The 57671-nt window shown below is 45.3% G+C and carries 55 protein-coding genes (2 of these 55 cut by a window edge); 30 read left to right on the top strand and 25 right to left on the bottom strand.

Annotated features, from left to right (window positions below):
* The 4 genes from PAE54_RS00540 to gshB all read right to left on the bottom strand — a co-directional run.
* Positions 1-63: the beginning of a D-alanine--D-alanine ligase gene (locus tag PAE54_RS00540; RefSeq protein ID WP_273777704.1), read on the bottom strand. Its footprint begins 867 nt before the window's first position; 63 of the gene's 930 nt are visible here — the first part of the coding sequence; its start codon is at positions 61-63; its stop codon lies off the left edge, out of view.
* A gap of 56 nt (positions 64-119) precedes the next feature.
* A complete protein-coding gene (gene murC / locus PAE54_RS00535) occupies positions 120-1568 on the bottom strand; it encodes a UDP-N-acetylmuramate--L-alanine ligase (protein ID WP_326518024.1) in 1449 nt (482 codons plus the stop codon).
* Positions 1569-1582: 14 nt separating this feature from the next.
* A complete protein-coding gene (murG, locus tag PAE54_RS00530; protein WP_326518023.1) occupies positions 1583-2680 on the bottom strand; it encodes an undecaprenyldiphospho-muramoylpentapeptide beta-N-acetylglucosaminyltransferase in 1098 nt (365 codons plus the stop codon).
* A gap of 343 nt (positions 2681-3023) precedes the next feature.
* Positions 3024-3974 carry a glutathione synthase gene (gene gshB, locus PAE54_RS00525; protein WP_326518022.1) on the bottom strand — a complete coding sequence of 317 codons (951 nt, stop codon included), beginning with the start codon at positions 3972-3974 and terminating at the stop codon, positions 3024-3026.
* 120 nt (positions 3975-4094) lie between these two features.
* Between gshB and PAE54_RS00520 the strand changes: the two genes are divergently transcribed.
* Complete coding sequence (locus PAE54_RS00520; RefSeq protein WP_326518079.1) at positions 4095-4286, top strand: DUF3565 domain-containing protein; 192 nt, start codon at positions 4095-4097, stop codon at positions 4284-4286.
* 223 nt (positions 4287-4509) lie between these two features.
* Complete coding sequence (locus PAE54_RS00515; RefSeq protein ID WP_326518021.1) at positions 4510-4854, top strand: DUF7079 family protein; 345 nt, start codon at positions 4510-4512, stop codon at positions 4852-4854.
* A gap of 232 nt (positions 4855-5086) precedes the next feature.
* On the opposite strand, the gene pyrE is transcribed toward PAE54_RS00515, so the two are convergent.
* A complete protein-coding gene (gene pyrE, locus PAE54_RS00510) occupies positions 5087-5737 on the bottom strand; it encodes an orotate phosphoribosyltransferase (protein ID WP_326518020.1) in 651 nt (216 codons plus the stop codon).
* Between the two features lie 38 nt (positions 5738-5775).
* On the opposite strand from pyrE, the gene PAE54_RS00505 reads away from it, so the two are divergent.
* Positions 5776-6594, top strand: a complete 819-nt coding sequence (locus PAE54_RS00505; RefSeq protein ID WP_326518019.1) for an exodeoxyribonuclease III — start codon at positions 5776-5778, stop codon at positions 6592-6594.
* Between the two features lie 451 nt (positions 6595-7045).
* On the top strand, positions 7046-7393 hold the full coding sequence (locus tag PAE54_RS00500) for an arsenate reductase (RefSeq protein ID WP_326518018.1): 348 nt from the start codon (positions 7046-7048) through the stop codon (positions 7391-7393).
* Between the two features lie 56 nt (positions 7394-7449).
* Here PAE54_RS00500 and PAE54_RS00495 read toward each other — a convergent pair whose 3' ends face one another.
* Positions 7450-7887 (bottom strand): DUF2147 domain-containing protein, encoded by a 438-nt coding sequence (locus PAE54_RS00495; RefSeq protein WP_326518017.1) that lies wholly within the window; start codon positions 7885-7887, stop codon positions 7450-7452.
* Positions 7888-8019: 132 nt separating this feature from the next.
* Between PAE54_RS00495 and PAE54_RS00490 the strand changes: the two genes are divergently transcribed.
* Positions 8020-8931, top strand: coding sequence for an alpha/beta hydrolase (locus PAE54_RS00490; RefSeq protein ID WP_326518016.1), 912 nt, complete (start codon positions 8020-8022; stop codon positions 8929-8931).
* Between the two features lie 48 nt (positions 8932-8979).
* On the opposite strand, the gene PAE54_RS00485 is transcribed toward PAE54_RS00490, so the two are convergent.
* The 5 genes from PAE54_RS00485 to PAE54_RS00465 all read right to left on the bottom strand — a co-directional run bounded on the left by PAE54_RS00485 (position 8980) and on the right by PAE54_RS00465 (position 13330).
* Positions 8980-9543, bottom strand: coding sequence for an FMN-dependent NADH-azoreductase (locus PAE54_RS00485; protein WP_326518015.1), 564 nt, complete (start codon positions 9541-9543; stop codon positions 8980-8982).
* A gap of 138 nt (positions 9544-9681) precedes the next feature.
* Positions 9682-11505: a protein-disulfide reductase DsbD gene (gene dsbD, locus PAE54_RS00480; RefSeq protein WP_326518014.1), complete on the bottom strand. Its 1824-nt coding sequence runs from the start codon at positions 11503-11505 to the stop codon at positions 9682-9684.
* Positions 11506-11523: 18 nt separating this feature from the next.
* Positions 11524-12291, bottom strand: a complete 768-nt coding sequence (locus PAE54_RS00475; RefSeq protein ID WP_326518013.1) for a transporter — start codon at positions 12289-12291, stop codon at positions 11524-11526.
* Positions 12292-12307: 16 nt separating this feature from the next.
* The gene (locus PAE54_RS00470; RefSeq protein ID WP_326518012.1) at positions 12308-12847 is read right to left on the bottom strand and encodes an ankyrin repeat domain-containing protein; all 540 of its coding nucleotides are present in this window, start codon (positions 12845-12847) and stop codon (positions 12308-12310) included.
* A 123-nt stretch (positions 12848-12970) separates the two neighbouring features.
* Positions 12971-13330, bottom strand: coding sequence for an HPF/RaiA family ribosome-associated protein (locus PAE54_RS00465; protein ID WP_273777720.1), 360 nt, complete (start codon positions 13328-13330; stop codon positions 12971-12973).
* Positions 13331-13764: 434 nt separating this feature from the next.
* Between PAE54_RS00465 and PAE54_RS00460 the strand changes: the two genes are divergently transcribed.
* Positions 13765-14487 (top strand): outer membrane protein OmpK, encoded by a 723-nt coding sequence (locus PAE54_RS00460; protein ID WP_326518011.1) that lies wholly within the window; start codon positions 13765-13767, stop codon positions 14485-14487.
* Between the two features lie 72 nt (positions 14488-14559).
* Here PAE54_RS00460 and PAE54_RS00455 read toward each other — a convergent pair whose 3' ends face one another.
* On the bottom strand, positions 14560-15066 hold the full coding sequence (locus tag PAE54_RS00455) for a DUF1877 family protein (protein WP_326518010.1): 507 nt from the start codon (positions 15064-15066) through the stop codon (positions 14560-14562).
* A gap of 333 nt (positions 15067-15399) precedes the next feature.
* On the opposite strand from PAE54_RS00455, the gene PAE54_RS00450 reads away from it, so the two are divergent.
* A complete protein-coding gene (locus PAE54_RS00450) occupies positions 15400-15999 on the top strand; it encodes an OmpW/AlkL family protein (protein WP_326518009.1) in 600 nt (199 codons plus the stop codon).
* A gap of 56 nt (positions 16000-16055) precedes the next feature.
* Here the strand turns inward: PAE54_RS00450 and parE are convergent, their stop codons facing one another.
* Positions 16056-17936 (bottom strand): DNA topoisomerase IV subunit B, encoded by a 1881-nt coding sequence (parE, locus tag PAE54_RS00445; protein WP_326518008.1) that lies wholly within the window; start codon positions 17934-17936, stop codon positions 16056-16058.
* 3 nt (positions 17937-17939) lie between these two features.
* Positions 17940-18536, bottom strand: a complete 597-nt coding sequence (locus PAE54_RS00440; protein WP_326518007.1) for a YqiA/YcfP family alpha/beta fold hydrolase — start codon at positions 18534-18536, stop codon at positions 17940-17942.
* Between the two features lie 228 nt (positions 18537-18764).
* Between PAE54_RS00440 and PAE54_RS00435 the strand changes: the two genes are divergently transcribed.
* Positions 18765-20111, top strand: a complete 1347-nt coding sequence (locus tag PAE54_RS00435; protein ID WP_326518006.1) for an alpha/beta fold hydrolase — start codon at positions 18765-18767, stop codon at positions 20109-20111.
* Between the two features lie 68 nt (positions 20112-20179).
* Here PAE54_RS00435 and PAE54_RS00430 read toward each other — a convergent pair whose 3' ends face one another.
* Together PAE54_RS00430 and gshA are read right to left on the bottom strand one after the other, a co-directional pair.
* Positions 20180-20698, bottom strand: a complete 519-nt coding sequence (locus PAE54_RS00430; RefSeq protein WP_326518005.1) for a disulfide bond formation protein B — start codon at positions 20696-20698, stop codon at positions 20180-20182.
* Between the two features lie 17 nt (positions 20699-20715).
* The gene (gene gshA / locus PAE54_RS00425) at positions 20716-22293 is read right to left on the bottom strand and encodes a glutamate--cysteine ligase (protein WP_326518004.1); all 1578 of its coding nucleotides are present in this window, start codon (positions 22291-22293) and stop codon (positions 20716-20718) included.
* A 384-nt stretch (positions 22294-22677) separates the two neighbouring features.
* On the opposite strand from gshA, the gene PAE54_RS00420 reads away from it, so the two are divergent.
* The 5 genes from PAE54_RS00420 to PAE54_RS00400 all read left to right on the top strand — a co-directional run bounded on the left by PAE54_RS00420 (position 22678) and on the right by PAE54_RS00400 (position 27541).
* Positions 22678-22806 (top strand): YajG family lipoprotein, encoded by a 129-nt coding sequence (locus PAE54_RS00420; protein ID WP_326518003.1) that lies wholly within the window; start codon positions 22678-22680, stop codon positions 22804-22806.
* A gap of 182 nt (positions 22807-22988) precedes the next feature.
* Entirely contained in the window at positions 22989-23537 is a 549-nt protein-coding gene (locus PAE54_RS00415; RefSeq protein WP_326518002.1) for a CC0125/CC1285 family lipoprotein, read from the top strand.
* 32 nt (positions 23538-23569) lie between these two features.
* Positions 23570-24874: a DUF445 domain-containing protein gene (locus tag PAE54_RS00410; RefSeq protein ID WP_326518001.1), complete on the top strand. Its 1305-nt coding sequence runs from the start codon at positions 23570-23572 to the stop codon at positions 24872-24874.
* Between the two features lie 40 nt (positions 24875-24914).
* The gene (locus tag PAE54_RS00405; RefSeq protein WP_326518000.1) at positions 24915-26069 is read left to right on the top strand and encodes a methionine aminotransferase; all 1155 of its coding nucleotides are present in this window, start codon (positions 24915-24917) and stop codon (positions 26067-26069) included.
* A gap of 107 nt (positions 26070-26176) precedes the next feature.
* Positions 26177-27541, top strand: coding sequence for an MATE family efflux transporter (locus tag PAE54_RS00400; RefSeq protein ID WP_326517999.1), 1365 nt, complete (start codon positions 26177-26179; stop codon positions 27539-27541).
* 30 nt (positions 27542-27571) lie between these two features.
* Here PAE54_RS00400 and PAE54_RS00395 read toward each other — a convergent pair whose 3' ends face one another.
* Entirely contained in the window at positions 27572-28408 is an 837-nt protein-coding gene (locus tag PAE54_RS00395) for an SDR family NAD(P)-dependent oxidoreductase (RefSeq protein ID WP_326517998.1), read from the bottom strand.
* Positions 28409-28811: 403 nt separating this feature from the next.
* On the opposite strand from PAE54_RS00395, the gene phoB reads away from it, so the two are divergent.
* Together phoB and phoR are read left to right on the top strand one after the other, a co-directional pair.
* Positions 28812-29522 (top strand): phosphate regulon transcriptional regulator PhoB, encoded by a 711-nt coding sequence (phoB, locus tag PAE54_RS00390; protein ID WP_273777734.1) that lies wholly within the window; start codon positions 28812-28814, stop codon positions 29520-29522.
* Between the two features lie 9 nt (positions 29523-29531).
* Positions 29532-30896: a phosphate regulon sensor histidine kinase PhoR gene (phoR, locus tag PAE54_RS00385; RefSeq protein ID WP_326517997.1), complete on the top strand. Its 1365-nt coding sequence runs from the start codon at positions 29532-29534 to the stop codon at positions 30894-30896.
* A 52-nt stretch (positions 30897-30948) separates the two neighbouring features.
* On the opposite strand, the gene asd is transcribed toward phoR, so the two are convergent.
* From asd to pncB, 3 genes are all read right to left on the bottom strand, one after another.
* Positions 30949-31797, bottom strand: coding sequence for an archaetidylserine decarboxylase (asd, locus tag PAE54_RS00380; RefSeq protein ID WP_326517996.1), 849 nt, complete (start codon positions 31795-31797; stop codon positions 30949-30951).
* A complete protein-coding gene (locus tag PAE54_RS00375) occupies positions 31794-32648 on the bottom strand; it encodes a sulfurtransferase (RefSeq protein WP_326517995.1) in 855 nt (284 codons plus the stop codon). The genes asd and PAE54_RS00375 overlap by 4 nt, the downstream gene beginning before the upstream one ends.
* A gap of 116 nt (positions 32649-32764) precedes the next feature.
* A complete protein-coding gene (gene pncB / locus PAE54_RS00370; protein ID WP_326517994.1) occupies positions 32765-33970 on the bottom strand; it encodes a nicotinate phosphoribosyltransferase in 1206 nt (401 codons plus the stop codon).
* 206 nt (positions 33971-34176) lie between these two features.
* Between pncB and dtd the strand changes: the two genes are divergently transcribed.
* Positions 34177-34617: a D-aminoacyl-tRNA deacylase gene (gene dtd, locus PAE54_RS00365; RefSeq protein ID WP_326517993.1), complete on the top strand. Its 441-nt coding sequence runs from the start codon at positions 34177-34179 to the stop codon at positions 34615-34617.
* Between the two features lie 70 nt (positions 34618-34687).
* On the opposite strand, the gene PAE54_RS00360 is transcribed toward dtd, so the two are convergent.
* From PAE54_RS00360 to serB, 3 genes are all read right to left on the bottom strand, one after another.
* On the bottom strand, positions 34688-35167 hold the full coding sequence (locus tag PAE54_RS00360; protein ID WP_273777746.1) for an SCP-2 sterol transfer family protein: 480 nt from the start codon (positions 35165-35167) through the stop codon (positions 34688-34690).
* 150 nt (positions 35168-35317) lie between these two features.
* The gene (gene aciT / locus PAE54_RS00355) at positions 35318-35653 is read right to left on the bottom strand and encodes an AciT family ciprofloxacin tolerance protein (RefSeq protein WP_273777748.1); all 336 of its coding nucleotides are present in this window, start codon (positions 35651-35653) and stop codon (positions 35318-35320) included.
* Positions 35654-36065: 412 nt separating this feature from the next.
* On the bottom strand, positions 36066-37286 hold the full coding sequence (serB, locus tag PAE54_RS00350) for a phosphoserine phosphatase SerB (protein ID WP_273777750.1): 1221 nt from the start codon (positions 37284-37286) through the stop codon (positions 36066-36068).
* A gap of 77 nt (positions 37287-37363) precedes the next feature.
* On the opposite strand from serB, the gene PAE54_RS00345 reads away from it, so the two are divergent.
* From PAE54_RS00345 to PAE54_RS00280, 14 genes are all read left to right on the top strand, one after another.
* Entirely contained in the window at positions 37364-38647 is a 1284-nt protein-coding gene (locus PAE54_RS00345) for a hypothetical protein (RefSeq protein WP_326517992.1), read from the top strand.
* A 311-nt stretch (positions 38648-38958) separates the two neighbouring features.
* Positions 38959-40074 carry a bifunctional 3,4-dihydroxy-2-butanone-4-phosphate synthase/GTP cyclohydrolase II gene (gene ribBA, locus PAE54_RS00340; RefSeq protein WP_326517991.1) on the top strand — a complete coding sequence of 372 codons (1116 nt, stop codon included), beginning with the start codon at positions 38959-38961 and terminating at the stop codon, positions 40072-40074.
* Between the two features lie 27 nt (positions 40075-40101).
* Complete coding sequence (gene ribH / locus PAE54_RS00335) at positions 40102-40572, top strand: 6,7-dimethyl-8-ribityllumazine synthase (RefSeq protein ID WP_273777753.1); 471 nt, start codon at positions 40102-40104, stop codon at positions 40570-40572.
* A 3-nt stretch (positions 40573-40575) separates the two neighbouring features.
* Positions 40576-41028, top strand: a complete 453-nt coding sequence (nusB, locus tag PAE54_RS00330) for a transcription antitermination factor NusB (RefSeq protein WP_326517990.1) — start codon at positions 40576-40578, stop codon at positions 41026-41028.
* Positions 41029-41037: 9 nt separating this feature from the next.
* On the top strand, positions 41038-41955 hold the full coding sequence (thiL, locus tag PAE54_RS00325; RefSeq protein WP_326517989.1) for a thiamine-phosphate kinase: 918 nt from the start codon (positions 41038-41040) through the stop codon (positions 41953-41955).
* Positions 41906-42460: a phosphatidylglycerophosphatase A family protein gene (locus PAE54_RS00320; protein ID WP_326517988.1), complete on the top strand. Its 555-nt coding sequence runs from the start codon at positions 41906-41908 to the stop codon at positions 42458-42460. Before thiL ends, PAE54_RS00320 begins: the two co-directional genes overlap by 50 nt.
* 21 nt (positions 42461-42481) lie before the next feature.
* Positions 42482-43846 carry a bifunctional UDP-N-acetylglucosamine diphosphorylase/glucosamine-1-phosphate N-acetyltransferase GlmU gene (glmU, locus tag PAE54_RS00315; RefSeq protein ID WP_326517987.1) on the top strand — a complete coding sequence of 455 codons (1365 nt, stop codon included), beginning with the start codon at positions 42482-42484 and terminating at the stop codon, positions 43844-43846.
* A 12-nt stretch (positions 43847-43858) separates the two neighbouring features.
* On the top strand, positions 43859-45697 hold the full coding sequence (gene glmS, locus PAE54_RS00310; RefSeq protein WP_326517986.1) for a glutamine--fructose-6-phosphate transaminase (isomerizing): 1839 nt from the start codon (positions 43859-43861) through the stop codon (positions 45695-45697).
* Between the two features lie 154 nt (positions 45698-45851).
* The gene (locus PAE54_RS00305; RefSeq protein WP_016165659.1) at positions 45852-46655 is read left to right on the top strand and encodes a heteromeric transposase endonuclease subunit TnsA; all 804 of its coding nucleotides are present in this window, start codon (positions 45852-45854) and stop codon (positions 46653-46655) included.
* The gene (locus tag PAE54_RS00300) at positions 46639-48789 is read left to right on the top strand and encodes a TnsB C-terminal domain-containing protein (protein ID WP_156188696.1); all 2151 of its coding nucleotides are present in this window, start codon (positions 46639-46641) and stop codon (positions 48787-48789) included. The genes PAE54_RS00305 and PAE54_RS00300 overlap by 17 nt, the downstream gene beginning before the upstream one ends.
* Before the next feature lie 34 nt (positions 48790-48823).
* Positions 48824-50506 (top strand): AAA family ATPase, encoded by a 1683-nt coding sequence (locus PAE54_RS00295; protein WP_326517985.1) that lies wholly within the window; start codon positions 48824-48826, stop codon positions 50504-50506.
* A 2-nt stretch (positions 50507-50508) separates the two neighbouring features.
* Entirely contained in the window at positions 50509-52041 is a 1533-nt protein-coding gene (locus PAE54_RS00290) for a TnsD family Tn7-like transposition protein (RefSeq protein ID WP_156188695.1), read from the top strand.
* Between the two features lie 114 nt (positions 52042-52155).
* A complete protein-coding gene (locus PAE54_RS00285; protein WP_326517984.1) occupies positions 52156-53754 on the top strand; it encodes a Tn7-like element transposition protein TnsE in 1599 nt (532 codons plus the stop codon).
* 333 nt (positions 53755-54087) lie between these two features.
* Positions 54088-55458 (top strand): phosphohexomutase domain-containing protein, encoded by a 1371-nt coding sequence (locus PAE54_RS00280; protein ID WP_326517983.1) that lies wholly within the window; start codon positions 54088-54090, stop codon positions 55456-55458.
* Between the two features lie 62 nt (positions 55459-55520).
* Here the strand turns inward: PAE54_RS00280 and galE are convergent, their stop codons facing one another.
* Together galE and pgi are read right to left on the bottom strand one after the other, a co-directional pair.
* Positions 55521-56540, bottom strand: coding sequence for a UDP-glucose 4-epimerase GalE (gene galE, locus PAE54_RS00275; RefSeq protein ID WP_326517982.1), 1020 nt, complete (start codon positions 56538-56540; stop codon positions 55521-55523).
* Positions 56533-57671, bottom strand: the 3' portion of a protein-coding gene (gene pgi, locus PAE54_RS00270; protein WP_326517981.1) for a glucose-6-phosphate isomerase. 535 nt of this gene lie beyond the right edge of the window; only the last 1139 of its 1674 coding nucleotides appear in the window; its start codon lies beyond the right edge, outside the window; its stop codon occupies positions 56533-56535. Before pgi ends, galE begins: the two co-directional genes overlap by 8 nt.

Raw genomic sequence — 57671 nt, 5'->3', positions numbered from 1 at the left:
ACGCTCTGCTGATTTACCACCCAATAACACGGCAACTTTGCCGAACTTTGAAGCATTTGACACGTTGAGATCCTTAAAACTTTATAACTGGTCAATCACATTCACGCCATACGACGTCATTATTTAAGATATAAATGCTGTTGTGCCAATTCGACTGAAATGGCTCCCACGTTACCTGCACCTTGGGTTAATAACAAGTCATTTGGTTGTAACACTTTTTGAATGACATTGCGCAGGTTTTCATCGACTGGATCAATTAGAATCGGTTCGACCTGACCACGTAGACGCAAGCTACGTGCCAAAGTTCGACTGTCAGCACCGACAATCGGCTTTTCACCCGCGGGATACACTTCTAAAAGCAAGAGTTGATCCACTTGTGATAACACCTCGACAAAATCATCGAAACAGTCACGGGTACGGCTAAAACGGTGCGGCTGGAATAACATCACCAGACGACGGTCTGGATGGCTAGCACGCGCAGCCTTGATGGTTGCCTCAACTTCTTTTGGATGGTGACCATAGTCATCCACCAATTTCACTGTCCCTTCGCCTAGCGCAAATTCACCTTGCACCTGGAAGCGACGTCCTACCCCGCTAAAACCTTCTAGAGCACGGCTAATTGCAGCATCAGATACACCTTCATCAGTCGCGACACCAATTGCAGCCAAGGCATTCAGGACATTATGCAAACCTGGTTGATTAATGGTCAGGCGTAATGGTTCCCGGCCTTTACGCAACACGGTGAAGTGCGAGCGCATACCTTCCTGTTCAACATCGACCGCACGAATATCATTGTCTTCACCAAAACCATAAGTGATCACCGGACGGCCGACACGTGGCAAGATTTCACGAATATTGGCATCATCACCACACACCACGGCCAAACCATAGAATGGCAATTTGTGTAGGAACTGGATGAAGGTATCTTTTAATGTATCGAAACTGCCACCATAGGTATCCATATGGTCGGCATCGATATTGGTCACAATTGCAGCCATCGGTTCTAGGAACAGAAAAGACGCATCTGACTCATCGGCTTCGGCCACGATATAACGGCTAGCACCGAGCGCAGCATTTACCCCGGTACGGTTCAGCAAGCCGCCGATCACATAGGTCGGATCGAGGCCTTCTTCTGCTAACATACAGGTCAACAGACTGGTGGTCGTCGTCTTACCATGCGTGCCGGCTACTGCAATGCCATGGCGATAACGCATCAATTCACCGAGCATTTCCGCACGGCGAACCACAGGAATTCGGTTTTCAATCGCTGTTTTGATTTCCGGGTTTTCCGGATCAATTGCGGTCGACACCACCAGCACATTGGCACCCTGAATGTTTTCTGTACTGTGGCCAATAAATACTTTAATGCCGTTTTCTTCGAGTTGTGCCGTGGTTTTCGAGGCTTTGATATCTGAACCAGAAACTTTATAGCCCTGATTTTTCAATACTTCTGCGATGCCACACATCCCTGCTCCACCAATACCCACAAAGTGAATATGCTTGATACGGCGCATTTCAGGAATTTTAATTAATTTTTTTGCTTGATCAGCAGGGCTTGATGGAGACATAGGAAAACTCTAACTTACAATTCTTGAATGAGACCAACCACATGCTGGGTTGCGTCCGGTTGAGCTTTTTGACGTGCCTTGACGGCCATTTCAGACAAAGTCTGACGATTCATCAATGGTTTGAGCAGATCAGCCAGACTCTCGGAAGTCATGCTGGCTTGCTGACAGATTTTAGCTGCGCCGGTATTGGCCAAAAACTTGGCATTTGCTGTCTGGTGATCATCCACCGCACTCGGCAAAGGCACGAAAATCGCGGCTACACCGGCTGTTGCGACTTCCGTCACCGTTAATGCACCCGCACGACAAATAATCAGATCCGCCTCTGAATAAGCTTGCGCCATATCGTCAATAAACGGACTGACTTCTACCTGTAACTGTGCTGGAGCGTCTGTATAACGTGCCTGCGTGGCTTCAAACTGTTGCTGGCCACACTGATGAAAGACCTTTAGTGGCATATTTAACTGTTTTAATGCAGCTGGCACACGTTCATTCAAAGCTTGTGCTCCGAGTGATCCACCAACAATCAGAATATGCAGGGGCTGTTCTGCCTGCTCACGTTGCTGATAGCGCCAAGCTGGGCTCAGAATCTCGGTAATTTCCTGACGGACCGGGTTTCCGGTTGTCACAATTTTTGCACTCTCTGGAAATGTTCCCGGGAACGCCTGACAAACCGTTTTGGCGATTCGTGACAATTGCATGTTGGTAAAACCAGCGACTGCATTTTGCTCATGAATCAGCACAGGAATACCCAATACGCGAGCCGCGAGACCACCTGGACCGGCTACATAGCCACCAAATCCAGCAACCGCTTCAATTTTGAGTTGCTTCATGTAGCGCATTGCGCTCAAGGTGGCTTTTAAAATCTTGAAAGGTGCAACGAGTTTGCGTAATACGCCATTGCCACGCACACCCTGAATATCAATCTGATAAATCGGAATATCATGTTGTTTTAACAGACGGTTTTCCATACCGTTCGGTGTTGCTAACCAAGACACCTGGCAACCCTGTTGTTGTAATTGTTTTGCGACAGCCAATGCCGGAAACACATGCCCACCTGTCCCTGCGGCCATCATCATGACACGTTTCGGTGGCTGCTGTTTGGACTCAATCACGTGAATTCTTCGACTCTAAATGAAGTGGATCTTAAGATTATTTTAAAACGCCAATTGTAATCACAAAGCCCCTCCGCGGAAAAGCCGATTTGTGGCTTTTCATCGAGGAGATCATTGTTTTTTTGCTACAGAATGCCAATCTTAAACTAGATTTGGAATGAAACCGTTAAAAAAGCCCAACCCCACATTTACTCAATTTTAAGCAACTGATTATTTTAATGATTTCCAATCTAGTTTAATCATCACCAGAAAAGAAGATTTTTTGTTTTTCATCCCTTTGACGATGAACAGGCAAACCGTGATTTACCTGTTTTTACAAAAGCGCGTTTTCAGAAAGGTCAAATCATCTTGCAGATTGAATTCCAGCTTCCAGCACATCGAACAGATCATCTGCAATGTGTGTACCAAACTGGGCATCAATTTCCCGGATACAGGTTGGACTGGTGACGTTGATTTCAGTGACATAATTGCCAATCACATCCAGTCCGACAAAGATCAGACCCTTTTCCCGCAAGAATGGCCCCACTTTCTCGGCAATCATCTTATCATTTTCAGACAATGGACGGGCCTGTCCCAGACCACCCGCAGCCAGATTGCCGCGCACTTCGCCATTTTGAGGAATACGTGCCAGACAGTAAGGTACCGGCTCACCATTCACCATCAGGATGCGTTTATCGCCTTCCACAATTTCAGGAATATAGCGCTGTGCCATAATTGGACGTGTGCCCATTTCCGTTAGCATTTCTAGGGTTGAACCAATATTCACCCCATCCTGGAACAAACGGAAAATCCCCATGCCGCCCATACCATCGAGTGGTTTCACAATCACATCGCCATGTTCGGTAATAAATTCACGGATCAGGCTTTGCTGTGAAGTGACTAAAGTCGGTACTTGCAATTCAGGAAACTGGGTAGCGAACAGTTTTTCATTACAGTCACGCAAGGATTGCGGCTTGTTGATGATCCACGCACCTTCGCGTTCTGCCTGCTCCAGAATATAGGTGGTATACACAAAGTTCATGTCAAATGGCGGATCTTTACGCATCAATACCACATCATACGCCGCGATGGATTCTTTCTGTTTTTCACCTAACTCGTAATAATGGTTGTAGTCTTCAAAAACTTTGAGCGGAGCAATCAGGCCAAAAGCTTTGCCATGCTCAATATATAAATCCTGTTGTAAAGCATAGCCCAACTCATGGCCACGACGGCTAGCGGCCCACAGCATGGCCATGGTGGAATCTTTCTTTAAATTAACCGTTTCGATGGGATCCATCACCACAAGAACGCGCATATTGAAAGCTCTTTTAAAATCTGAATAATACGGATGAGTATAACGGAGATTATTCAGCGCTTTTTCTGAATTTCAGTCAAGCTTGAGCTAAAATTTTACAAAAGTCCGCAGGATCAGATGATGCAACAAGCGATTATCGGTTTTCATTTGGATGAAGAGCAGCATTGGGTAGCTGACCTTGCCTGCGGGCATGGTCAGCATGTGCGGCACAATCCACCCTGGCAAAACCGTCCTTGGGTGATGACTGAAAAGGGTCGTAAAGAAAAAATTGGGGTGAAGTTGGATTGTAAGAAGTGTGAAATACAGACCTAATACTTTTTGACAACTTGGAGAATAAACTCAGCCTTATGTAGCTTTGTAAATTATAGATTCTATTTTATTGCATTCTGGATCAAGCCAATTATGGAATAGACTCAACTTCGGCAAGAATGTTGCTTCGTCCAAAACTTAGAATAATAATTGATGGAATACTTAAAATAACGCTTATGGCACTTTTTGAAAAAGTGCTCGCTAAATTCATAAGATAGAAACATATATGCAAGAAATAGAAGAACTATGGTTTTCGCTCTCTTTTTTATTTATAGACAATACAATTGATTATCAGCAGATCGCCACTGAAATCGCCATGCATGATATCGAGCTTATTGAATTTCATCTCTTTTACAATGTTGCCCCTGAGTGTTCTGCAAATCTGGAGCAGACCATCCCACCCATTTGGGTGAGTTTTGATAAAGATGAACTTATACAACATATTAAAAAAAATGGGATTTTGGATAAAACACAAATTACTTTAGCCAGAAAAATTTCTGCAACAATATATAAATTCAAGTATAGAGATGAGTGGGCTACATTAACCCAATGCCTGATGGGCTATAAATAAATTCCCAATTTTAAATAATAAATGCTATGTGATGATTTATATTGAAAATCAAATCGTTAATTATTAAAAACCTGTTTTTTCACTCTTTATTTTTTATCAATTTATAATTTTTCTCGATCCCATCTTTAATCAATATTTCTTTACATTAGGCATCCACGTTAAACCATTCTAGTTATTCATATCAGCCCAAAATAAAAAAGGAAGCCTACGCTTCCTTTTTAGGATCTATATATTAAATTCCGTACTTTTCACGATACGCCTGCATTTTTGCCAAAGCTTCCGTTTCACCTTTGGCTTCTAGGTAATCCATCAAATCTTTCATGGTAATTAACGCATAGACTGGAATGTCTAGCTCATTTTGCACTTCCTGAATCGCAGACAATTCACCCTGACCACGTTCCTGACGGTCTAAAGCCACCAAAACACCTGCGATGGTTGCACCGGCATTTTGCAGAATAGTCACCACTTCGCGGATTGCTGTCCCTGCGGTGATCACATCATCAATGATCCAGACTTTTTTACCCGCCACGGAAGCCCCGACCAAGACCCCACCTTCACCATGATCTTTGGCTTCTTTACGGTTAAAACCCCAAGGCACACTTACGCCATGAATTTGTGACAATGCTACAGCAGTCGCAGCCACAAAAGGGATGCCTTTATAGGCTGGGCCAAAAATCACTTCGACATCATTACACTGCATTAATTGATCGGCATAACCTTGTGCCAATAGCGATAAAGCTTCACCATCATTGAGCAAGCCGGCATTAAAAAAATAAGGGCTCACACGGCCTGATTTTAAAGTAAACTCACCAAATTTAAGCACACCACGTGATAAGGCGAGTTCGATAAAAGCTTGCGGGTTAAATTGCACTGGCGTTGTCATGAGGTGCTCCGAATTGCAAATTGAGGTTATGACTGCGCATGATAGCAAAGGATCACTATCCAAGTGATGTAAAAATTCTTCGAGTGGTTTCAATTAACGTGAATGGTCTACGTTCGTCTGTGACCAAAGGCCTGCTGGAATGGCTAGAGCAATCGGATGCGGATGTGGTGTGCATGCAGGAAAGCCGCATTACCCATGCGCAGTGGACGGATAAATTTAAACCTGAAGGCTGGCATACGCATTTGTTCCCCGCAGAACGTGCCGGTTATGCCGGAACCGCGATTTATAGTCGCCTGCCTTTTGTCTCCGTACAGGATGGCTTGGGCTTTGAACTGGCTGATAGCCAAGGGCGTTTTATTCGTGCTGAATTCGATCTGGGCCTGGGCTATCCGGTCTACATCTGTTCGCTCTATCTACCTTCAGGGTCAAGTGGCGAAGAAGCACAGGCACGCAAAGACCATTTCCTGGATCAATACAAACTGATTCTAAAACAGTGGCGTGAAGAGAATAAGTCGCTCATCGTTTGCGGTGATTACAATATTGTGCATAAGAAAATCGACATTAAGAACTGGTCAGGCAACCAGAAGGCCTCCGGCTGTTTACCGCATGAACGTGCCTGGCTAGATCATATCTATAATGAACTCGGTTATGTCGATACCTTCCGTGAAGTCCGCAAAGAAGCTGATCTATACTCCTGGTGGTCAAATCGCGGACAGGCACGGGCCAAGAATGTCGGTTGGCGGATTGACTATCATGCTTGCTCACCAGACTGGAAAGAGCGCGTAATCAATGCTTGGGTATATAAAGATCAATGGTTTAGCGATCACGCACCAGTGATTATCGACTATAAACTGTAAATTTTAGTTTACAATTGTTCACTGAATAGAAGTTTATAACCTACGTTTTTTGTCGTGTTTGTGTATTTTTATTCAGTGACTTTGTTGGCAAGATAGCAATCACGGCACAGGGACATTGTCAGGATGACAGCGAAGGGATAGGAAGCCGTAGGATGAAAGGAATAAATTAAATGATTTAATTTATTTTGCAAGGATGTGACAAGGAACGTTGTAACGAGACCCGCATGATCAGGATGATTGAATGCGGGTTTCTCTATTCTGGGCGATTATTTTTATTTTAATCAATACCCAACACATGGTTACAGCTTTATATTGCCAAGTCAGTATGACACTCTCATGACATCCTGTTTTCAAAAACATTTCTCCGCGATTTCCGATTTTAACCCGATAGTATTCCGCCCATTTTTTCGCTAGGCTTAGCAGCCAGTCATGTTAAAGTAATGGAATCCTCATGCTGAAAATTTATGGCATCAAAAATTGTAATTCAATGAAAAAAGCCTTCGATGCACTTAATGCATTAGGATTGGCCTATGAATTTCATGATTACAAAAAACAAGGTATAGAAGCCGACACACTCAAACTATGGTTAGAGCAGATCGGTGCAGATCAAGTCTTGAATAAAAAAGGCACGACCTGGCGCAAACTGACTGAAGCAGAACAGCAACAGGCGTTATCGAGTGAAAAGGCTCTGATTGAAGCACTGATGACTCACACCAGCTTAATCAAACGCCCGATTTTACAAACCGCACAAGGTTTTGTTGTCGGTTTTGATGAAACAGCCTACCGCAACCTGGCTTAATCTCTAAAACAAAAAGCCTGATCTATGATCAGGCTTTTTGATAATCACATTATCACTTAATTTACACGAATCCAGGTCTGATTCCGTCCCAAAACAGATATCCCGATATAGCCACGCAGATTGAGTTTTTTGCCACCCTCTGCAATTTCCGCCTTGAGCTTATAGGTTTTACCGGATTGTGGGTCCAGAATACTGCCCCCCTCATATTGCTGACCTTCACTACGTTTGAGGTTATGCACAATCGTCAGGCCTTTTAACGATTTATTATGATAAGGCCCTTCGCACTTCTTACAGGCGTTTTCCTCACCTGGTGTTAAGATATTCTGGATATTGGCATTTAAGGTGCCATTTTTTAGTTCGGTAAACTTCACAATGGCTTTAGGCTGCTTGGTTTTGTCATCAATGGTCTTCCATACTGTACCATTGAGCGGATCGGCAGCGTGAGTCAATACAGCAGCGCTGAATAATCCTAATGCTAAGGCGAGTTTTTTCATTTCCTATATTCCCTGGTCATCGACTCGACTGGGTCAGTATTGAAAAATCACAACAAGAATGCAATTTTTCAGTGTGACTGTTTAGTGTAAGGTTGTAAGTATCCCGCATGATCAATACAAAATGGAATAACAATGCCTATCAATCCCATGTGGAAACAGTATCTTAGTGAAACCCTGCTGAAAGGCATCATCCGTGCACCGAGTCGGCTGAATTTGCCTCCCGAAACATTGCGTCAAACGCTGGATCGTTTATCTCATCTGTTGCCCAAAACGGAAGGCGCGACAGTCCGCTCATTTAGCCTTGCTGGTTTAGCTGCAGAAGAAATTAAACCTGGTCATCCGGCCACACAACTGATCTTACATCTGCACGGTGGGGCATTTTTCCTGGGTTCGTTACGTACCCATCACGCCTGGATGATCGATATGGCACTGCGCACACAAATGCAGATCGTGCATCTTGATTATCCGCTGGCTCCCGAGTCACCCTATCCAGATGGACTGGATGCCCTTTATTTAGCCTATCTGACGCTGCTGGATCAAGGCATTCAAGCCAAGGACATTATCCTGTCTGGAGATTCTTCTGGTGCCAATCTGGCTGTATCCTTGTGTTTACGCCTGCGAGATCAGCAGCAGCCTTTGCCAGCTGCCTTGATGTTGCAGTCTCCTTTCTTGGATTTGACCTTGAGCAGCCCTTCGCTACGTTACAATGCCGAGCATGATGCCCTGCTCTCTCAGGAATTACTTGAGGCAGGTATTGATTACTATCTGGTTCGGGATGTGGATCCAGCTGAGCCTTATGTCTCTCCACTATTTGCTGATCTACGCGATTTACCTCCAACGCTGATTCAAGTCGGATCGAAAGAAATCCTGCTAGATGATGCACAGCGTTTCCGTGATCAAGCTGAGGCTGCAGGTGTCGATGTGACTTTCAAGTTATATACAGGCATGTGGCATGACTTTCAGTTGTTTAATTCCTGGTTCAGTGAGGGCAAGCAGGCGTTAGCCGATCTCACTGAATTTGCGCATCGGATTGACCAAAACTAAACAGGCATAAAAAAGGTCAGCCGAAGCTGACCTTTGTAGTAAGGCAAATTAGAGTGCCTGAATTTTGCTTAATGCATCCGCAATTGCTTGTTCTTTCTGGTCTGCCATTGCAACACCTTCTGAACGAATCACTTCAATTTCTGTGACGCCAGTAAAGCCAAAGACAGTTTTCAAATAGGCTTCTTGGAAGTCGGCAGGGCTGTTGTCGCCATAAACACCACCGCGACTACTTGCGATATAGACTTTTTTACCACCCGCCAAACCTTCCGGACCATTTTCAGTATAACGGAAAGTTTTACCCGCTACACAAATACGGTCAATCCAAGCTTTCAGGGTCGATGGAATGCTGAAGTTATACATTGCTGCACCTACCACCACGATATCTGCCTCCAGATATTGCTGTACCAGCTGCTCACTCAGCTGGCTTTGTTCTGGATTTTGCCCCATGAGGATTGGGCCAGACAGGTGTGGAATCTGGTGCTGATCAACATCCAGATATTCAACTTCAAGATTGGCATGTTTGCTTTTCAGTTGTGCCACGATGGCCTGTGTCAACTGACGTGAAACAGATGCATCACCGAGAATACTAGAATCAATGTGGAGTAATTTCATGTGCAATCTCTAAATCATCTTTTATTGGATGAACGCTAGCTTAGAAGATCACACCGCTAAAATCAGTGCGTTGCTTGCTACACTATGTTGCAAAAACAGAACAGCTAACCTCAAGAGGAAACTTATAGATCCTAAAGATTAGGGGTGGAGCTGCTTGAGTTGGCTCAGCAATTCTACTTCGCTAAATGCACCAGTTAAACGTAACTGTCGCTGTTCCTGCTGTTGAGCATTCAGAAAAATATAAGTCGGTGGCCCAAGAATTTGCCATTTTTTTAGCAAAGCCTGATGGGAGGCATCATACTGGCTCAAATCCAGTTTAATCAGGTAATAAGGTGCTAATGCCTGCTGGACGGTGGACGATTTTAAAATCCGATGTTCGATGGGTTGGCACGCCACACACCAGTCGGCATACACATCAATGACGATCGCACGACCTGCAGGTGCCTGTACCAATAAATGCTCAAATTCAGCCGCTGTTCTAGCCATCTGCCACTGATTTTTCTGCAAGTTTTCAGACTGATGATAGTTTTGAATTTGCTGATACTGGCTATAGCCAAGATAAGGCAGCAACACGATGAGTAACAAGAGATACAGTACACGCATGCCACCCGTGTAACGCCATACACTACGGATCAGGTAAGCAACCAGCCCTATACCAAGCAACAGGCTCAATACCTGTAACAGCAGCGCTGGCAATAAGGGACGGATAAAATACAGGGCCAAGCCCAGCATAATAAAGGCAAAAATGACCCGGATCTGTAACATCCACTGCCCGGCTTTGGGGAGCACTTTTGCTCCCAGCACACTGGCCAGCAACAAGGGAAGACCCATGCCAAAACCCAGCATAAACAACAGCAAAGCACCCTGCCAGTGATGCTGGGTCTGTAAAATAAACAGTAAAGCTCCAGCCAGTGGTGCCGTCATACAGGGTCCGACCAATAAGGCAGAGATAATGCCCATGATGCCCGCACCCAGCAACGTTCCACCCTGTTGTAAAGACTGCATCTGATCCAGACGCTGTAACCATGCTTGTGGCAGACGAATTTCAAACAGGCCAAACAAATTGGCCGCAAACAGGACAAATAGCGCACTAAATGCCAGCAAAGTAGCGGGTTGCTGTAACCAGCGCTGAAAATTCAGGCCCGCTGATGATGCCACTAGACCGAGTAGTGCATAGACCATGGCCATACTCAGCACAAAAACCAGTGCAATCATCCAGGCCTTCAAACCTTTATGATCCCGCACGATCAGTGAAGTTAAAATCGGCAGCATGGGTAAGGAACATGGTGTAAATGCCAGTAAAACACCCAAGCCAAGAAACAGCAGCAGGCTGTAAAATAAAGAATGCTCAGCAAGCTGCTGAAACCATACCTGATCCTGAGCACCCTCCAAAGTCAGTGGGGGATTCGGTTGGCTAGGAGCTGAAGAAGGTTGTGACGATGTGGCTGTGTCCACCGGCAAGGTTTGCCCCGAGGCCGGAGCCAGATCCAGTAAACGTTTTGAGGATGCCGTTTCCTGCAACTGAATCAGTCCATCAAGATCTGTCTGAAACTCTATCGTTTGTGGCGGGTAACAAATCCGGTCCTTGGCACAACCCTGCCAAGTCAGCTGATAGCTTTGTGCCGGTTTTGCTGCAAAGCGGATGTCGAGCTGCTGAAAATACACCTGACTCTGGCCATAATTGTCATCATATTGTGTGACAGCGGGGGGCAACCGCAGTGGAACCGTTTGACCGGCCTGCTTCAGCTCGATTTTATGTTGATACAGGTAGTAACCGGGTTCAATCTGCCAGTGGAGTTCCGCCTCATGTTGGCTTAGAGACTCTACGGAAAAGCGAAAGGCCTGCTCCGGTGGAAGTAGCGGATTTTCTGCATGACTCAACACTGAGATCAGCCAACAGCTGATACTCAGTAAAATCGCAAAACTCAGTTGCACCCGATTACCGGGTTCCAGACATTGCATGCCCTAAGCCACTCAGGATTAAAACAGGAAAGAAACGCCTAGACCACCATGGTAATCCGGTCGCTCACCACTGAGTGAAACACCAACACTGGCATCCAGCTGTGCACGGTCGTTCAAGGCATACATCACGCCCGACGCCAAGGATGTCTCATTGGGTTGGCTTTCTGCCTTACGATAAACAAATTCAGAAAAACCGGACCAATTCCCGGCAATCTTGTATTGAATGCTCGGAATCGCAGTGACAGCCCATTCTCGGTCCTGCATTTCATAACGCATGGTCATCGCGGTCGTGATCAAATCACTATAACGATAAGCAAGTGCTGAGCTTAAGCTATAAATATCATCCTCAGCAGAGAAACCAGGATTACCGGTAGCGAGTTGAACCTGAGCCAGCACAGCCATCGTAAGCTGCTCATCTTTCAGGTTAATGGCTTTCTTCACCCCGATACTGACATCGCCCAGACCATCTGTTTCCCGGGTTTGTCCAGCAGATTTGGTTTTCGTCCAGCTTGGCCCCTGCCAGCCTAGCTGTAGCTCGGTATCCTCATTCAGACCACTGCGTAACAGCATATTGCCATTCAGACTCAGTGTTCTGACTTTCAAACCATCCACATACTGTTCATCATAGGTCGCTGAAGGCAAACCTTGTTCCCACGCCACATGGCCAACCGGCGTAATACCGGTGCCAAAACCGCTCCCCGGACGGTCAAATGAAAATTCGGCAGCCCATGTCCCCATACTGAGGCTTGCCATCATCAATAACGTGGTTGTTTGCATGATTTTCATGTCATTTCTCAATTTTTTACGCTAGTTCTTTCGACATCTTGGCGCCACGACTGCGCAACAACTGCAAAGTTTCTTTTTCTTCAGGTAGTGCCTCTGACCAGTCAATTTCATCAAATTCACAGTCAAAAAACAAATCGCTAATTGAAGATAAAATGGTCAATCCATCTTCATCTTTACTGTTTGGATCTACCTGTTCATCCAGCAAACGCTTTACAGCCGGCACACAGGCCGCACTTGCCGCATCCCAAAGTGGACCATAGAGCTCTTCCGCATCCCATAAATGCAGGTTAGCCTTGGCCTGAATCAAGGCATCCAGAATCTCTAGATGAACCTGTAAAGCCTCTTGTTTCTGCTGCTCAGTCATCGGCTCGGCCTGATAGGCTTCACTGACCAATTCCCACCACTGAAATAATCCATCACACGCCACGGAAATGGGTGGGCCCTTTTCTGGCTCAATAAAATTCGGATCCAGACCATCCGCCAGTAACTTTTGGACCTGTGGCAAATTCAGTTCTTCTATCGCTTGTACTAAAAGCTGTTGTTGTGCAGTTAACATGCGATCTCTCATTTGTCGGTTTGTCTTATTATGCCGAATAATGTCCGATTTGTTTTAAGGAAATGTTGTCAAGGTGAGATTCAGGCATAAAAAAAGCCCCGTAGGGCTTTTTTTTACAGAAGCTTAGGCTTCTTCTTCATCGTTGTCGATCAGCTCAGGAGCTGCACCGCGCGGATCATCAATTTTTTCAAATAAGTGTTCAAGGCTGCGGCCTAATTTATCCATGGCACCATGGAAAGCGATGTCGACATTTTTCGCCTTGTGATTAACAGCTACAGGTTTTAAACCTTTAGGACGCGCTTCAATCATGCAACGGATATCATCATCTCCGCCTTTGTCCCCATTTTCATCACTAAAATGTACAGAAAAGTGAGTAATACGTTCCGCATGACGTTGAAATTCTTGGCCAAGTTCTGCACGCACATAACTAATTAAACGTTCATTATTCTGAATATTTTTGTCGGTACGGATTTCAATGTTCATAATATCATCCTCTTTCTGGATCTTTTTGTGCAAAACTTTTGTTATTTACGCTTGTCAGATGACAAGTGGTTGTTCCCTTGAGGGATCAGTTAAATTGAATTGGGGCTTTGCTCTCCTCACTCAATTCAGGACGGTGCATGTAATCGTTTTACTGTCCCTATGTCTTCAATATCAGGCCATCCGCAAAAATATGCAAGGGGGTTTTTAAAAAAAATATTTGAACCCTAGCAGAGTACTAAGACTGAAAAATGACAGGTTAAAAAACTGATCAAAAGATATTCATTTATTTACAATTATTCACATTTTTAGCACTAAATTTACAGCTCCACAATCTGCAAAACAGCACATTTTTTTGATCTTTTGGTCAAATTTCACTTTATTTCCAGCCGATAATCTGTATGCTTGTTACGCTTTTTTGGCCGGAGAGATTCTTAATGAAATTTACACAATCGGTAATCGCAGGTGCTCTTCTCAGCAGTGCAAGCTGGGCTCAAGCACAACCAGTTTGGCAGGATTTTAGTGTTACAGGTCTATATGGTGAAAACTACGAGCTGATTGCACGTGAGGATCAGCAAAGCACGGTAACCCTGGAATATGCAGCAAAACTTAACTATGGTGATGTATTTGCTTTTCTGGATCGCACCGATAATGATGTCAGTGGCAAAGAAAGCTATTTTGAGGTTTCACCACGATTAAGTTTGAGTTCAGTTTCCGGTCAGAAACTGGCAATTGGCCCGATTAAAGATGTGTTAATTTCAACCACTTGGGAAAGTGGTGAGGGATTCGATAATTATTTGTATGGTATCGGTCTGGACTTGGCGGTGCCTTATTTTCAATATGCCAGTCTGAATTTCTACCGGGCCAAAAATGACAGCACCAAAGATGATTACCAGCTCACCTTCACTTATGGGGTGCCGTTTAAACTGGCCAATGAAGAATTTTTGGTGGATGGTTTTCTCGACTGGTCCACGGCTGAAAAAAATAGCCATGCCAGCGAACTGAACTGGACCACGCAATACAAGTGGAATCTCGGCCAACACATCGCGCCTGGCACACGACTTTACCTTGGGGTAGAGCACTCGTTGTGGAACAATAAATATGGTATTGCCAATGCCAAAGAAAATAACGTGAGTGCTTTGCTGAAATATCACTTTTAATCTGTGAAACTCCCTCTTTTTCAAAAGTAAGATCAAGGTCTTGCTTTTTTTACCCCATATTCTGGTGAGGTTCTAACAACAGATCGCCGGCAAAGTGTTCTGGTTGTGCAGGCTAACAACTGCATAATGCTGCTCAAACGATACCCGATAAAAATTCTGTAGCTGGGTAAAACTCAGTACTAACCCTGCCTGTTCCTGTTCGGGTGCCTGCCCCCAAGCTTCTGAGAGCAGTTTGGCTTGTTGCAGATATTGCGGATGATAACAACGCTGAAACTGTTCAATGCTGATCTCATCCAAGGCCTGAGAAATCTCGGCCACCTGCTGTACCAGATTATAATGTGCACTGAGGTCGGGCTGTTGTACGTTGCGAAAAGGAAACTGCGCCACCAAGGCATAATGCAGGCAGCTTGTTGCGATCAGCTGAGCTTGGGTGAGTAAAATCTCCAGGATCGGGGCACGATGCTGCAGGTCGAGTTTAGCCTGAATGCCACTCGCCTGTGCAATGTCCTGCTCATTCTGTGCTTGACTAGATAACAGCAATAAATCCTCAGCACGAATGGCCAATAATTGAGTATTCATGCGGCAATCTCTTCTGCTCCTTGACCCGTTTAGCTTACAGCGAGTTCGTACAAAAAAACGGCTATAATTCTGTAATTACTGCCTGAAGATTGTAATAACACGTGTCTACGATCACCCTGCTCATCGCTGTCCTGTTTTCAGCAAAACATGAAATTATCTCCTGAGAAGCGTTCAGCATTTACTGAAATTTCATTACAGGCACAATTTTAAATAAAATTAAACCATTGATTTAATTTAAAATAATAAATTGGCATGTTTTTTGATTAACTTCATCTGCACTTACAAGGAAACGTCTGTTGGGATAACAGATGTCGTATGCATATGGAGTTTTACATGAAAAAATTTGCACTACTCGGCCTAGGGCTTTGCTGTATCGGTTCAACCCATGCAGGTTTTGAGCTGGACCGCTTTCAGACGCGTTTTGGTCTTACCCAGATTGAACCGAAAAATAATCCAGGCAATCTTGATGATGGCACACGTACCAGCGTATCCAATGCCTATGCCCTGACAACTGATTTTGTCTATTTCCTAACCCCAAATCTGGCGGTTGATTTATTGGTCGGTAGCGCACCAAAACATAATATTTATGGAGATGGGCAGAAGATCGGCAATACCAAGTACATTCCGCCAACGCTCAGCCTGCAATATAACTTTAACCCACAAGGCCAGTGGAACCCATATGTGGGTTTAGGAGTAAATTATACCTATTACTTTGATGAAACCTTGCTCAATGGTCAAAAGCTCGATGTGTCGAATTCCACCGGCGTCGCCGCGACTATCGGGATGGACTATAAACTGAATGAACATTTCAGCTTGGGAACCGATATCCGTTATGTCGATGTAAACTCTGATGTAAAAATTAACGGAGTCAAAGTCGGTAATGTGGATGTCAATCCGATGCTCTACAGCTTAACGTTGGGTTATAAATTCTAAATATCCCGCTCTCTCGAAGAAAAACCCGCAATTGCGGGTTTTTTAACGAATGGAATTTAAATCACAATATCCGCCAGATTGCCTTTCTGTTCCAACCATTGCTTACGGTCAGCAGAACGTTTCTTGGCCAGCAATTTATCCAGTAGCCCTGCAGTAAAATGACTGTCATCCAGATCCAGCTGTACCAGACGGCGGGTGTTCGGATCCATGGTGGTTTCACGCAACTGGCTGGCATTCATTTCACCCAAACCTTTAAAGCGGGTAATTTGTGGATTCTTGGTTTTGACTTTTGCCAAAATCTGTTCCAGCTCCGCTTCATCCAGTGCATAGTGCACATCCTTACCAGCATCAATCCGGAACAAGGGAGGCATCGCCACATACAGATGCCCCTCTTCCACCAATGCCGGAAAATGCTTGACGAACAAGGCACACAGCAAGGTGGCAATGTGCAAACCATCTGAGTCGGCATCAGCCAGAATACAGATCTTGCCATAACGCAGTTCCGACAGGTCATCACTGCCCGGATCGACGCCAATCGCAATGGCAATATCATGCACTTCCTGAGAGGCCAACACCTCATCGGATGAGACTTCCCAAGTGTTTAAAATCTTGCCGCGAATCGGCATGATGGCCTGGAAATTCTTATCCCGTGCTTGTTTGGCACTACCACCAGCCGAGTCCCCTTCCACAATAAACAGCTCGGATTCTTCACGGGTCTGCCCGACACAGTCGGCCAATTTCCCCGGCAAAGCCGGACCAGAGACAATCTTTTTCCGCTCGACTTTTTTTGCAGCTTTCAAACGGCGTCCGGCTTTGGAAATCGCCATTTCCGCCAGTTGCATGGCAATGTCAGAATTCTGGTTCAGCCACAGGGCAAAAGCATCCTTGGCGATATTCAGCACCACAGAGGACGCTTCACGGCTGGACAGACGTTCCTTGGTCTGCCCGGAAAATTGCGGCTCTTGAAATTTCAGCGACAGGATGTAATTCACCCCATCCCAAACATCTTCAGCCGAAAGTTTCAGGTTACGCGGCAACAGACTGCGCAGTTCACAGAATTCACGTAGCGCATCGGTGACGCCAGAACGCAGGCCATTGACGTGGGTGCCGCCTTGCGCGGTTGGAATCAGGTTGACATAGCTTTCCTGTACCTGCTCACCGCCTTCGGCATTCCAGCAGATGGCGAATTCAGCACTGGCTCGCTCGGCATTGCCTGTAGCCACAAAGGCCGGGTGCGGCACAATTTCACGATCCTGCAGTTCATCCATCAGGTAATCGACCAGGCCATTTTCAAACTGCCATTCGATTTTTTCGTTATTAATCTGGTCAATATAAATGACTTGCAAACCCGCGGCTAACACCGCTTTGGCTTTCAGGTTGTGTTTCAGTGCCTTTAAGGCAAATTTCGGACTATCAAAATACTTACCTTCCGGCCAGAAATGAACGGTAGTACCTGTGGCCCGTTTCGGGGCTTTACCTTCCAGCACTTCCAGCGGTGCCACAGGCTCACCCTGCGCAAAAGCCATCTTGTAGAGATTGCCCTGACGCTGGACTTCCACTTCAACCCGGCTCGACAGGGCATTGACCACGGAAATCCCGACCCCATGCAAACCACCAGAGAACTGGTAATTGTCGGTACTGAACTTACCACCGGCATGCAGTTTGGTCAGAATGATTTCGATTCCGCTCTGGCCATATTCCGGATGGATATCCACCGGCATACCACGGCCATTGTCTTCAACCGATAGCGATCCATCCGCATACACCGTGACCACAATCTTATTGGCATGTCCGGCCAGTGCCTCATCAACTGCATTATCAATCACTTCCTGCGCCAGATGGTTCGGGCGTGTGGTATCGGTATACATGCCGGGACGACGGCGTACCGGATCTAGACCAGATAAAACTTCAAGCGATTGAGCCGTATATTGAGACACGTTCTATGGGTTCCTTGATGTTAGGGAATACGATAAAAATTCGAGCAGTAACGGAATTTTTTCTGCAAAATCATCCATGCCATGATTGCCTTGCGCATCTGTGATGATCAGTGCTGCAGGCCGAGCCGCACTATAATAGCGCTGTGCATCACGATAATCCAAAACTTCATCGCCTTGTTGCAAGAGCAGTAAAATTTTATCGGCATGTTGGGGCTGTTTACAGGCCAACTGTTCGAGCTGTTGCAGTTGTGCCTGATCTAGTGACCAGTCTGCAGTGACCGGGTAAGGCAACTGTTCGGCAAAAAGATCATGGAACAGCTGCCATGGTCGCATAGCAGGATTGATCAGCACAGCCGGAACAGCATACCGTGCGACCAATTGTGTCGCATAAAAGCCCCCTAAGCTGCTGCCTACCAGCGCAACATGGTCCAGTGATTCAATCAAGTTGGCCACGCGTGCCAATGCCTGTACAGGGGGCAGGTTCAGATCCGGCAAATGGACACGAATCTCTGGACAATTGCGCTCACAGTAATGTTTAAGTTGCTGACCCTTAATCGATAAAGCACTACTTTTGAAACCATGCAGGTAAATCAGGTTCATCAGGCTTCCCTTGTTGCACTCAGAACATTGTGGATCAGTGCATGATCCCGCGAGCGATAAAAACCGCCAAGTTACATTCTGCAGTGAAATTGTTAGACAAAAATCATCGAAACTTCACCATTCGCACGTATTGTAAAATCATGACATGATGACACTAACTATACGCGAACGCTGATGTTTATAGCGCGAAGCCAGATAAAAAGAAAGAGTACATTTTAGGATGAATCCATGCCCAGTTTAACGCCTCTACATGAAAGCTACTGCCGATGGGATCGTACCCCACCCAGCCAGGCCGATGTACTGGAAGGACTGGCTCAACTGGTCAGCAGCAACCTGTTGGGACTGGATGAACTGCTGGCCTGTCTACAACAGGATCTGCTACAGCAAAGTTCGAAACTCAGTGATCAGATCACTGTACAGCTACAGCAAACCCCGCATGTCGACAAGCTGTATCAGCTGTTCTATCACATGGCACAAAAATCCGGACACCATCTGTTTGCTCCCGGATTGCGCCGGATTATCGATAAATTTCCCAAGTTACAAGCCAAACCGCTCAACCCGAGTCTGCATTTTCTGGTCGGTGTGTTAAACGGGATTCTGGGTGATTATCTGCTCGCACATCACAACCCGCTTGCCCTACCTATGTTGCTCTATGATCACTATGGCGCTCTGCAGCGCGGCGAGCTGGCCGGTCGTGTAGTGATTTTTGTGCATGGCCTCGGCATGAACCATTTGCACTGGTCGACACGCAAATACGCCGGGATCGGTGAGCGGCTGCTGGCGCAACGTGACCATAACACCATGCTGTATCTGAATTACAATTCAGGGCGGCGCATTTCTGCCAACGGCCGCAGCCTGGCGGTACTGTTGCAACAGCTGATCCAGCAACACCCGCAAATTGATAGTATTGACCTGATTGGCCACAGCATGGGCGGTTTGGTGGCGCGCAGTGCCCTATTCTATGGCAAACAGAACCTGCATGACTGGATGCACCGGGTCAATAATCTGGTCTGTATTGGCACCCCCAACCACGGCGCATCGTTAGAACGTTTTAGCCATACCCTGCAGGAGAAACTGCACCATTGGCCCGTGATCAAAATTTTGGGACATGCAATCAATATTCGCAGTAATGGTATTCTGGATTTACGCTATGGCAGCGTCCGTGATGATGACTGGGAGCATTTACCGGCACGGATTGGCCTGATGGACGATAATCGCAAACCAGCCCCCTTACCGAGCTACATCAACAGTTATATGATTGCTGGCACCGTAGAGTCGGAAAATAACCAGAACAAGACATTGAATATCCTGGGCGATTATTTGGTCAGTGTCAAAAGCGCGCTAGGTGAACATCCTCATCCACGCTTTCAGCTGAAGCTGCCGGAATCCCATAAGGCGGTGTTTTATGGACTCAACCATTTTGAGATTCAGTACCATCCAGTTGTTGCCGAACAGATTGCCCGCTGGTTCTATGCCGACAATCAAGAAGAAAGTGCAGAACAATCCATGCACGAATATTTGGTTCAGGTCGAACAACGGAATTGGGAGAACTTGCGAGGGATTGTAGAAACCTAAAGCAAGACGTGATGAGCTAATCAGCAAGAGAGAATATCAGCCCGGCAGAATCCGGGCTGATGAAATTTTTATTTTTTACGCAGCACTCTGCTATACGGATAGTTACGCACCAGTTGCCAGAGACACAGCAGTGCCAGCACGCTAAAAAACAGCAATGACCAAACAGGCAGAGATTGACCGAGGAAAGTCCAGTCGATGGCAGCACACTCGCCTGAACCGGACAATACCTGCTGCAACACGCTTTTTAATGGCAACGCATCTAGTAAATAGTTGAGACCAGGGCCGCAGCTTGGTACCTGATCGGGTGGCAGAGACTGCAACCAGACATGACGGCCTGCCACACCCACCGACCATAAAATGGCCAGAGTCGCGAGAAAGGCATACAGACGTTTGATCGCATTTGATGCCGGATTATGGATCAGGGCAATCAAGGCAATCAGCCCCATGCCGATCAGCCCTACACGCTGAAATACACATAGGGGGCAAGGCTCCAAACCTTTCACGTGTTCGAGATAGAGCGCAAAAGCCATACCGATCACACTGGCCAACACCAGCAGGCCGTTCACCAAGCGATAACTCCACTGCATGGATCTTCCTCTTGTTTTTATCTATAAGCGGCAAGATAGTCGTGAAAACTCAGACTGCTTTCTTGCTCAAGTTGTTGTTGCTGTTGCAGGGATTGTTCCGCCAGTGCATCAAAATAGCCTTGGGTTTCTGCATCTAAGACATGTTGTTCATAGGCCAAGGCATGTTGCTGCGCCATATAACTGCCAAAGGCCCAGGTTCCGCCATGTTCGAGCGTATCGGAAATCATTTGGGCTGAAAGCGTCAGATCCACTTCATCAATCCGTTGTTGCATCACATCGAGCGCCTTGCTGTACAGGTCGGTTTCGTAAGCGGCGTCTAGTAAAGCAGCCAAAGGTTGCATTGCTGTGACATAACCCTCTGCCCAGCTTTCAATTGGGTAAGACTCGCCCTGCTGCTGAATGCTGGCATTCGGTGCACGGCCGCGATTGACCACTTCCGCCTGATTTTTTTCAATCTGGTCTTGTTCTGCGACACCCAGTTCCGGACTTTCAGCAAACAGGCAGTACAGTGCCAAGGTTTCCAGGAATCCAGCCGCATCTTCATCAATGCCGATTGGACTATATGGGTTGACATCAACCGCACGCAGTTCCACATAACCGACACCACGATTGGCCAACGCTTGTGATGGGGTTTCACCAGCTTGCGGCACCTGTTTTGGGCGTACCAGACTGTAATATTCGTTTTCGATCTGGAGCACATGATCGTTGATCTGGATCGGTTCGCCTTGAGCATCATCCAGTCCTAAACGGCTAAAGGCCGGATAAGGCGTTTTCACAGCCTTCTGCAGACCTTCCAGATAGCCTTGCAGGCTGTTGTAATGGATGCCGAGCTGTTTCTGTGCAGAATTCTGATAACCAAACCGTCCCATACGTAATGCGGTTGCATATGGCAGGAATAGCGTTCCTCGTAAAAGTGGCAATAGGTGATGTTCACGACCACTCAAAAAGCACTGGCACACCGACGGACTCGCCCCCAGAAGCAGCATGACCAATGGCGTGAGACGGATAAAATTTCGGATCAGGCCAAAATAGCGGTAACTGCGATAATCCTGCAAACTCAGAGCTTTTAGCTGCTCATCCGTCTCATGCTGTTGCAGCGCTTCAAACAGGGAATCCGGAAAAGATAGATTATAGTGCACCCCAGAAATGGTTTGCATACGGCGGCCATAACGTACACCCAAACCGCGTCGGTACAGGGTCTTAAAACGACCAATATTTGAACTGCCGTATTGGGCAAGCTGGATACTTTCTTCTTTTTCATCCAGCATACATGGCATGGACAGCGGCCAGAGTTTTTCATCCTGCTCGAGATGACGGTGAACCACCGCATGAATATCCTGTAGGTAGTTCAAAGCCTGAGGAATGCTGTTTTGTGGTGGCGTAATAAACTCCATCAGTGCTTCGGAATAATCCGTGGTGATATGCGGATGGGTTAATGCCGAGCCCAGACTGTGCGGATGCGGTGCTTGTGAAATAAACCCGTCACGTTGCATGCGCAGGCTTTCACGTTCAATGCCGCGTAGCATACCCTGCAACTGCGAAGAATCCACCCAAGTCGGTAAAATGTCTTGAGAGATCGGGAGGGAGTAACTCATTACACGGGCTCGCTTATTAAAAAGAACAACAAAACAAAATCATCAGCTTAATCACATTCGGGTGATTGTTGGCTGCTACATTACGCCCAAACATGGTCGAAAGGCAAAGTAGATTTAATGTTGGCAATTTTTTATCACAATCTTGCAGTATAAGACACGGGTTATTTGTGATTATATTAAAGATCAGCCCTGTTTTTTTAAGGAAATGGTGAATTATCAGACATGGTCCGATGCTGAACCATTGATGGGCGAGTCGCATGTATTGCGATAACAGGCTGTCTTTACAGTCGTCAAAACGCGCAAAAATCAATTTAATAAAGCGTCGTTTTTGTTTTGATCCTATTCCTTGTCCCGGGCAGGCTCTGCCGCGGAAGGAGTTTTCTCATGAACACCTCATCTTGGTGTGCCAGTTTACTGGTTGTGATGCTGTTGGCCGGTTGTGCCAGCGTCCCACAACAACCACAGAACTCACCGCAGTTGAATCATACTTTTATGAGCTATCCGCTGATTTAAGCTGAAACTCAGATTTGATCAATCCTGATAGTGAAAAAAGTACTCAACTGATCCATCGTATTCCCGTCTGGCTGTCCATTTACCCGCAGCCAGACGCCATACGACCGAATCAGTCTTTATGACGGCAGTGAATTTCTGGCACATCCACTCTTACTTTTCTCTTTGCCCCAGGAGTTTTTTATATGCATCGACGTTATTTAAGTTTAGGTCTGCTCATATGCCTTGGCCTTGCAGGCTGTGCCAGCACGCCGAAAAAACCGCTCAGTCTGGATCAGCTCGGTAGTTTCGCCAGTTATCCCCTGAATGATCATAGTTACCGTATCAGCTATCGGGCCGATCAACGCATCAGTTTTGGTACGGCAGAGGAAATTACCCTGCTAAAAGCTGCACAGACCACCGTACAACAGGGTTTCCGCTATTTCAAAGTGTTGGAAGACCCGAGCAACCGCACGCAAAAACCACCGCGTCAGGCCGTGATTTACTCCAGCCCGAATTATTATCCGTATTATTACCGCCGTCATCCGCTTTTCTGGCCAGACCCATTTTATGATGTCCCGCAAGTGGTTAACATCGATCCGGTAGAAGTGTCTTATACTATTGAATGCTATAAAGATACGAAAAAAGCCCCGCAGGATGCGTTTGATGCTTTCTTGATTTTGCAGTCGCTGGGACAAAAATATGGTGTCAATAGTAGCGGTCAGATGGCTGCACCTGTAGCAGCCCAACCCTGAACGAAAAGGATCAGATGAAATAGGATGTGTGCATGCCCGATGCCGAATTAAACTCAGCCAGCTTAAAGCGTAGCAAGCGCCTGGCCAGTATGGCCCTGATCAGTGTAGTACTGCTTTGGTTGCTGCTGATGGTCAGTGCCAAACTATGGCCGGATCATGCCTGGTGGATCCAGATTCTGATGCTCTCCGCTGAAGCCGGCGTGGTCGGTGGGCTGGCTGACTGGTATGCGATTACCGTACTGTTTCGCAATCCGTTCGGTCATTTGCCGATTCCAGGTTTTTTACGTGACCACACCGAAATTATTCCGCGCAACAAGGCGCGCATTGCCGAATCCATGGGACGTTTTGTGCAGGAAAACTTCCTGTCACCGCAAGTTGTAGAAAAAAGTCTGGCCAAAACTGACCTGAGCCTGGCTGTGGGACAATGGCTGGCTCATCCACAGAATAATGCGCAAGTGGTGCTGATCATTCAGCAGACTGCACCGAAAGTCTTCGACTTTGTCGGGCAGCAACAGATTGCACATTTTATTCAGAACAACAGTGTGCAATGGCTACGCAATACCCAAATGAACCACATGGCCAGCGAACTGTTACGTGCAGTGATCGACAATGATTTCCATCAGGATGTGCTGCAGCGTGGACTGGATCTGGTACATGAATGGATGGTACAACACCCGCATGAAACACGTGAACTGACACGTAAGCTGCTGAAGGAACTGGGGGTCTGGAAGCTGGTCAAGGGTGCCAGCTGGATTGGGATTGATCTGCAACAGCGTAGTATCGACTCCTTGATTGCCAAAATAGAAACCATGCTGGCCGATCCAGAACATCCGTGGCGACAGCAGATTGAGGATCAGGCTCATGCTTGGATGCTACAACTGGCCGATCCAGACAGCGACGTCAGCCTACGTTTAAATGCAGGTAAAAATGCTCTGCTCGACAGCCCACAAATGCTAAATTTCATCAGTGGTGCGGTGGTGATCTTGTGTGATGCGATCAAGCAGGATTTGCTGCAGCAGAATTCCGGCATTGCAGCCAATTTACAGGCGGCCATCCAGCAACTGGGGGAAAACCTGATTCACAATCGGGACGTGCGTGAACTGCTGAACCAGCGTTTTTCTGGCTTGGCAATTACGTTTAGTGGTCAATACAGCGACAAGATCATCCGTTATATTAGTGAACGCATCCATGAATGGGATTCACGTGAAATGATCGCCAAGATTGAAAATGAAGTGGGGGGTGATTTGCACATGATCCGAGTCAATGGGGTGGTCGTCGGTGCCATGATTGGTCTGCTTCTTGGTGTGATCCGTGCGGCACTTGACGCTCTACTATAGTTTTCGCTTTTATTTTTATTGTTTGCTTTAGGTTCTGGCCATGCTGCAGTTTAGTTCCAAATTACCCGCTCAGGGCGTCACCATTTTCAGTATCATGACAGAGCTGGCACAACGCCTAAATGCCCTGAATCTGTCACAAGGTTTTCCGGATTTTCCGGCACCCGCACCGCTGTTAGAAGCCCTGTGTCAGGCCACCTTAAACGGTCATAACCAGTATCCGGCCGGAGATGGCCTGCTCGCGCTGCGTGAACAGGTTGCGCTACAGTTCCATCGACGTGACCAGATTCACCTAGACCCTGTCACTGAAATCACGATTACACCGGGTGCAACCATCGGGATTTATTGCCTGATTCAGGCCCTGATCCGAGCAGAGGATGAGGTGATTATTTTCGACCCGAGCTATGACAGCTATGCACCAAGTGTGCAAATGGTCGGTGCTAAGGCTGTGCATCTTAATCTGCTGGCACCTGAATTTCAGGTGGACTGGTCACAGGTCAAGGATGCCATCAATGACAACACCCGCATGATCATTGTCAACACGCCGCATAATCCGAGTGGGGCTATTTGGTCCCGTCAGGACTGGCTGAACCTGATTGAACTGATCCAGGATCGAAACATTGTGGTGCTATCCGATGAAGTGTATGAGCATCTGGTGTTTGATGACCAGCAGCATTATTCCGCCCTGTCCTTCCCGGAATTACGTGAACGCAGTTTTGTGGTGGGCTCATTTGGAAAGACTTTTCATGTGACCGGCTGGAAAACCGGTTATTGTGCTGCTGCGCCGCAATTGATGCAGCTGTTCCGTCAGGTCTATCAGTTTGCCAATTTCTGCGGCACCACTCCATGCCAAGTGGCGCTGGCGCAGTACATGCAGCAGTATCCGCAGCATATTGCCGAACTCGCAGACTTTTATCAGGCCAAACGTGATCAGTTTATTGCGGGAATTGCACAGTCACGTTTCCACTGGCTACCCTCAGCGGGCACCTATTTTCAAAATCTGGATTACAGTGCCATCCGCCCGGATTTGAATGATCTCGAGATGTGTCAGGTACTGGCCGAGCAGCATGGCATTGTTGCGATTCCCTTCTCCGCTTTTTACAAAAATGCACCCACCGATTTACGCCTAATCCGTTTCTGTTTTGCCAAACAAGATCAGACCTTGCAGCGTGCCGGAGAAATCCTGTCTCGCTGCTAGCGGAACTTGCGACAGAGGAAGATCAGCTGCAGGATTCCCCCTGTTTTTTCTGAAATGGCATGTTATGTTGAACAACAGACCGATCAGGGAAAGGAGTCCGAGCTGCCATGTCGCAACATCAGCTGATCCACCAGAAACCGCTATGGAAAAGCTTTTTGCTGTTTCTGCTGCCATTGATCGCCACCAATATTCTACAGAACCTCTCAGGTACGATTAACACCATCTTTGTCGGGCAAATGCTCGGGGTAGATGCAATTGCAGCGGTAGCGGTATTTTTCCCCATCTTATTCTTTTTACTGGCCTTTGTGATCGGACTGTCTGCCGGTACAACCGTACTGATCGGACAGGCCTGGGGTGCACAGAATCTGGAAAAAGTCCGGATAGTGGTCGGCTCCACCCTGTTTATGACCCTGATTGGTGGCTGTCTGATCGCCCTGTTTGGTGTGCTGTTTGCCGAGCATCTGCTCCGACTGCTCGGGACCAATGACAACGTCATGCACCTGTCATTGCCCTATGTCCGATGGATGCTGGCGGGTAGCCCGCTACTGTTTATTTATATTATTTATACCTCGATCTTACGGGGTGTGGGGGACAGCCTGACCCCACTCATCGCACTGGGCATGAGCAGCCTGATCGGTCTGGCAATTACACCCGTCCTTATCGACGGACATTTCGGTTTACCGGTGCTGGGCATCCTTGCACCTGCCATCGCCACGATTCTAGGCTATCTGTCGGTGTTGACCTTCCTGGCGATTTATCTGAACCGGAAACAGCATCCTCTTGCACCGAATCGGGCACTGCTGGCGCAGGTTCGCTACCATGCCCAAATGACTAAAGCTATTTTAAAGCTCGGTCTTCCCACCAGTCTTCAAATGGTTACCACCTCAGTGGCCGGATTGGTCATTGTCGGGCTGGTCAACCGTTTTGGTTCTGATGCAACCGCTGCTTATGGCGCCGTCAATCAAGTGTTGAACTATATCCAGTTTCCCGCTATCTCGATTTCGATTGCAGCCTCAATTTTTGCCGCACAGGCGATTGGCGCCAATCGTATTGATCTGCTGGGTCAGGTCACGCGTACGGCAATCCAAATGAACCTGCTGATTACTGGTAGCCTGATCACACTGGCCTATCTGTTTTCACGTTATCTGATGGAGCTGTTTATTACCGATCCCGCAGTGGTCAAATTGGGTCAGCAGCTGTTGTTTATTGTGCTATGGAGTATCTTGTTTTTTGGTGCCAGTGCCATTTTTGCGTCCATCATGCGTGCGAGCGGGAGTGTTCTGATCCCGATGCTGCTCAATATCAGCGCAATTGTGCTGATTGAGATTCCCTGTGCCTACGTGTTTAGCCAGTACTGGGGACTGCCCGGAATCTGGATTGGCTATGCCTGCGGTTTCGTTAGCCTGTGCCTGCTACAGTGGAGCTATTATCAGTGGGTCTGGAAGAAAAAAGCGATTCAGCATCTGGTTTAAGGCTATGTCACGTCATACTGCTGGATGGGTTTAGCGCTTCGAACGCTCACGCCAACGAATGGCCCAGACCATCAGCTGCTGATAACCTGCAGGAAACAGACGCTGGATCAGATCCAGCAGTTTGGCATCACGGCCAATCAGCACACGGCGTTTGTTTTTCAGCACCGCCTGTAAAATTTCATCGGCTGCCTGTTGCGCAGGCATTCGTAAAAATTCGTTAAAATCACTCGTTGCATCTTCAGGATTCTGCACGGCCAGACTGGCATTAACCCGGGCGGCGTTGGCAATGTTGGTTCGAATCCCGCCAGGATGCACACATAAGGCGCTCACACCACAATTTTCCAGTTGCAGTTCCTGAGCCAGAGATTCGGTAAAGCCACGCACCGCAAATTTAGTCGCATTATAAGCAGACTGGGTCGGCTGGGCGGTCAGGCCAAATAGGCTGGACAGGTTAATAATATGTCCGTCCCCACTCTGTTTTAGGTACGGTAGAAAGGCCTTACTGCCATACACCACACCCCAGAAATTAATCCCGACAATCCATTCCAGTTCTTCATAACTGGCTCCTTCTACTGTAGAAGCCAAAGCAACGCCTGCATTATTGAAAATCATATGCACCTGGCCATGCTGCTGTACCACCTGTTCAGCCCAGGCATACATCGCTACTCGATCTGCCACATCGAGCATCTGGGTGGTCACGTGCACGTTGAGGCCTTTGATCAAATCCAGGGTGGCTGTCAGCCCCTGCTGATTAATATCACTCAATGCCAAATGGCAACCCTGCTCAGCCAGCCGTAGTGCCAGTTGCTGACCAATGCCCGAACCGGCACCGGTAATCGCAGCGACTTTATTCTGAAATGTATTCACTTGGTATCCTTTGGATCTGACCCTGACAGCAGCCGCGCCACTATAATTTTGCCTGCAACGACTGTCAATCAAGCCAATCCACCTCACTTCCAGCAGGATTCAAGAATAGCTGACTGAAGCAACTCCATTAGATTAATCCTCCTAATTGGATCGAATCCACGGTTTACGAGGAAATAAACCCTTGTTTAATTTTAGTTAAACTTAAACCAATGAATTTATAAATATTTATTTACATATTCAGTTTTCTTTTAGGATCAAGCGACACGACATCTTTTTGTCACAAAAACTCCGGAAAATTTCTGTATGATCACCATCTGCAATGATATTGTCATAATTAATCTTTGTAATAAGCCTGTCATAAATAAAAAACGGTCCACCGTTATCATCTATAGGATATTGCGCTGTGAAAGATGACTATATTTTAATCGTCGATGATGAGCTTCCCATCCGCGAAATGATCCATACCTCTCTGGATATGGCAGGCTTTCAATGCTTGCAGGCTGAAGATGCGAAACAAGCCCATCAAATGATTGTCGATCAACGTCCGGCGCTCATCCTGCTTGACTGGATGCTGCCGGGGGGTGTCAGCGGTGTCGACTTATGCCGCCGTCTTAAACGTGATGAGAACCTGGCTGAAATTCCAGTCATCATGCTGACTGCACGTGGTGAAGAAGACCACAAAGTGCAAGGACTCGATGCGGGTGCCGATGACTACATGACCAAGCCGTTCTCGACCCGTGAACTGGTTTCCCGTATTAAAGCGGTATTACGCCGTGCCAATGCCCTAAGTGGCGAAAAAACCATTGATGCTAATGGTCTGATCCTCGATCCGGTCAGCCAGCGTGTCAGCTTTGGCAACCATATTCTGGATATGGGCCCAACAGAATATCGCTTACTGGCGTTCTTTATGACGCATCCGGAACGTGCTTACACCCGCGCCCAATTACTTGACCAGGTCTGGGGTGGCAACGTATATATTGAAGACCGTACCATCGATGTGCATATCCGTCGCTTACGCAAAGTGCTGGAGCCTTATGGTGTGGACCGTTTTGTGCAAACCGTACGCGGCACCGGCTATCGTTTCTCGACCCGTGCAGATTTAGCAGCAGGTTAAAATCGCTTTATGTATGAACCTTATCCTGTCCCCGAACTGGCGCGTGATCATCAAAACTCACGCTATAGCAGTTTGTGGACCTTTGCCAAACAAGACTTACGTTTACTGGCCTTTTTCCTGGTGATTGCAAGCTTGATTGGCTTCGGGATTGGTTATCTCTGGATCTGCATTCTGCTCAGTTTTGGCCTGTTTTTTGTCCTGCAAATGCGGTCTCTTTATCTGGTCAATGACTGGATTTCACATCGCCCTTATGATGCACCGCCCAATCTGAGTGGCATCTGGGGCGCCTTACTGTTTAATGTCTACCGTGCACAACGCCAGGAGCGTATTGTCCAGGCCGAAATGGTCGGCTTGATTGACCGTGCCCAGTCTTCGCTGGTTGCACTGGCCGAAGCAGTGGCGCTGATTGATGACCAGCATCAGCTGGAATGGTGGAACCCGGCTGCGGAAAAACTCCTAGGCATTCAGCCGCTGGATCGTGGCCGTAACATCCTGACCATTTTGCGTCAGCCTAACTTTATCGAATATTTTAATAATATCGACCAGTCACCTGATGGCCTGAAAATGCAGTCTTCGATGCTTGAAGACCGCTATGTACAGATCAAACTGACACGTTTTGGTGGCGAAAGCCGACTACTGGTCGCTTATGATGTCACGCGGATGCATAATCTGGAGCAGATGCGTAAAGACTTCGTCGACAATATCTCGCATGAATTACGCACCCCGCTGACCGTACTCAGCGGTTATATCGAAACCTTTACCGATCAGGAAGATATCAGTCCGCGCTGGAAACGTGCGTTTGACCAAATGCAGGCTCAAACCAAACGGATGAATGCACTAGTCAATGACCTGTTGTTGCTATCACGCCTAGAAAATAACAAAAGCCAGACCAATCGCAACCAGATTATTGATATGCGCGAGCTGATGAATCAGGTATTTGATGATGCACAAGCCTACAATGTCGATTTTGGTCATACCCTGAACCTGGATATTGACAGCCATTGTGACTTGATTGGCTCTGATATCGAACTGGCCAGTGCCTTTAGCAACCTGATTACCAATGCCATCAAATACACACCGAAAGGGGGCACGATCACCATCAGCTGGCGCGATGAAAATGATCAGGGCTGCTTTAGCGTACAGGATAACGGCATCGGGATTGACCCCAAACACATTCCACGTTTGACTGAACGTTTCTATCGCGTGGATAGTGGTCGCAGCCGTGAAACAGGGGGTACCGGTTTGGGCCTGGCGATTGTTAAACACGTGCTCATGCAACACGGTGCTCATTTGGAAATCGAATCGAAAGAAAATCAGGGCTCAACTTTTAAAGCCATCTTCCCGAAAAAGCGCCTGTACTGTTCGGCAGATTGATTATAGTTATAAAAAATGCGCCTAAGGGCGCATTTTTTATGGATAATTTGTGCTATAGAGTATGCCCCAAAGCCTCACCCATATTCACCACCGAGTTGGCACGGAATTTTTCATCCCAACGCATTTTGTCTTTTTCAAACAAAACAATCGCTGTTGATCCCAGATAGAAACGACCGAGTTCCGCGCCTTTTTCCAGTTGAACCTGATGATGATTCAATTCTAAACGCCCCGTCGGTTTAACTTTGCCGGTCACTACCGTTTCAATACCCGCCACAATCATGGCACCTACCAGCACAACCGCCATACGGCCCAGCTCTGTATCGAACAGACACACCATACGCTCATTGCGGGCAAACAGCCCCGGAATGGTTTCTGCTGTGGTCTGGTTCACCGAAAATAATTCACCTGGAATATATAAAGTTTCGGTTAATGTTCCAGTCAATGGCATATGCACACGGTGATAATCGCGAGGTGAAAGATACACGGTTGCAAACTGGCCATTCTTGAAAGGTTGCGCCAATTGCGGATCACCAATCAGTTTTTCAACTGAAAAACTTTGCCCTTTGGCCTGAAAAATATCACCTTCATCAATGCTGCCAATTTGCGAAATCGCACCATCGGCCGGAGAAACGATACTGCCTGGATCCGGATCAACCACACGGATGCCGTCTTTCAAGGCACGAGTAAAGAATTCATTGAACGATTTATATTTCAGGCTATTGGTCTGCTCTGCAATCGACAAATCGATGCCGTATTTGGCCTTAAATGCCTGAATCACAGCAGTTTTTACCACCGGGTGTTCACTCTCGGCCAGTTTACCCACCACACGGCTAAGCTGATGTTGCGGTACGATACGCTGCGCCTGAATAAATAGGTGCTTTTTCAGTGAGTTAAGGCTCAAAACGGTGATTCTCCGGTAATAATAGGACTATCGAGGCGATTGCCCCATTCACTCCACGCACCATCATAAGCTCGAATCTGCCAACCGAGTAAACGGCCCAAGATGTAGGCCAAACCCGAGCGATGATGCGACTGACAGTACACCACGACCGGCTGATCCAGTTGAAACCCCAAGTCTTCCAAGCGTTGTTGTGTGCGTTCCAAAGCGTGTAATTTTAGATGATTTTGCCGGTTAAGGGCAGTACTCCATTCAAAATGTCGTGCTCCCGGAATATGTCCGCCACGTCGTGCAGCCAAACGAATACCGGTGTATTCATCCTCGGTACGACAATCCCACAACTGCACGTTACCCTGCTGAACCTGTTGCAATAATTCCGGATAACCAATCCGGTACTGCTCCTGCTGCGCCAGATTCACTGCCACCAGGTGCCCAACAGGCAGCGATTGTTCTTCATCAGCCGTGGTCGGCAAACCTGCTGCTAGCCAGGCATGAATCCCACCGTTCAATAAACTGGTTTGATAAAAACCCAGACAATGCAGATTCCAGATCAGACGGCCTGCCCACGCGCCACCTTCATCGTCATACACCACCACATGATGCTGAGGAGAAATATTCAGATGTGTAATCAAGGCTTCTAGCCCAGCCTGGTCTGGTAGCAGACCTGTTGCATTTTCCTCCTGCCGCAACAATTGTGCCGGTTTCAGATGGACCGCGTGAGGAATATGCAGCTGTTCATACACCGACTGCCGGCTTAAATCAACAATACGCAGCAGAGGGTGATCGAGATACGGCAACAGGTCTTCGGCTTCAATCAGCAGTGGAAAATCAGGGAGGGTTACAGATGTGGTCATGACGGTTTATTCGAGTTGTTTCATCCGGTTCAGGCATTGATCTTAGCATAGCCCTTGCCACTGCAATGCTGATTTTTGCACGCGCTTTGCAAAAAATCAGCATAGTCTTTCAATGATTAATCCGCTTCCTGAATCTGGAAAACCTGACGCAAGTAAGCCAGGAAGGTATTGTTATCACTCATGGTTTTCCCTGGGCTATCGGAAATTTTAGCCACCGACTGGCCGTTACATTCCACCAGCTTCAGGACAATATTTAACGGGGTTTGCCCCATATCATTCGTGAGGTTGGTGCCGATGCCGAAACTGACCTGAAAACGGTCTTTAAAGTATTGATATAACTCCCAGGCACGAGGCAGATCCAATCCATCACTGAAAGTCAGCATTTTGGTTTTACTGTCAATTTTCAGTTGATGGTAATGAGCATAAGCCTTATCGCCCCAGACATACGGATCGCCACTGTCATGGCGCAGGCCATCAAACAGTTTGGCAAAATACAGGTCAAAATCACGCAGGAATGCATCCATCCCGACTACATCGGTTAAGGCAATGCCCAAATCCCCCCGGTATTCTTGTACCCAGGTCTCCAGTGCGGCTTTCTGGAAATTGCGCAAACGGACATCCAGTGCCTGAAATGCCTGCAAAAATTCATGGGCCATGGTACCGATCGGCGTAATACCCAATTCTTTGGCCAATAAGACATTGCTGGTTCCGCGAAACACATTTGGACTGGCAGCGTGCATGGCTTGCACCACATGTTTTTGCCATTCAAAACTATAACGGCGACGTGTGCCAAAATCCGATACCAAAAACGGGGGATCTTCCGCGCGTTGCTGCTGTTCATAACCTTGCATCAGTTTGAGTTTATGCTGTAAACGGCGCTCCCCCTCCTCAAGCACCTCAGAGCTACGGATCCGACGGAAATATAGCTCATTGACAATCGCCAGCACATAAATCTCAAACATCATCGCTTGCAGCATCGGTCCCTCGACACGAATGTCCAGACGCCCCTGCTCATCAATGCTCGCCTGAATAAAGCGACGTTTGAGTTGAAATAGCTCCAGGTAATCGACAAAATCACTCTTGATAAAGCGCAACTGACGCAGATATTCCAGCTCATCCGGCTTAAATGTGATCTGGCAAAGCAGATCCAACTGCTCATTTAACTCATCCAGAATATCCGCCAGTGGATAAACCGTGTCCTGTAAATTACGACAACGAAAATGATAAACACTGTGGGTTTGTGGAAATTTATGTAACACCACCTGTAACATCGTGAATTTATACAGGTCAGTATCGAGTAACGATCTAATAATGGCAGCCATATGCAGCACCGGATTTGCTCAACTTTCTGCATTAAAGCACATTTTTTCAGCTGTCATTGGCCACTTGAGCGGATTCATGCTGTTTTTGACGAGCATCTCCCTGAGATTCTGCTACTCGCTACAGTGGCCATAAAACTCAGCCATACTCAATTCCGCCGCTGGAATCTGCTAGACTCAGCCCAGTTTGATAGCATGAATAAAGTGATATGCGAGCCTTATTACAACGCGTCCTCGAAGCCAAAGTGGTGGTGGACGATGAAATCACTGGAGAAATCGGCCCGGGTCTGCTGGTCTTTTTAGGTTTGGGGAAAGAGGATACCCTCGAGAAGGGCCAAAAACTACTGGATAAAATCCTGAAGTACCGCTGCTTTGACGATGAACAGGGCAAAATGGGCTGGAATGTGGCTCAGGCGGGGGGTGGCCTGCTGCTGGTTTCCCAGTTCACCTTGATGGCACAAACCCAAAAAGGCTTGCGTCCAGATTTTGGTCCGGCCATGCCGCCAACACAAGCTCAAGCCCTCTATGATGCGCTCGTGGCCTATGCACAATCACAGTTTTCCAATGTGCAGACCGGCATTTTTGCAGCGGACATGAAAGTACATCTGATCAATGATGGACCCGTCACGTTCAATCTGGAAGTGGAATAATCCGTACTAATCACGACCAGCTTATCGCTATAAAAAAGCCTCCAACGCTGGAGGCTTTTTATTGTGTCATTTAATGTCCAGTTTTAGCCTTAATCAGACGGCGGACTTTGGTTACTTTTTCTTTTACTGGCGCAGGTAATTTCGGTGGAATCAGTTTAGCGACCTTGTTAAACCAAACCAGCAAACTGAAGTCACCCTCCATTTTAATACTGCCGTTCTGCATACCGGTCATGAAGGCACTTGGATCACCTTTTAATAAGGTCTTCACACCCTGCTCACTGTCAGCGAACTGCAGCGTAAAATCAGCAGGCTCAGCCGCACCTGCAACCGTTTCAATATGTCCATGGTTAACCAGAATTTGACGGGCCATACCCTGTTCAGTGCCGATTTGGATACGGAACTGGCGGTCATGGGTCAATTCCATAAATTTGGCACTGGTGCGTGACAGCTGTTTCATGCGCAATACCAAGCCCATCAAGACTAAATCAAGCGGATCAGTGCTGACATCAACCAGTGGCAATTTCACCACAGGAATCGAAGAAAGTTTCATGACATTCAAGCCTATTGTAATTCTAAAAACATGGACATCATCATCCTAACATAAGTTGTTATTTTTAAAGTATGGCTTTGTAAGGATATTCAACTAATGTAAAAAAAGCGCTCTGTACAGAACGCTTTTAATCAAAACTGTTGATCGCGATTAACGACTAGAGCATTGAGGCTGATCATCCTCATAAACCGGCGTATGTTCAATATACTGCCGATTGGCCTGCGCCTGACGTGCACGGCGGTCTTCACGTAACAGAACCAGAGTGACCGCAACCATCGCCAACATGAATGCGCTTAAATAACTGTAAGTCAACGGTAAATCGAACACGTTCTGCACCCCGAACCGTACCATTTCCAGACTGCCCCAAAACAGCATACCTGCCAGCATAAAGCCTAACCAGTGACGATACGGCGAAAAGAAAACAGCCGTGAATGCTGTCAGGATGAAAACCAGCCCGATCATGGTCGCAAAATTCGCTGTTACCATAAAAAACCTCCGTCTCGGATGAATGCTGGGTGTGTCACCGCACTTTCATCGTCGCTCAAATTTCAGTTTAAATCCGTCTATTTGCATCTGTTCAACTACTTCTGCAGTGCATTATGGAGTGTTTTTTTTAGAAAAAAAGTCCTGTTTTTTTGTTAAGCGACATCTCTTGTCGCCACATTCTTTTGTCATTACATTTCTAGCGGTAGCTCTTTTCCCTACAACTTAGGCAGCATCAAATGTGCCGCGTCATTACAAAAAAATCAGCATTTTTTTGTGCCTAACCCATATTTTTTTCATTGAATTTAATCGCTGATTTTATGTGCACTTCATGCCCTATAGGGATCACAATAAATTGAAATAGAAATAAAAACGCGGCCGATCCGACCGCGTAAATTTAATAAATTAAAAGGGCTTAGGCACGATTCAAATCTTTATCATGCATGCCTAGCAAGTACAGAATCCCATCAAGACCCACGCTAGAGATGGCCTGGTTCGCATTCTGACGAACCAAAGGTTTGGCACGGTAAGCAACCCCCAAACCGGCAATTGAGAGCATCGGCAAATCATTGGCGCCGTCCCCCACAGCCATCGCCTGTTCCAGTGAAATTCCCATTTTATCGGCCAGTTCACGCAGCAACAGCGCCTTGCGTGCGCCATCCACAATGGCGCCTTTGACTTCACCTGTCACACGACCATCCTGTACATCCAGAATATTCGCGTGTACTTCATCAATACCCAGTTTCTCTTGCAAATATTCTGCAAAATACTGGAATCCTCCAGAAAGAATCGCCGTTTTATAACCCAAAGCTTTCAGGGTGGAAATCAGGCGCTCAGCTCCTTCAGTGACCGTTAAACGCTCGGCAATTTTTGGCAAAACCGAAGCATCCAATCCTTTCAACAAAGCAACACGGGCACGAAAACTTTGCTGGAAGTCCAGCTCACCCTGCATGGCACGTTCAGTAATTTCAGCCACCTGTGCACCAACACCGGCTTCAAGTGCCAACTCATCAATCACTTCCTGTTCGATCAGGGTCGAGTCCATATCAAAGCAGACTAAACGGCGATTACGGCGATAAGCGTTATCTTCCTGAACCGCAACATCTATATTCAGTTCATTGGTAAGACTCAGGCAGGCTTCACGCATGGCCTGTGCATCGAACATCTGACCACTCAAACCAAACTGCACACAGGCACGACGCGGTGCGGTTGAATCCTGGTCACGTGCCAAACGGCCGGATAATCGGGTTACGGTTTCAATATTGAAGCCCTGATTAGACACGATTTTGGTTACGGCTTGTAAATGTTCGGCAGTCAGTTCTGGCGCAAGTGCTGTCACGATATAGCGCGTCCGTCCGCCTTCACTGACCCATTGATCGTATTCTGTGCTTGAGATCGGTTTAAAGCGCACTGTTAAGCCAATATCATGTGCTAAAATCAAAATTTCTTTCATTGCTAGCGCTGTAGCGGTCTGATCGTCAGAAGCCACCACGATGCCTAAGGTGAGCTGGTTATGGATCACCGCCTGGCCAACGTCTAGAATTTGTAAGGAATGGGCGGACAACACCTGCATTAATCGAGTAAACTGATTAGGTTGGTCGGGTCCTAAAAAAGATATAAGAATGATTTCTCGCATGAATTGACTCGGGTCTGAGCTACAACTATTGTAAGAATCATAATCCAAATTGAATATAATTGCCTTGGAAGTTTACGTTGAATGCGCCTAGACAAGGGCTATTTGCTAGCCTACTGATTGTAAGTTTTGCATTGCATACCTTTTTATTGGTGATTGCTAACACGCATCAGTCCAATGAAAACCGTGCGAGTCAGGGTCAGCTCATGACCACACAACTGGTTACGGACAGTCTGTCAGAACTCGAACCTGCCAATACGGTTTCACTGGCGCTGTTGGCTAATCGTTATGCGACCAACCCTTCAGTCGCTTCGATTCGCATTTTAAATGCACAAGGTCAGGTCTTGGCGACTTCGGGCATGGCTAAAACGCGTAACGGCGAAACTTTTGTACGTGAAGCCCTGCAAAATGAAAAGAAAGTAGGCCGCATTGAAATCACACTCATCCAGCCGAGTATTGGAGAAATCCTGCGTACTCAATGGATTGCGATTCTCGTTTCTTTCCTGATTCATGGTCTGTTATGGTTGGCTTATCGTCTGATTGCCCGCCCAAGCCGTAGCGAATATCTGGCACGCATCAATAATGAAGCCCGCCTCAAGCATGAAATCCAGCAACTAACCCAAGCCCTGGAACAAGAAAAATACCACGCCACTGTGCAAATCAGCCAAGTACAGGCTGTCGCCAAGAAACCACTAGAATCTCAGCCTTCAGCCAAACCCGCAGCAGAACTGAGCAGCGATCACTTGGCACTGAATATCCAGTTCTATGATCCTAAACAGTTACTCGAATCGGTGAGTCAATCAATTTCTGAACCGTATTTTAATCTGTGCCAGATTTTCCTAAACAAAAGTATTGAACTTTCGGCACAACATTATCATCTGGATTCTCAGGATTTTCAGGTCGTCAACACTTTTAATTCAAACGGCGCGAATGTCACTGTAAATGCAACACAGCCACAGGCAACCGAATGTTTGGTCATGATCGGGGCCTTGTTCCAGCTTCTGACTGAGGTACTGTATAAACGCTACCGTGAAGAAAAACGTTTTGTGTTACAAACCCGCTGTGCAATCGCAACCGCTGCAGAGTCCATGCAACTGAATGCAGTACAAGCGGCAGAGCGTTTAACGGGACATTTGGTTGCTAAAGAAAGTGCACTCTACCTGACCAATGCGCAATTAAAAGAAATCAGTGAATGTTACCAGCTGGTGGCGATGCCAAATCCAACCAATGTACTCACACGTCATGCCTTCATGATCAATGGGATGAATAACGAGTGTGCCGAGCATGTACAGCACTTACGTACCGAAATTTTAAAAGGTAAGAAACAGGCACTGGAACAAAACAGTTTACTTTCAGCAAGCTAATCCCCTGTTTTTTTTTAAAAAATTACCCGTGCATGCAATGACTGATCACGGGTAATTTTTTAGCTCTCCGCTACTCAAGGGATACCTTTCAGGCATAAATTTCGCAGAAATTCTGCTAAACAGTTGCGCAATTCCTCAACAAAAGCAGTTGGTTTCTAACGCCCTCCCCCTTTGCAAAGCACCGCACAGCTAGGTATAACATGCATAGGCTAAGGATGTGATAAGCATAGGCAAAAATCGCGAAAACGCGGTAGACTATGCCACAGTAAATGCAATAGAGATTGCTTAGACAGCAAAGAAGGTGAAGCTTGATGTCGCTCAATACAGTTGAAGAGCTGGTCGCAGATATCCGCGCAGGCAAAATGGTCATCCTGATGGATGATGAAGACCGCGAAAACGAAGGGGATCTGGTCATCGCCGCAACCCACGTGCGCCCGGAAGACATCAATTTCATGATCACGCATGCCCGTGGTCTAGTCTGCCTGACCCTGAGCAAAGAGCGTTGCCAGCAACTTAACCTGCCACTGATGGTTGACCAGAATGGCGCACAGCATGGCACCAACTTTACCCTGTCCATTGAAGCTGCCGATGGCATTACCACCGGTATTTCAGCTGCTGAACGTGCGCATACCATCCGCACTGCGGTGGCTGCACATGCCAAGCCGGCCGATATTGTGCAGCCGGGGCATATTTTCCCATTAATGGCTCAACCGGGTGGTGTATTACACCGTGCCGGTCATACCGAAGCCGGCTGTGATTTATCGCGTTTGGCGGGTCTGGAACCTGCATCCGTAATCTGTGAAATCATCAAGGAAGACGGCAGCATGGCACGCCGTCCGGATCTGGAAGTGTTTGCAGAAAAACATGGACTGAAAATCGGGACAATTGCCGATCTTATCCATTACCGCATGACCAATGAACAAACGGTCGAGCATCTAGACAGCCAAAGCATCGACACTGAATACGGCACGTTCCAGTTACACCGTTACCGTGAACTGGGCAATCCGGATATTCATATCGCTCTGGTTAAAGGTGACCCAAGCCAAGGCACCACCACTGTACGCGTACATGGTTTTAACCCGACACGCGACTTGCTGAAACTGAACAAAGCGGATGGCCAACCAGCGTGGAATCTGGATCGTGCCTTGAGCACCATCGCGCAAAGTGAACGTGGTGTTCTGGTCTGGATTGGCCAAAACCAGTTACCAGATCTAGGGCCGGCACTTGAAGCCTTAACCAAACCAAAACATGTCAAATCCAACGCAGCCTTGTCCCAGCAATACCAGACCATTGGTGTCGGGGCACAAATCCTGCGTGATCTGGGCGTAGAAAAAATGCGTCTGCTCAGTTCACCACTGCGCTTTAATGCACTGTCTGGTTTTAATCTGGAAGTGGTGGAATATGTCACTCCAGAGCAAACAATCTAACTCACATTGAATGAATAGAGGTTACTTATGGCAATTCGCCGTATTGAAGGTTTATTACATCTCGCGAGCGAAGGCCGTTACGCGATCTTGGTGGGCCGTTTTAACAGTTTCGTGGTGGAACACCTGCTTGACGGTGCAATTGATACGTTAAAACGTCATGGTGTGGCTGAAGAAAACATTACCGTGATCCATGCACCAGGTGCATGGGAACTCCCGGTTGTGGCGAAGAAACTTGCTGCATCAAATGGTTTTGATGCAATTATTGCCCTTGGTGCCGTGATTCGTGGCAGCACACCGCACTTTGACTTTGTCGCAGGTGAATGTGCCAAAGGCCTAGGTGTCGTAGGCTTAGACACTGGTCTACCAGTGATCAATGGCGTATTGACCACAGATAGCATTGAACAGGCGATTGAACGTTCAGGCACAAAAGCGGGCAACAAAGGCAGTGAAGCTGCATTGACTGCAATCGAAATGGTTAACTTGTTAAAGGCGATTTAAAGCATGTCGCAAACACTCCAAGCAACTTATGCAGCGAAACGCAAAGCACGCCGTTTTGCTGTACAAGGGATTTACGAATGGCAGATGAGCCACAACCCGGTGCATGAAATTGAAGCACGTACCCGTGTCGAAAATGCCATGCATAAAGTGGACCTCGGCTATTACCATGAATTGCTGACTCAGGTCGTGGCTGACCATGCAGCATTAGATGCCCTGCTGATTCCGGTACTGGATCGTGAAATTAGTGCACTTGATGGCGTCGAACTCGCGACCCTGCGTTTAGGTGCTTACGAATTACGTGATCACCTGGAAATTCCTTACCGCGTAGTACTTGATGAAGCCATTGAGCTGGCAAAACACTTTGGTGGTGCAGACAGCCATAAATACATCAATGGTGTATTAGACCGTTTAGCCAACAGCTTGCGTGCTGCTGAAAAACAGCAAACTGCTAAATAATGAGCAGCCATGGCTGAGTTTTCCGTTATTGACCAATACTTTCATCGGCCGGCGTCTACGTCGGTCGATTTAGGTGTGGGTGATGATTCAGCCGTACTGACCCCACCTGTGGGCCAGCAGCTGGTCATCTGTACTGATACGCTGGTGGCAGGACGCCATTTTCCGCTCGACACCGCAGCCCATGCGATTGGCTGGAAAAGTGTGGCGGTCAATCTCTCTGATCTTGCTGCGATGGGTGCAACTCCACATAGTATTCTGCTGGCTTTGAGCCTCCCGACTGTGGACCATGACTGGTTAGCCGGATTTAGTCAGGGACTATTTGATTGCTGTGATCAATTTGGCGTGAGTTTAATTGGTGGCGATACCACACAAAGCCCGCAGCTCACGATCAGTGTCACGGCACTGGGTTGGGTGGAACACGGTAAAGCAGTGACTCGCAGCGGTGCACAGGTGGGTGATTATGTCGTGGTGAGTGGTCAAATCGGTGATGCCGCTTTTGGCTTGCAACATTTAGCGCATCCGTTACGCAACCGTCTGGATTATCCAACGCCACGTTGCCAGCTCGGGCAGCAACTGAAAGGTCTGGCTTCCAGTATGATTGATATCTCGGACGGCTTGGCCCAAGATTTGGGACATATTTTAACAGCGTCCGGTGTCGGGGCTCGGCTGGAACTCAGCCAACTGCCGAGAAATCCCTCATTCAGTGAGTTAGCACTCGAACAACAATATCAATACATATTGGCGGGTGGTGATGACTATGAGTTATGTTTTACAATCAGCGCGCAAAATTATCAAAAACTTGTGCAACAAGAACTCAATGTCATGACAACAATTATCGGCACCATTACACAAGAGTCCGGCCTTACATTTACGCAAGATGGCAAAGATCATCAGTTGCATTATCAAGGGTATCAACACTTTGCCTAAGTCCCCCATCGCCTTTCAACATATGTCCTGGCTCAACCGCTGTATCGTCTTTTGTGGCGTGGGTTTCGGTTCGGGACTGGCACCGAAAGCACCCGGCACCTTCGGTTCTGCCTTTGCGCTGCTGTTTATTCCGGGTTGGCTGGCAATCGGCTTTATCCCGAGCTTGATCATCATGCTGCTGATGTCCGTAATTGGCATTTATATTTGTGGTCAAACCGCCAAAGTCATGGGTGTCCATGATGATGGTCGTATTGTCTGGGATGAGTTTGCCGGGCAATCTATCAGCTTTCTCCCGCTAATTTATCTTGGACAAATCAACTTTTGGTGGCTAATTGCAGGTTTCGCCTTGTTCCGCCTGTTCGACATCTGGAAACCCTGGCCAATCCGGATAATTGACCGCCAGGTTGCCGGTGGTTTGGGCATTATGCTGGATGATATTATGGCCGGCATCTGGGCAGCGCTGTGTATTGGCGTTTTATTGTATCTATATTTCTCGATGGCTTAGCCAGTTTCATTAGGGTCACACATGTCTACTACCGTCATTATTCTTGCTGCAGGTAAAGGAACACGGATGCGTTCCAATCTACCGAAAGTCTTACAGCCTTTGGCAGGACGTCCTTTACTCGGTCATGTCATTGCTACGGCAAAACAATTGCAAGCTGACAACATTATTACCATTTATGGTCATGGTGGTGAGCAGGTACAACAGGCCTTTTCTGACGAACAGATCCTTTGGGTGGAACAGGCTGAACAGCTGGGTACCGGCCACGCGGTACAAATGACGCTCCCGGTCCTACCGCAAGACGGCATTTCTCTAATTTTGTACGGTGACGTGCCATTGGTACGTGAGCAAACCCTGCAACAGTTGATTGAAGCCTCACAGCAAACTGGCATTGGCATGATCACCCTCAATGTCGCCAACCCAACCGGTTATGGTCGCATTGTGCGCAAGCATGGCAAAATCCAGGCGATCGTTGAGCATAAAGATGCAACAACAGAACAGCGCCAGATTAAAGAAATCAATACCGGGATTTATTGTGTGAGCAATGCCCATTTACATCAATGGTTGCCGCAACTCTCCAACAACAATGCACAAGGTGAATACTATCTGACCGATATCGTGGCCATGGCCGTTGCTGATGGGCTCGAAATTGCATCGATTCAACCGGAACTCGCCTTTGAGGTGGAAGGGGTCAATGACCGAGTACAACTCGCAGCGCTTGAACGTGAATTCCAGCAGCAGCAAGCGCTTGATTTGATGCGTCAGGGTGTTCATCTCATGGATCCGGCACGTTTTGACTTACGTGGCACACTCCGTGTGGGTAAAGATGTGCGGATTGATATCAATGTCATCATCGAAGGCGACTGCGAACTCGGTGATTTTGTTGAGATTGGCCCAGGCTGCATCCTGAAAAATACTAAAATTGCGGCGCATAGCAAAGTTCAGGCCTATAGTGTCTTTGAAAATGCGGTTGTGGGCAGCGAAGCACAGATCGGGCCGTTTGCACGTCTGCGTCCAGGTGCACAACTGGCCGATGAAGTACATATTGGCAACTTTGTTGAAGTGAAAAATACCAAGATCGGTCACGGCTCCAAAGCCAATCACTTTACCTATCTCGGTGATGCCGAAGTCGGCTCAGGTTCCAATATCGGTGCCGGTACCATTACCTGTAATTATGATGGTGCCAACAAACACAAAACCATTATTGGCGATGCTGCGTTTATTGGGTCAAACAGCTCACTCGTAGCCCCGGTCAAAATTGGTCATGGTGCTACAGTCGGTGCCGGTTCAGTCATTACCCGAGATGTTGAAGATCATAGTCTGGCCTTTGAACGTTCAGCGCAACAAAGCAAAGCAAACTATCAACGTCCGCAAAAAACCAAAAAATAAGAGGATCTCTGTATGTGTGGTATTGTCGGTGGCATCGCTGAACGTAATATTAGCAATATCTTGATTGAAGGCCTGAAACGTCTGGAATACCGTGGTTACGATTCTGCCGGTATGGCCGTGATTAATCAGGGTCAGGTGTTGCGTGAACGCCGCGTCGGTAAAGTGGCTAATCTGGAACAGGCGGTTCAGCAGGCACAACTTACAGGCTCCCTAGGGATTGCCCATACTCGCTGGGCCACTCATGGTAAGCCAACAGAAAATAATGCCCATCCGCACATCTCAGGCCATGTGGCGGTGGTGCATAACGGGATTATTGAAAACTACCAGGAACTCAAAGACGATCTTGAGGCTCTCGGCTATGTGTTTAGCTCACAAACCGATACCGAAGTCGTTGCACATCTAGTCAATGATGCCTTAAAAAACAGTGCAAACCTGCTAGAAGCGGTACAGCGTGTTGTGCCTCAGCTTAAAGGGGCTTATGCACTCGGTATTATCCATACCGATTACCCAAATGAACTGATTACGGTTCGTGAAGGCTCTCCTCTGGTGATTGGTGTCGGCATTGGCGAGAACTTTATCAGTTCGGATCAGTTGGCCTTGTTGCCAATTACCAACCGTTTTCTCTACCTCGAAGAAGGTGATATTGCCCGTTTAACCCGCGACAGCATTGAAGTGTTCGTCAATGGTGAGCCTGTCGAGCGCCCAGTAAAAGAACTTGATGCGACTGTCAGCAATGCTTCCAAGGGTGAATACAAGCACTACATGCTCAAAGAAATCTATGAGCAACCAGAAGCCATCCAGCAAACCATTTCGCAAGCCTTAAATGACAATGCATTGCGCACTGACTTTTTGCAGGATGCTGAAGCGGATTTCGCAAAAATCCAGCAGGTACAGATCATTGCTTGTGGTACCAGTTACCATGCCGGCATGATTGCCAAATACTGGTTTGAACAACTGATTGACTTACCTTGTCAGGTCGAGATTGCCAGCGAATTCCGTTACCGCTCGCCAGTGATTAGCAACCATACGCTGTATGTTTGTATCTCACAATCTGGGGAAACAGCGGATACCTTGGCCGCTTTGCGTGATACGCAAAAACGTGCTGCAGCCAAAGGCTTTGACATCAGCACCTTAACCATCTGTAACGTCGCGACGTCATCCATGGTTCGTGAAACAGACCACCATTTGCTGACTTTGGCTGGACCAGAAATTGGCGTCGCGTCAACCAAAGCCTTTACGACTCAATTAGCCGCTTTAATGCTGTTGATCCTCAAAGTCGGTCAAGTTAAACAAAGTATTGATGCCCAGCAACTGAACGAAATTACAGCTGCACTCTGGCATACACCAAAAGTGATTCTGGAAACGCTACAGAATAACCCGGCGATCCTGCGTCTTTCCGAACTGTTTGTTGAAAAACAGCACTGCTTGTTCCTCGGCCGCGGTACACACTTCCCGATTGCACTTGAAGGTGCCTTGAAGCTGAAAGAGATTTCTTATATTCACGCGGAAGGTTACGCTGCCGGTGAACTGAAACACGGTCCATTGGCGCTGGTTGATAATGACATGCCAGTCGTGATCCTGGCACCTCAAGATGACATGCTAGACAAGCTAAAATCTAACATGGAAGAAGTACAGGCACGTGGCGGTGAGCTGTTCGTTTTCGCGGATGAACACAGCGGCATCAACAGTAAAGATCGACAGCATGTGGTTGCAATTCCGAGTATCAATGCTTGGTTAGCACCAATCGTTTACAGTATCCCGGTACAGCTGCTCTCTTATCACGTTGCCGTTTTACGTGGTACGGATGTGGATCAGCCGCGGAACCTGGCCAAATCGGTTACGGTGGAATAACAAAATACTGCCGAAAGCTAGCTCCTGTATTTAGGTAATAAAGTATCATCCTAGGTAATATAGTTTCATCTTTAGAAATAAAGTATCATCCTATATTGATTAAATAATAATCGCCCGCTATTCTAAATAAATGAAGAATAGCGGGCGATTTGTTATGGTTACAGAGCATCAGCAGAAACGCTGGATCAAAGAAGGACGAGGCCAAGGCTATTTAAAAGATTATAAGCCATGGATCACTGTACGAGATGTTAGTTCAAAAGGTCGTTCTCACCGAGTATTTGGCCATACAACAAAACGCACCCATCATTTATTATCTGATTTAGAACTTGCAATTTTTCTACTTTTAGACTGGAATCCGTTAATTACTGATATCAGAGAGCAATTTCCCTTGCCTCTCAACACTACTCTCGAAATTTCAGAAGAAGCTCAGATCTCTCACCCTAAAGTTAAAGACGCTCTACAAACTATAACTTCAAGTTTTTATGTAAATAGTCAAAGTACAAACCAACCAAGTTTTGTCATCCGAACTAAATACACAAATAGCTTACAGGATGAAAGAATCGTTGAAAAACTAGAACTTGAGCGTAGATATTGGAAAAGTACAGATACACCTTGGTATATCCTTACAGAAAAAGAAATTCCTTCAGTTGTTTTGAATAACATCAAATGGCTTTATCCAGCCATGAGACAATCTAATACTGAAATGTACGACCGCTTAAACGATTATATCCATATATTTACACAATATCCTGAACTTGACTTAATAACTTTAAGTAAAAAAATGGATCAAGCATATAATTTAACGATTGGTACGTCTTTAGCTGAGCTCCGAGAACTGCTTGCACAACGTTATTTCATTTTCGATATAACCAAGGACTATAAAAAGATTAAAGCCTCTGAGATCAAGTTGGGCAATTTTGAAATATGGGAGGAAATTCGCCATGTTTCGAATCAATAGTGTATATAAGTTTCAAGGTAAAGATTACCGACTTCTTAAAATTATTCCTTCTTATATTATCTGGATTGATTTAAATCACCCCAATGCCAATCCCTCTATAATTAAAAAAGAAGAATTGATTACAGCTATAGAAGCCGGCGAAGCAGAAATAATTAAAGATCCTTTCGCTGATATTTCCTTAATTAATGTGACAGAAGGTTCTGTACAGCAAAAAAAACGTGATATGGGAATGAACATTATAGATTTACTCATATCTAATGAACATTTCTATGATCCATCTGTTCGTTTTAGCCTTGTTAAAAGAATTATTGAGCAGCATAAAACAACTCATCAAACTATTTATAGATTAGCACGTCGATACTGGCAACGAGGTCAAACACCAAATGCACTTATTCCTAGTTATAACAATTCTGGTGCTAAAGGTGTTAAACGTATTGCAAAAAATAAAAAACTGGGTAGACCAAGAAAATATAGCGAAGGTGTTGGTGCATTAGTTGATCAGAATATCGAGCGACTCTTCAGAATTAATATCAATAAATATATGTTAACGAAGGATAAACATTCTTTGAGTTATGCCTATCGTAAATTTTCTACGATGTATCATTCATTATTTCCAGATACACCTGATAGCGAAATTCCGACCATCTGGCAGTTTAAATATTTTTATGAACGTGAGTTCCCAAAAGTAGCTCAACTTACTGCTCGAACCAATCCAATTATCTATGCAAAAGACATCAGAGGGCTCCATTCAACTGTCAACACCCAAGTCCTAGGGCCGGGTTCTCGCTATGAAATTGATGCAACCATTGCTGATGTTTATCTTGTCTCAGATTCCGATCGTGCCTGTATTGTTGGACGGCCAACTATTTATCTAGTTGCTGATGTATTTAGTAGAATGGTGGTTGGTTTCTATATTGGCTTTGAAAATGCTTCCTATGTAACCGCAATGCAAGCTTTACAAGTTGCTATGACGGATAAAGTTGAGTTATGCAAACAATATGGTTATGAAATTACACATGATGACTGGCCATGTATTGGATTACCTGATGCTATTTTGGCAGATCGGGGGGAATTATTAGGACATCAGATTGAAGCTTTAGAATATAACTTTTCTATTCGTATCGAAAATACAGCACCTTACCGCGGAGATTTAAAACCAATTGTTGAACGTTATTTCAGAACTGTTCAGGCAAAATTTAAGCCTTTTGCTTCGGGTGTAGTACAACAGGTTAAAGAAAAAAAACGTGGGGGCGCTGACTACCGATTAGATGCAACACTTACCATAACTGAATTTAAGCAGATCATTATTGGTTCAATCCTAACACATAATTTGTCACATCAATTGACAACTTATGATCGTGATATAGATATGCCTAGCGATTTGCCGTTGGTTCCTATTCATTTATGGAATTGGGGAATACAACATCGTGTAGGTCGGTTAAAACAGGTTTCAGAAAAAGCATTACGTATTGCTTTATTACCTAAAGTTAAAGCAACCTTGTCTGATCTTGGGTTGAAAATTTTTGGAGTGTTTTATCACTGTACTGAAATATATGAACAAGGTTGGATGCATCGCAAAAAAACTATTTCTCGTCCACAATTTTTTCAAGTAGCTTATGACCCAAGTAATGCAGAAATGATTTATGTGTTTTATGAGGAGCATAGTTTAAATTATTGGGAAGCTACACTTTCTCCAAGATCGAGAGAGTTTTTAGGGTGTAGTTTTTGGGAAGTCTGGCAAGTTCAACACGAACAAAAGAAAATAAAAGCTGCTCAAGATCTAAAAACCAATAAATCTCAAGCATATCTTGAAGAACATATTGAATCAATTATTGCTCGGGCAGATGCCAAAAAACCTTCCACATCTAGCAAAAAACAACGTTTGACTGATCTTCGTAAAAATAAACAAGCTGAAAAAGATAGTGAACGATTGAAACAGAGAAACAACAGCCAAAAATCGTCAAAAGGTGCATTGACGGTTTTAGAACAATCTTCAGAAACTCAAAGTAATATTATTCAGATGCCTAAGTCTAGGCAATTTATAGATTTAGAAAATGATGAAGATTACAGACTACGTTTTGGTATTTATCAAGATTTGCTAGATGATCTTGATGATCCTAACGATGAAAGTTGATAGTCACGATATTTAGATAAGATAGGATAAAATTATGACTAATAAAAATTACCAAGCAGTGTATAAAGCAAGCCCTGTTTCTGATTATCAGGGAAATCCTTTTATCGAGGCATTACCCGAAATTTTTGAGGCAAATGATACTATACAAGCCATTAAAGGTACTGTCGAATTCAGATTATCGGATCGGCAACTTCCTAACAATACTCGTGCTCATATTATATCGCAGTTATTAAATAATTTTTTTCACCCTATTAAACGACATTTAACATTAGAACAAAAAATTTCTATTATGCTGAGAAAAGGGTATGTAGGGCGAAATATTACCACAGGGGATTTAAATCGGTATTTACAGAATAGTTTTGAACATATTAGAAGCAATGATTTTAATGCTTCTCGCCATACAGATTTAATATCAACAGCACAAAGTCTGGTTTTTATTGGGTTCTCTGGTAGTGGCAAAACAACCACATTAAATCGTATTCTTAAAAATTACAAACAAAAAATTTACCATCCTGAACATAATTTCACACAACTGGTCTATCTAAAAATTGACTGTCCATATAATGGATCACTCAAATCACTATATTTAAATTTCTTTAGTGCCGTTGATCGTGCTTTAGGAACTAACTATGAACAGCAATACACCCAAAAGCGACATAATGAACAAAAGCTATTGCAACTTATGGGACACATTGCTCATCTTCATGCAATCGGTCTTTTGGTGATTGATGAAATTCAACATCTCATAGCAAACAGATCGAAAAATTCTGATGAAATGTTAAATTTCTTTGTGACTTTAGTGAATGTTTATAGCTTGCCAATTATTATGGTAGGAACGCCAAAAGCCAGTAACATATTTGAACGTGATTTGCGTTCATCACGTAGAGCTGTAGGTTTTGGTTCAATTCATTGGGAACCTATAAAAAATGAACCTGCAATAAAAACCCCGGATGGAAAAGTACGAAAATCAGAGTGGATGACTTTTACAGATGCTCTTTGGAAATATCAATGGTTAAGGAAAAGTGATTCTCTATTGTCCGATGAGTTACGGCAATGTTGGTTTGATCTAACTCAAGGTATTTTAGATATAACTGTTAAGCTTTTTGTCCTTGCACAAATACGGGCAATTGAGTCTGGTTTAGAACGAATCACTGTTAAATTGCTCAAAACTACATATCAAGAAGATTTTAAACCCATTCATCACATTATAGATGCTTTACGTTCAGGTGATGCTCGACGGATTGCACAATATCCTGATTTAATTACACCTGAAATTGACAGACAATTGTTAAAACTTTTTTCTAAAATCGAAGAAAGTGCTGTTGATCAAGGAGATGAGCTTGCTGAATATCAGGGGCATGCAGAATCCATCCGTTTGCATAATCTGTTGCTTGAATTAGGTTATGACACCAATCTTTTAGTACCACTGGTCAAAAAAGTATTTGTTAAGCATCCCGATAAACACTTGACTGAGCTACTACCCATTATTATGGATTGGTTAAATCAGGATGTAGATTCAACAAAAAATTCCTCATTATCCAAACCAAAATTATCAAAAACCAAACTGCTTAAATATGATCAATGGCAAACATTGGATTCGGTTGACTTACGTTTTCAATTTTCACAAAAAGAGAATGATCAAAGCTTTTATGATCATTTAAAAACTCAAACTGATTTGATCTTTGATATATCTAATTGGATAAAACAGGTGAGTTAGTTATGCTAAATTTTCCTATGCCTTATGAACAAGAGTTGATTTACAGTACAGTGGCTCGAGCTGGAGTTCGTTTAGCATTTGAAAGTCCAAAGCAGTTACTTGACGCAGTGTTTCAAAATAGAAAGGTTATTGCTACGGTTGATTTACCCTGTCATCTGAATTCGATTGTTAATCAGTATACTGAGGGACAATTAAGTCTAGAAAATATAATATATAAACACACATTATTTCCTATATATGCACCTTTTGTACCTGAAGCAAGGCGACAACAATGTTTCAAATGGATGGCCAATATTTCACAAGGCTCGGTACATCTTTCTTTGGGAATTAATGCTTCACGAGTCCCTATTATTCATAGACTACGTTACTGCCCACAATGTTTGAAAGAGCAAGCACTTCAAAAAGGCGAATTCTACTGGGTACGATTATGGCAAATACAGGGAGCTTGCTGCCCGCAACACGGTAAGCTTGTAGAATCAACCCTAGATTTAAGATCATTACACAGACATGACTTCATGGTACCTTCAGATATTTTTTGTATTGAATGGAATCAGATACCAGCAACAAGTGATGAACTTTTCATTAGTTCTAAATTAATAGAATTGTTATCTATACCACCTTTTGTATCACCAAGTTATGAACAGTGGACGATGTTCTATAATGAATTAGCCAAGAGGAATAACTGTACTCGCGGGCAAAACCAAATTGCTTTTGATCAAATTTTAGAAAAAATATCGTTACGGTGGTCACAAAAATTTCTTAGTCAATATCATTTGGATGACTTAGCTTCTGAAAGCAGCTGGCTACATAATATTTTCAGAAAGCATCGCAAAAGCTTTAGTTATCTTGAGCATATTCTTGTAATCGAAGCGTTTCTAAATGCTGACTGGTCTTTTGCAGAGATATTCAATCAAGTTAAGTCTTTCAAGAAAGTAATTACTCAACAGAATAATCGAATAAAATACCAGGATACTAATTTTGAAATAACTAGAGCTGAAAATCGTAAAAAATGGTTAGATTTAGTACAAGACCATGGGGTTAAACCGGCTCGTCACCTGCAGGCAGCTCTTTATGCATGGTTATATCGAAACGATAAAACCTGGCTATTGCAGACGAACCAAAATTTCCATCAGAAGTTTATTCCTCAAGGGACTAAAATTGATTGGCAAAAACGCGATCTTTTTTATGTCCGGCAACTTATCCAGCTCAATAATGCTTTAATTTGGGATTTAGAGGGATCAAGACGCTCCGCAAAATGGTGGTTAAAACAGACTTTAATGTCAAATACATTAGAGAAAAATTTACATAAATTACCTCTGATTCAACTTTTTCTAGAACGATATAGTGAAGATATCAGCTGTTATCAAATCAGGCGCCTAACAAAAGTGTTTATAGATATTAAAATCAATAAACAACCAATTCCTCAGTGGCGTATTCTACGAAAAGCTGGATTAAGTGAAGAACGAATGACATCTGAAACGAAAAAATTTCTAGAATACATCGTTCATGAGTTCTCTAACATTATGCAAAATTAATTTTATTAAATCGCTGGCTTTATAAAATTAAGTTTTGAGATTTCAATAAAATAAGCTTTAATATATGTAGTCATTTTTTGTCAATTCACCAAAGTTTAAAATGGTAAAATCCTGATGATAAAAATTAAAAATTTTCCTGAAAATGCGAGAATTACTTTTTTAGGTTCTATTTTCAAAGATATAAAGAATGATGAATGGAATATCACTATTGGATTAGAAAATGATGAAGATTTAACTAAAGATCAGAGATATTTGCTTAACCATGCTCGTTTTTCTAATATGCCATTATTAGCAAGAAATCGGAGATTCAATCAGAATAAAAAATTCACTCCTTTTAATGAGTCTATTATCACTATTAAAATAGATGACTTGCAAAAATGGGATGTTATAATTAATCAATCAAAGCAGTACCAATTTAGTCATATTGTTAGCGATATTCATGCAACACTAACAGACATCGAAATTGTTTTACCTCAAATAGAACTCGCTAGAGTATTATTCTTGCATACTGCCTATCTATCTCGTGCTGCATTGGATCAAAGGCGTTTTTTTCGGGAATTTGATATCATAAAAGAAGAGAATCAAACTCTGATCAATATTCTTGACTTCTGTAACTTCCCACCATCCCAATATGATAATATTGGGATGCGCCGCTTGCTCGCATGGATATTACTCGATACAGAGGCACGAGCATCCTTTGAAAGCATCTCCAAAAATTTTTTGAGTGAGAAAGTGCAGACAAAATTCCGAGAATTCTGGAACTTTAATTTTATCCCACCATCATTAAAAGGCGCTGAGCTCACATTAAAAGTATATTTTAGTCCAAAGACAAACAAATATTATGTAAATGAAATTCTAGCAATATCAAACTTACCCAGTGAAATTAATCATACTGTCATTTTTTGTAGTCCAAATTTTACTGTAAAAAATACTCAGGTAAGCTCTGAGCGCTCTTCTAGAGGTAGTAAGCACACACGAAATGAAGATCCTATAATTGATGATAAAAAAGAAGCCAATAGTGATAAACAAATAACAATCATTGATTCACCCAAAATTACACTATCACTCTCATCTCCTTTTGAAACGAAAAAAGCAGCAATTAAACATTCTGGTAAAAAGGGTAAATTTAATAACGATGATGTAACTATATTACCGGAACCTAACGTAGGTACAGGTGAATCCACTATTTTTGGAGAAATTGGTCGAGGGGAGTTTGAAAATTGTCAAGATGAAAGTGTTGACCTTGAGCTATTCATGAAACGATTTGAAGCATTTAAAGCCATGATTGAGCAATTTACATTACAGCATAATATTCTATCAAAAATTAAATTTACCATTTCCAAGCTTCCCGCTGTCAATCGATCCAAGCTACATAAGACCGATGATGGCAACTTTCGGAGTATTGCGGAAGTCCAGCTAGAATTTCAAGATAAAAAATTTTCCATTGTAGAAATTGATACAAGTGACAATCACAAACCACTTTCAACATTAATTGTTAAGGTCGAAAGTTTTGAAGCGTGGGATCAAAATTTTCCAAGTTTTAAAGAACAAATTATTAGACGTTCTTTGCGTTGGCCTACTGCAGAACTATTAAAAAATATTGGTATTCCCAAAGGCGTTAACCATCCAAAAAACAAATTTGAGATAACTACGTCTGATAAAGAGTTTAAAGATTGGGTAAAGCGATTTACAGAAGTTTTAAAATCTATTTAATGGATTTTTCTGTAGCATGAGCTATTGAGGAAAATATGTTGTGTTATTTGGATATTTCTTAATTTTATGGTAATTAGTCTTTTAACTGTACCTCAATGACATCCGTGTTTTGGCTTTCGAATTGCATTTGGGATGATACTTTATTACTAATTTTTCTATAGGATTAAGAGTATACTATGGTTTAAGATGATACTTTATTTTTAATAAGGCAAATCATGAACCATGAAAATCAATTAGTTAGAAGAAATTTAAGATGAAACTTTATTACCATCTTACAGCTCCGGCTAGCTTTTTTATTCTAATAATTGCCTAACAACTCGATCAGGATTCTTTATGACAACACTGACTTGCTTTAAAGCCTATGATATTCGTGGCAAACTCGGCACAGAACTGAATGAAGAAATTGCCTATAAAATTGGCCGTGCTTATGGACAGATCTACCAGCCTAAAACAGTGGTAATCGGCTGTGATATCCGACTCAGCAGTGAAGCGTTGAAACAGGCCACCATCAAAGGTCTGAATGATGCGGGTGTTGATGTGCTCGACCTTGGCATGACCGGTACAGAAGAAGTTTATTTCGGGGCGTTCCATCTGGATGTACAAGGCGGCATTGAAGTCACTGCCAGTCATAATCCAATGGACTACAACGGCATGAAACTGGTGCGTGAAAATGCCCGTCCGATCAGTGCAGATACCGGTTTAAAAGAAATCCAAGCCTTGGCTGAGTCAGGTGAATTCATTGAAGTGCAACAAAAAGGTAGCTGTAAACCCTACAATATTCTGCCGGAATTCATCGATCATCTCATGACCTACATTGATCCAAAGCAAATTCGACCGCTCAAACTGGTGGTGAATGCGGGCAATGGGGCTGCAGGTCATGTGATTGATGCCATTGAAGAGAGATTCCAGACACTGAATGTGCCTGTGCAATTCATCAAAATCCATCATGCAGCCGATGGTACCTTTCCAAATGGCATTCCTAACCCGTTACTGATCGAAAACCGTGACAGTACCCGTAATGCCGTTCTCGAGCACAAAGCTGATATGGGCATTGCCTGGGATGGGGATTTTGACCGCTGCTTCCTGTTTGATGAAAAAGGCCAGTTTATTGAAGGCTACTATATTGTCGGCTTACTGGCACAAGCCTTCCTGATCAAGCAGCCAGGCGAGAAAATCGTGCATGACCCGCGTTTAGTCTGGAATACCTTGGATATTGTGCAGCAATACCAGGGTGAAACCGTGCAATCCAAATCCGGCCATGCTTTTATCAAACAGGTCATGCGTGAACACAATGCCATCTATGGCGGTGAAATGAGTGCCCATCATTATTTCCGTGATTTTGCTTATTGTGACAGCGGCATGATTCCTTGGTTACTGACCATTGCCCTGCTCTCGGAAACCCAGCAATCCCTGTCGATCCTGGTGGAAAACATGATTGAGCGTTTCCCATGTTCAGGTGAAATCAATTTTAAAGTGGCTGATACGCAAAGTACCATTCAACGGATCTTTGATCACTATGCTGAACAGAATCCAGCCATCGACCGTACCGATGGAGTGAGCCTGGATTTTGGTGACTGGCGTGTGAATGTCCGTGCGTCTAACACTGAACCGTTATTACGACTCAACATCGAGAGTCAGGCAGCTAAAACAGCCCGTCCGATGAGTCATTATGTGGATGAACTGACGGCTTTGATTCTAGGCTAAAATGCTTTACAAATAAAAATGGGATCTTGAAGATCCCATTTTTATAGCTGAATGTTGAGGATTTATTTTGCATAGCCCTGAGGGTTCTGCTGTTGCCAGTTCCAGCTATCACGCAACATCTCCTCCAGGCCATATTGTGCTGTCCAGCCCAGTTCAGTCACTGCACGGCTATTATCGGCGAAACAGGTCGCAACATCCCCCGGACGACGCGGTGCAAATTCAAAGGCAACTGGCACAGCATTGACCCGTTCAAAGGTATTTTTCACTTGCAAGACGGAATAACCATTGCCTGTACCAATATTCCAGGCACGACAGCCCACATTTTTCAGGCGATTATTCAGCGCACATAAATGCGCATGGGCCAAATCCACCACATGGATGTAGTCACGCACGCCGGTGCCATCCACCGTGTCATAATCATTGCCATAAATCGACAGTTTTTCACGACGGCCGACAGCCACTTGCGTTACATAAGGCATTAAATTATTGGGAATGCCCTGCGGGTCTTCACCCATACGGCCACTTGGATGCGCACCGACTGGATTGAAATAACGCAATAAGGCAATCGACCAGCGTCCATCCGCAGCAGACAATTTTTGCAGCAGCTGCTCCACAATGAGCTTGCTATAACCGTAGTTATTGGTCGGCATACCCGTCGGCATGTTTTCATTCAGCGGTGACGGATGATCTTCACCATACACCGTGGCGGATGAACTAAACACCAGGGTGAACACCCCTGCGCGTTGCATCGCTTGTGCAAGACTGATGGAACCTGCGATATTGTTGTCAAAATAGGTCAATGGAATCTGCTGGCTTTCACCCACAGCTTTCAGTCCGGCAAAATGAATCACCGCATCAATCTGATGCTGGGTAAAAATCTGATCCAGCACCTCAGCATTACGGATATCCCCTTCAATAAAATGCAAGGTACGGCCGCTCAGTTGCTGTACCCGGTTCAGCGACTCCACTGAACTATTCGACAGGTTATCCAGCACAACCACGTCATAACCTGCGTTCAGCAACTCGACACAGGTATGCGAACCGATATAACCGGCACCGCCGGTCACTAAAATTTTAGTCATGGATTTTTCCCAATAAAACTTTGAGCAGGCCTTGTGTTGAGGCATCCAGCGCGGATAAATCAGTTTGCTGACCGTTTAAAATCGGCAGTAACTGGTTGGCAATTTCCTTGCCTTTTTCCACGCCCCACTGGTCAAATGGGTTGATATTCCAGATCACCGATTGCACAAATACCTTATGTTCATACAGGGCAATCAGCATTCCCAAGCTGTAAGGGTTCAACTCTTTTAACAGCAAGGTCGAACTCGGCTGATTGCCTTCATATTGTTTATAGGCGGGTAATTGTTCCAGTTCGCCAGAATCAAGGGCCTGATTGCCAAAGGCCAGTAAACGGGACTGTGCCAGGCAGTTAGACAGTGCCAAATGATGCTGTTCAATCAAGGCATCGGCATTTTCCACGTAGGTGAAATGATCGGCATTATAACGCTGCACCGGAGCGATAAAATCACAACTCACCGCCTGTGTGCCCTGATGCAATAACTGATAGAAAGCATGTTGGGCATTCGGTCCGACTTCGCCCCAGATAATCGGGCAGCTATTGAGATCGGTTTTTTCACCATTGCGCTGTACCGATTTGCCATTGGATTCCATTTCCAGTTGCTGCAAATAAGCCGCAAAATATTTCAGACGGCCATCATAAGGCAACACCGCATGGGTCTGCATGTCGAGAAAATTGCTGTTCCAAATACCAAGTAATCCCATTAATACGGGAAGATTAGCCTCAAATGGAGCCTGCTGGAAATGCTGATCCATGGCATGTGCACCTGCCAGCAATTGCTGGAAGCCTTCCACGCCAATGGTTAAGGCAATCGGCAAACCAATACACGACCACAGCGAATAACGGCCACCGACCCAGTCCCAGAGTAACAGCTGGTTTTCAGTGGCGATACCCCAGTCACTCATTTTATCCGCTCGGGTGGATACCCCGATAAAATGGTTTTTCACAATATGTGGATAGGTACCCAGTGCTTTTTCCAGCCATAAACGTGCCGTTTGTGCATTGGATAAGGTATCAATCGTGCCAAACGATTTGGATGAAATCACAAACAGGGTGGTTTCAGGACGCAACTGATGCAACAAATCAGACAGTTGACTGCCATCCATGGTGGAAACAAAATGCATTTTTAGCGGTT

The organism is Acinetobacter minutum (assembly GCF_035916735.1).
GTDB lineage: Bacteria > Pseudomonadota > Gammaproteobacteria > Pseudomonadales > Moraxellaceae > Acinetobacter.
The sequence above is the reverse complement of the archived record's forward strand: the minus strand, read 5'-3'. Positions and strand labels throughout refer to the sequence as shown.

Coding starts and splice junctions, on each gene's coding strand:
- PAE54_RS00295 (WP_326517985.1), top strand. CDS start 48,824: ATGACTAATAAAAATTACCAAGCAGTGTATAAAGCAAGCCCTGTTTCT.
- PAE54_RS00430 (WP_326518005.1), bottom strand. CDS start 20,698: ATGCAGTGGAGTTATCGCTTGGTGAACGGCCTGCTGGTGTTGGCCAGT.
- murC (WP_326518024.1), bottom strand. CDS start 1,568: ATGTCTCCATCAAGCCCTGCTGATCAAGCAAAAAAATTAATTAAAATT.
- PAE54_RS00505 (WP_326518019.1), top strand. CDS start 5,776: ATGATAGCAAAGGATCACTATCCAAGTGATGTAAAAATTCTTCGAGTG.
- PAE54_RS00400 (WP_326517999.1), top strand. CDS start 26,177: ATGTCGCAACATCAGCTGATCCACCAGAAACCGCTATGGAAAAGCTTT.
- aciT (WP_273777748.1), bottom strand. CDS start 35,653: ATGGTAACAGCGAATTTTGCGACCATGATCGGGCTGGTTTTCATCCTG.
- gshA (WP_326518004.1), bottom strand. CDS start 22,293: ATGAGTTACTCCCTCCCGATCTCTCAAGACATTTTACCGACTTGGGTG.
- PAE54_RS00280 (WP_326517983.1), top strand. CDS start 54,088: ATGACAACACTGACTTGCTTTAAAGCCTATGATATTCGTGGCAAACTC.
- serB (WP_273777750.1), bottom strand. CDS start 37,286: ATGCGAGAAATCATTCTTATATCTTTTTTAGGACCCGACCAACCTAAT.
- PAE54_RS00435 (WP_326518006.1), top strand. CDS start 18,765: ATGCCCAGTTTAACGCCTCTACATGAAAGCTACTGCCGATGGGATCGT.
- PAE54_RS00475 (WP_326518013.1), bottom strand. CDS start 12,291: ATGAAAATCATGCAAACAACCACGTTATTGATGATGGCAAGCCTCAGT.
- PAE54_RS00485 (WP_326518015.1), bottom strand. CDS start 9,543: ATGAAATTACTCCACATTGATTCTAGTATTCTCGGTGATGCATCTGTT.
- PAE54_RS00285 (WP_326517984.1), top strand. CDS start 52,156: ATGATAAAAATTAAAAATTTTCCTGAAAATGCGAGAATTACTTTTTTA.
- PAE54_RS00405 (WP_326518000.1), top strand. CDS start 24,915: ATGCTGCAGTTTAGTTCCAAATTACCCGCTCAGGGCGTCACCATTTTC.
- PAE54_RS00375 (WP_326517995.1), bottom strand. CDS start 32,648: ATGACCACATCTGTAACCCTCCCTGATTTTCCACTGCTGATTGAAGCC.
- glmS (WP_326517986.1), top strand. CDS start 43,859: ATGTGTGGTATTGTCGGTGGCATCGCTGAACGTAATATTAGCAATATC.
- ribBA (WP_326517991.1), top strand. CDS start 38,959: ATGTCGCTCAATACAGTTGAAGAGCTGGTCGCAGATATCCGCGCAGGC.
- PAE54_RS00410 (WP_326518001.1), top strand. CDS start 23,570: ATGCCCGATGCCGAATTAAACTCAGCCAGCTTAAAGCGTAGCAAGCGC.
- PAE54_RS00450 (WP_326518009.1), top strand. CDS start 15,400: ATGAAAAAATTTGCACTACTCGGCCTAGGGCTTTGCTGTATCGGTTCA.
- PAE54_RS00465 (WP_273777720.1), bottom strand. CDS start 13,330: ATGAACATTGAAATCCGTACCGACAAAAATATTCAGAATAATGAACGT.
- PAE54_RS00470 (WP_326518012.1), bottom strand. CDS start 12,847: ATGTTAACTGCACAACAACAGCTTTTAGTACAAGCGATAGAAGAACTG.
- nusB (WP_326517990.1), top strand. CDS start 40,576: ATGTCGCAAACACTCCAAGCAACTTATGCAGCGAAACGCAAAGCACGC.
- PAE54_RS00415 (WP_326518002.1), top strand. CDS start 22,989: ATGCATCGACGTTATTTAAGTTTAGGTCTGCTCATATGCCTTGGCCTT.
- PAE54_RS00495 (WP_326518017.1), bottom strand. CDS start 7,887: ATGAAAAAACTCGCCTTAGCATTAGGATTATTCAGCGCTGCTGTATTG.
- PAE54_RS00455 (WP_326518010.1), bottom strand. CDS start 15,066: ATGAATACTCAATTATTGGCCATTCGTGCTGAGGATTTATTGCTGTTA.
- PAE54_RS00300 (WP_156188696.1), top strand. CDS start 46,639: ATGTTTCGAATCAATAGTGTATATAAGTTTCAAGGTAAAGATTACCGA.
- PAE54_RS00490 (WP_326518016.1), top strand. CDS start 8,020: ATGCCTATCAATCCCATGTGGAAACAGTATCTTAGTGAAACCCTGCTG.
- PAE54_RS00360 (WP_273777746.1), bottom strand. CDS start 35,167: ATGAAACTTTCTTCGATTCCTGTGGTGAAATTGCCACTGGTTGATGTC.
- pncB (WP_326517994.1), bottom strand. CDS start 33,970: ATGGCTGCCATTATTAGATCGTTACTCGATACTGACCTGTATAAATTC.
- PAE54_RS00305 (WP_016165659.1), top strand. CDS start 45,852: ATGGTTACAGAGCATCAGCAGAAACGCTGGATCAAAGAAGGACGAGGC.
- glmU (WP_326517987.1), top strand. CDS start 42,482: ATGTCTACTACCGTCATTATTCTTGCTGCAGGTAAAGGAACACGGATG.
- PAE54_RS00500 (WP_326518018.1), top strand. CDS start 7,046: ATGCTGAAAATTTATGGCATCAAAAATTGTAATTCAATGAAAAAAGCC.
- PAE54_RS00460 (WP_326518011.1), top strand. CDS start 13,765: ATGAAATTTACACAATCGGTAATCGCAGGTGCTCTTCTCAGCAGTGCA.
- PAE54_RS00520 (WP_326518079.1), top strand. CDS start 4,095: ATGCAACAAGCGATTATCGGTTTTCATTTGGATGAAGAGCAGCATTGG.
- pyrE (WP_326518020.1), bottom strand. CDS start 5,737: ATGACAACGCCAGTGCAATTTAACCCGCAAGCTTTTATCGAACTCGCC.
- phoR (WP_326517997.1), top strand. CDS start 29,532: ATGTATGAACCTTATCCTGTCCCCGAACTGGCGCGTGATCATCAAAAC.
- PAE54_RS00290 (WP_156188695.1), top strand. CDS start 50,509: ATGCTAAATTTTCCTATGCCTTATGAACAAGAGTTGATTTACAGTACA.
- PAE54_RS00515 (WP_326518021.1), top strand. CDS start 4,510: ATGCAAGAAATAGAAGAACTATGGTTTTCGCTCTCTTTTTTATTTATA.
- galE (WP_326517982.1), bottom strand. CDS start 56,540: ATGACTAAAATTTTAGTGACCGGCGGTGCCGGTTATATCGGTTCGCAT.
- thiL (WP_326517989.1), top strand. CDS start 41,038: ATGGCTGAGTTTTCCGTTATTGACCAATACTTTCATCGGCCGGCGTCT.
- gshB (WP_326518022.1), bottom strand. CDS start 3,974: ATGCGCGTTCTTGTGGTGATGGATCCCATCGAAACGGTTAATTTAAAG.
- ribH (WP_273777753.1), top strand. CDS start 40,102: ATGGCAATTCGCCGTATTGAAGGTTTATTACATCTCGCGAGCGAAGGC.
- dtd (WP_326517993.1), top strand. CDS start 34,177: ATGCGAGCCTTATTACAACGCGTCCTCGAAGCCAAAGTGGTGGTGGAC.
- PAE54_RS00420 (WP_326518003.1), top strand. CDS start 22,678: ATGAACACCTCATCTTGGTGTGCCAGTTTACTGGTTGTGATGCTGTTG.
- PAE54_RS00440 (WP_326518007.1), bottom strand. CDS start 18,536: ATGAACCTGATTTACCTGCATGGTTTCAAAAGTAGTGCTTTATCGATT.
- PAE54_RS00320 (WP_326517988.1), top strand. CDS start 41,906: ATGGCAAAGATCATCAGTTGCATTATCAAGGGTATCAACACTTTGCCT.
- dsbD (WP_326518014.1), bottom strand. CDS start 11,505: ATGCAATGTCTGGAACCCGGTAATCGGGTGCAACTGAGTTTTGCGATT.